The 56302-nt window shown below is 60.2% G+C and carries 53 protein-coding genes, 2 tRNA genes and 1 other RNA gene (2 of these 56 cut by a window edge); 41 read left to right on the forward strand and 15 right to left on the reverse strand.

Going from position 1 to position 56302, the window contains the following annotated elements; translation table 11 throughout:
- The 9 genes from RVM26_RS17590 to RVM26_RS17630 all read left to right on the forward strand — a co-directional run.
- On the forward strand, nucleotides 1-634 hold the 3' end of the coding sequence (locus RVM26_RS17590; RefSeq protein WP_498939924.1) for a metallophosphoesterase family protein. The gene continues 1313 nt to the left of window position 1, outside the view; 634 of the gene's 1947 nt are visible here — the last part of the coding sequence; the start codon falls outside the window, past its left edge; the stop codon is at nucleotides 632-634.
- Nucleotides 635-732: 98 nt separating this feature from the next.
- The gene (locus RVM26_RS17595; RefSeq protein WP_081193512.1) at nucleotides 733-2481 is read left to right on the forward strand and encodes a bifunctional diguanylate cyclase/phosphodiesterase; all 1749 of its coding nucleotides are present in this window, start codon (nucleotides 733-735) and stop codon (nucleotides 2479-2481) included.
- Between the two features lie 129 nt (nucleotides 2482-2610).
- The gene (gene phnD / locus RVM26_RS17600; protein ID WP_081138007.1) at nucleotides 2611-3591 is read left to right on the forward strand and encodes a phosphate/phosphite/phosphonate ABC transporter substrate-binding protein; all 981 of its coding nucleotides are present in this window, start codon (nucleotides 2611-2613) and stop codon (nucleotides 3589-3591) included.
- Between the two features lie 161 nt (nucleotides 3592-3752).
- Nucleotides 3753-4637 carry a phosphonate ABC transporter ATP-binding protein gene (gene phnC, locus RVM26_RS17605; RefSeq protein ID WP_081138009.1) on the forward strand — a complete coding sequence of 295 codons (885 nt, stop codon included), beginning with the start codon at nucleotides 3753-3755 and terminating at the stop codon, nucleotides 4635-4637.
- Complete coding sequence (gene phnE, locus RVM26_RS17610) at nucleotides 4634-5461, forward strand: phosphonate ABC transporter, permease protein PhnE (protein ID WP_016915878.1); 828 nt, start codon at nucleotides 4634-4636, stop codon at nucleotides 5459-5461. The genes phnC and phnE (RVM26_RS17610) overlap by 4 nt, the downstream gene beginning before the upstream one ends.
- A gap of 34 nt (nucleotides 5462-5495) precedes the next feature.
- Nucleotides 5496-6311 (forward strand): phosphonate ABC transporter, permease protein PhnE, encoded by an 816-nt coding sequence (gene phnE, locus RVM26_RS17615; RefSeq protein ID WP_016915879.1) that lies wholly within the window; start codon nucleotides 5496-5498, stop codon nucleotides 6309-6311.
- A gap of 12 nt (nucleotides 6312-6323) precedes the next feature.
- On the forward strand, nucleotides 6324-6953 hold the full coding sequence (locus tag RVM26_RS17620; protein WP_081193514.1) for a histidine phosphatase family protein: 630 nt from the start codon (nucleotides 6324-6326) through the stop codon (nucleotides 6951-6953).
- A gap of 113 nt (nucleotides 6954-7066) precedes the next feature.
- Nucleotides 7067-7546, forward strand: coding sequence for a C40 family peptidase (locus RVM26_RS17625; protein WP_498939927.1), 480 nt, complete (start codon nucleotides 7067-7069; stop codon nucleotides 7544-7546).
- Between the two features lie 251 nt (nucleotides 7547-7797).
- Nucleotides 7798-9513: a putative bifunctional diguanylate cyclase/phosphodiesterase gene (locus RVM26_RS17630; RefSeq protein ID WP_287806183.1), complete on the forward strand. Its 1716-nt coding sequence runs from the start codon at nucleotides 7798-7800 to the stop codon at nucleotides 9511-9513.
- Nucleotides 9514-9523: 10 nt separating this feature from the next.
- Here RVM26_RS17630 and RVM26_RS17635 read toward each other — a convergent pair whose 3' ends face one another.
- A complete protein-coding gene (locus tag RVM26_RS17635) occupies nucleotides 9524-10123 on the reverse strand; it encodes a putative metalloprotease CJM1_0395 family protein (protein WP_096921593.1) in 600 nt (199 codons plus the stop codon).
- Between the two features lie 72 nt (nucleotides 10124-10195).
- Between RVM26_RS17635 and RVM26_RS17640 the strand changes: the two genes are divergently transcribed.
- The 4 genes from RVM26_RS17640 to RVM26_RS17655 all read left to right on the forward strand — a co-directional run bounded on the left by RVM26_RS17640 (nucleotide 10196) and on the right by RVM26_RS17655 (nucleotide 14614).
- Nucleotides 10196-10426 (forward strand): DUF2835 family protein, encoded by a 231-nt coding sequence (locus RVM26_RS17640; protein ID WP_039181469.1) that lies wholly within the window; start codon nucleotides 10196-10198, stop codon nucleotides 10424-10426.
- Nucleotides 10427-10540: 114 nt separating this feature from the next.
- Nucleotides 10541-11122 carry an antibiotic biosynthesis monooxygenase gene (locus RVM26_RS17645; RefSeq protein WP_039181467.1) on the forward strand — a complete coding sequence of 194 codons (582 nt, stop codon included), beginning with the start codon at nucleotides 10541-10543 and terminating at the stop codon, nucleotides 11120-11122.
- A gap of 250 nt (nucleotides 11123-11372) precedes the next feature.
- Entirely contained in the window at nucleotides 11373-12044 is a 672-nt protein-coding gene (locus tag RVM26_RS17650) for a glutathione S-transferase (protein WP_144984312.1), read from the forward strand.
- A gap of 62 nt (nucleotides 12045-12106) precedes the next feature.
- Nucleotides 12107-14614, forward strand: a complete 2508-nt coding sequence (locus tag RVM26_RS17655) for an EAL domain-containing protein (RefSeq protein ID WP_096923346.1) — start codon at nucleotides 12107-12109, stop codon at nucleotides 14612-14614.
- Nucleotides 14615-14749: 135 nt separating this feature from the next.
- On the opposite strand, the gene nhaD is transcribed toward RVM26_RS17655, so the two are convergent.
- From nhaD to RVM26_RS17685, 6 genes are all read right to left on the reverse strand, one after another.
- On the reverse strand, nucleotides 14750-16228 hold the full coding sequence (gene nhaD / locus RVM26_RS17660; protein WP_096921589.1) for a sodium:proton antiporter NhaD: 1479 nt from the start codon (nucleotides 16226-16228) through the stop codon (nucleotides 14750-14752).
- A gap of 240 nt (nucleotides 16229-16468) precedes the next feature.
- Nucleotides 16469-18082 carry an ABC transporter ATP-binding protein gene (locus RVM26_RS17665; protein WP_498939930.1) on the reverse strand — a complete coding sequence of 538 codons (1614 nt, stop codon included), beginning with the start codon at nucleotides 18080-18082 and terminating at the stop codon, nucleotides 16469-16471.
- Nucleotides 18075-18914: an ABC transporter permease gene (locus RVM26_RS17670; RefSeq protein WP_498939932.1), complete on the reverse strand. Its 840-nt coding sequence runs from the start codon at nucleotides 18912-18914 to the stop codon at nucleotides 18075-18077. The genes RVM26_RS17665 and RVM26_RS17670 overlap by 8 nt, the downstream gene beginning before the upstream one ends.
- A 45-nt stretch (nucleotides 18915-18959) precedes the next feature.
- Nucleotides 18960-19919: an ABC transporter permease gene (locus tag RVM26_RS17675; protein WP_016915892.1), complete on the reverse strand. Its 960-nt coding sequence runs from the start codon at nucleotides 19917-19919 to the stop codon at nucleotides 18960-18962.
- A 14-nt stretch (nucleotides 19920-19933) separates the two neighbouring features.
- The gene (locus RVM26_RS17680) at nucleotides 19934-21532 is read right to left on the reverse strand and encodes an ABC transporter substrate-binding protein (protein ID WP_498939934.1); all 1599 of its coding nucleotides are present in this window, start codon (nucleotides 21530-21532) and stop codon (nucleotides 19934-19936) included.
- 19 nt (nucleotides 21533-21551) lie between these two features.
- Entirely contained in the window at nucleotides 21552-22319 is a 768-nt protein-coding gene (locus RVM26_RS17685; RefSeq protein WP_498939936.1) for an HAD family hydrolase, read from the reverse strand.
- Nucleotides 22320-22598: 279 nt separating this feature from the next.
- Between RVM26_RS17685 and RVM26_RS17690 the strand changes: the two genes are divergently transcribed.
- The gene (locus RVM26_RS17690) at nucleotides 22599-23027 is read left to right on the forward strand and encodes a TAXI family TRAP transporter solute-binding subunit (RefSeq protein WP_498939938.1); all 429 of its coding nucleotides are present in this window, start codon (nucleotides 22599-22601) and stop codon (nucleotides 23025-23027) included.
- On the opposite strand, the gene RVM26_RS17695 is transcribed toward RVM26_RS17690, so the two are convergent.
- The 3 genes from RVM26_RS17695 to RVM26_RS17705 all read right to left on the reverse strand — a co-directional run bounded on the left by RVM26_RS17695 (nucleotide 23014) and on the right by RVM26_RS17705 (nucleotide 24812).
- The gene (locus tag RVM26_RS17695; RefSeq protein ID WP_498939940.1) at nucleotides 23014-23970 is read right to left on the reverse strand and encodes a sodium:calcium antiporter; all 957 of its coding nucleotides are present in this window, start codon (nucleotides 23968-23970) and stop codon (nucleotides 23014-23016) included. The genes RVM26_RS17690 and RVM26_RS17695 overlap by 14 nt on opposite strands.
- 97 nt (nucleotides 23971-24067) lie before the next feature.
- Entirely contained in the window at nucleotides 24068-24469 is a 402-nt protein-coding gene (locus tag RVM26_RS17700) for a type 2 periplasmic-binding domain-containing protein (protein ID WP_498941799.1), read from the reverse strand.
- Complete coding sequence (locus tag RVM26_RS17705) at nucleotides 24354-24812, reverse strand: LysR family transcriptional regulator (RefSeq protein ID WP_498939941.1); 459 nt, start codon at nucleotides 24810-24812, stop codon at nucleotides 24354-24356. The genes RVM26_RS17700 and RVM26_RS17705 overlap by 116 nt, the downstream gene beginning before the upstream one ends.
- A 72-nt stretch (nucleotides 24813-24884) precedes the next feature.
- Here RVM26_RS17705 and RVM26_RS17710 point away from each other — a divergent pair, with 72 nt between their 5' ends.
- Nucleotides 24885-25829 (forward strand): sodium-dependent bicarbonate transport family permease, encoded by a 945-nt coding sequence (locus tag RVM26_RS17710; RefSeq protein WP_016915898.1) that lies wholly within the window; start codon nucleotides 24885-24887, stop codon nucleotides 25827-25829.
- Nucleotides 25830-25906: 77 nt separating this feature from the next.
- Here the strand turns inward: RVM26_RS17710 and ssrA are convergent.
- Nucleotides 25907-26286: a transfer-messenger RNA gene (ssrA, locus tag RVM26_RS17715) on the reverse strand.
- A gap of 44 nt (nucleotides 26287-26330) precedes the next feature.
- The gene (smpB, locus tag RVM26_RS17720; RefSeq protein ID WP_287808372.1) at nucleotides 26331-26822 is read right to left on the reverse strand and encodes an SsrA-binding protein SmpB; all 492 of its coding nucleotides are present in this window, start codon (nucleotides 26820-26822) and stop codon (nucleotides 26331-26333) included.
- Between the two features lie 127 nt (nucleotides 26823-26949).
- On the opposite strand from smpB, the gene RVM26_RS17725 reads away from it, so the two are divergent.
- Nucleotides 26950-27384, forward strand: a complete 435-nt coding sequence (locus RVM26_RS17725; protein ID WP_039181434.1) for a type II toxin-antitoxin system RatA family toxin — start codon at nucleotides 26950-26952, stop codon at nucleotides 27382-27384.
- Nucleotides 27374-27685 (forward strand): RnfH family protein, encoded by a 312-nt coding sequence (locus tag RVM26_RS17730; RefSeq protein ID WP_287808371.1) that lies wholly within the window; start codon nucleotides 27374-27376, stop codon nucleotides 27683-27685. The genes RVM26_RS17725 and RVM26_RS17730 overlap by 11 nt, the downstream gene beginning before the upstream one ends.
- Nucleotides 27686-27688: 3 nt before the next feature.
- On the opposite strand, the gene RVM26_RS17735 is transcribed toward RVM26_RS17730, so the two are convergent.
- A complete protein-coding gene (locus RVM26_RS17735; RefSeq protein WP_287808370.1) occupies nucleotides 27689-28156 on the reverse strand; it encodes an outer membrane protein assembly factor BamE in 468 nt (155 codons plus the stop codon).
- Between the two features lie 72 nt (nucleotides 28157-28228).
- On the opposite strand from RVM26_RS17735, the gene fur reads away from it, so the two are divergent.
- A complete protein-coding gene (fur, locus tag RVM26_RS17740) occupies nucleotides 28229-28681 on the forward strand; it encodes a ferric iron uptake transcriptional regulator (RefSeq protein WP_016915905.1) in 453 nt (150 codons plus the stop codon).
- 150 nt (nucleotides 28682-28831) lie between these two features.
- On the opposite strand, the gene recN is transcribed toward fur, so the two are convergent.
- Nucleotides 28832-30505, reverse strand: coding sequence for a DNA repair protein RecN (gene recN / locus RVM26_RS17745; RefSeq protein ID WP_287808369.1), 1674 nt, complete (start codon nucleotides 30503-30505; stop codon nucleotides 28832-28834).
- A 199-nt stretch (nucleotides 30506-30704) separates the two neighbouring features.
- On the opposite strand from recN, the gene grpE reads away from it, so the two are divergent.
- The 8 genes from grpE to greA all read left to right on the forward strand — a co-directional run bounded on the left by grpE (nucleotide 30705) and on the right by greA (nucleotide 41385).
- On the forward strand, nucleotides 30705-31334 hold the full coding sequence (gene grpE, locus RVM26_RS17750) for a nucleotide exchange factor GrpE (protein ID WP_287808368.1): 630 nt from the start codon (nucleotides 30705-30707) through the stop codon (nucleotides 31332-31334).
- A 152-nt stretch (nucleotides 31335-31486) separates the two neighbouring features.
- Entirely contained in the window at nucleotides 31487-33418 is a 1932-nt protein-coding gene (gene dnaK / locus RVM26_RS17755) for an Hsp70 family protein (RefSeq protein WP_498939946.1), read from the forward strand.
- A gap of 109 nt (nucleotides 33419-33527) precedes the next feature.
- Complete coding sequence (gene dnaJ, locus RVM26_RS17760) at nucleotides 33528-34682, forward strand: molecular chaperone DnaJ (protein ID WP_498939948.1); 1155 nt, start codon at nucleotides 33528-33530, stop codon at nucleotides 34680-34682.
- Nucleotides 34683-34870: 188 nt separating this feature from the next.
- Nucleotides 34871-35152: a DUF2218 domain-containing protein gene (locus tag RVM26_RS17765; protein WP_044629464.1), complete on the forward strand. Its 282-nt coding sequence runs from the start codon at nucleotides 34871-34873 to the stop codon at nucleotides 35150-35152.
- Between the two features lie 114 nt (nucleotides 35153-35266).
- Nucleotides 35267-36073 (forward strand): 4-hydroxy-tetrahydrodipicolinate reductase, encoded by an 807-nt coding sequence (gene dapB, locus RVM26_RS17770; protein ID WP_287806454.1) that lies wholly within the window; start codon nucleotides 35267-35269, stop codon nucleotides 36071-36073.
- A 387-nt stretch (nucleotides 36074-36460) separates the two neighbouring features.
- A complete protein-coding gene (carA, locus tag RVM26_RS17775; protein ID WP_026001950.1) occupies nucleotides 36461-37606 on the forward strand; it encodes a glutamine-hydrolyzing carbamoyl-phosphate synthase small subunit in 1146 nt (381 codons plus the stop codon).
- A 75-nt stretch (nucleotides 37607-37681) separates the two neighbouring features.
- The gene (gene carB, locus RVM26_RS17780; RefSeq protein WP_498939950.1) at nucleotides 37682-40912 is read left to right on the forward strand and encodes a carbamoyl phosphate synthase large subunit; all 3231 of its coding nucleotides are present in this window, start codon (nucleotides 37682-37684) and stop codon (nucleotides 40910-40912) included.
- On the forward strand, nucleotides 40909-41385 hold the full coding sequence (gene greA / locus RVM26_RS17785; protein WP_039181387.1) for a transcription elongation factor GreA: 477 nt from the start codon (nucleotides 40909-40911) through the stop codon (nucleotides 41383-41385). Before carB ends, greA begins: the two co-directional genes overlap by 4 nt.
- A gap of 129 nt (nucleotides 41386-41514) precedes the next feature.
- On the opposite strand, the gene yhbY is transcribed toward greA, so the two are convergent.
- Nucleotides 41515-41841: a ribosome assembly RNA-binding protein YhbY gene (gene yhbY / locus RVM26_RS17790; protein ID WP_287806458.1), complete on the reverse strand. Its 327-nt coding sequence runs from the start codon at nucleotides 41839-41841 to the stop codon at nucleotides 41515-41517.
- A 114-nt stretch (nucleotides 41842-41955) separates the two neighbouring features.
- On the opposite strand from yhbY, the gene rlmE reads away from it, so the two are divergent.
- The 15 genes from rlmE to pnp form a co-directional block, all read left to right on the forward strand.
- On the forward strand, nucleotides 41956-42603 hold the full coding sequence (gene rlmE / locus RVM26_RS17795) for an RlmE family RNA methyltransferase (protein ID WP_498939953.1): 648 nt from the start codon (nucleotides 41956-41958) through the stop codon (nucleotides 42601-42603).
- A 213-nt stretch (nucleotides 42604-42816) separates the two neighbouring features.
- Nucleotides 42817-44811: an ATP-dependent metallopeptidase FtsH/Yme1/Tma family protein gene (gene ftsH, locus RVM26_RS17800; RefSeq protein WP_498939955.1), complete on the forward strand. Its 1995-nt coding sequence runs from the start codon at nucleotides 42817-42819 to the stop codon at nucleotides 44809-44811.
- 100 nt (nucleotides 44812-44911) lie between these two features.
- Nucleotides 44912-45823 (forward strand): dihydropteroate synthase, encoded by a 912-nt coding sequence (gene folP / locus RVM26_RS17805; RefSeq protein WP_498939957.1) that lies wholly within the window; start codon nucleotides 44912-44914, stop codon nucleotides 45821-45823.
- Nucleotide 45824: 1 nt separating this feature from the next.
- Nucleotides 45825-47189, forward strand: coding sequence for a phosphoglucosamine mutase (gene glmM / locus RVM26_RS17810; RefSeq protein ID WP_498939959.1), 1365 nt, complete (start codon nucleotides 45825-45827; stop codon nucleotides 47187-47189).
- Nucleotides 47190-47266: 77 nt separating this feature from the next.
- On the forward strand, nucleotides 47267-48016 hold the full coding sequence (gene tpiA / locus RVM26_RS17815) for a triose-phosphate isomerase family protein (RefSeq protein ID WP_498939960.1): 750 nt from the start codon (nucleotides 47267-47269) through the stop codon (nucleotides 48014-48016).
- 4 nt (nucleotides 48017-48020) lie between these two features.
- Nucleotides 48021-48380 (forward strand): preprotein translocase subunit SecG, encoded by a 360-nt coding sequence (secG, locus tag RVM26_RS17820; protein ID WP_445011297.1) that lies wholly within the window; start codon nucleotides 48021-48023, stop codon nucleotides 48378-48380.
- A 30-nt stretch (nucleotides 48381-48410) separates the two neighbouring features.
- Nucleotides 48411-48497, forward strand: a tRNA-Leu gene (locus RVM26_RS17825).
- A 123-nt stretch (nucleotides 48498-48620) separates the two neighbouring features.
- A tRNA-Met gene (locus RVM26_RS17830) sits at nucleotides 48621-48697 on the forward strand.
- Between the two features lie 283 nt (nucleotides 48698-48980).
- Nucleotides 48981-49442, forward strand: coding sequence for a ribosome maturation factor RimP (gene rimP / locus RVM26_RS17835; RefSeq protein WP_016915923.1), 462 nt, complete (start codon nucleotides 48981-48983; stop codon nucleotides 49440-49442).
- A gap of 68 nt (nucleotides 49443-49510) precedes the next feature.
- A complete protein-coding gene (gene nusA / locus RVM26_RS17840) occupies nucleotides 49511-51025 on the forward strand; it encodes a transcription termination factor NusA (RefSeq protein ID WP_026001951.1) in 1515 nt (504 codons plus the stop codon).
- Between the two features lie 27 nt (nucleotides 51026-51052).
- A complete protein-coding gene (gene infB / locus RVM26_RS17845) occupies nucleotides 51053-53593 on the forward strand; it encodes a translation initiation factor IF-2 (RefSeq protein WP_498939963.1) in 2541 nt (846 codons plus the stop codon).
- Between the two features lie 17 nt (nucleotides 53594-53610).
- A complete protein-coding gene (gene rbfA, locus RVM26_RS17850) occupies nucleotides 53611-54024 on the forward strand; it encodes a ribosome-binding factor A (RefSeq protein ID WP_498939965.1) in 414 nt (137 codons plus the stop codon).
- Nucleotides 54024-54944, forward strand: a complete 921-nt coding sequence (truB, locus tag RVM26_RS17855) for a tRNA pseudouridine(55) synthase TruB (protein WP_016915927.1) — start codon at nucleotides 54024-54026, stop codon at nucleotides 54942-54944. Before rbfA ends, truB begins: the two co-directional genes overlap by 1 nt.
- Nucleotides 54945-55062: 118 nt before the next feature.
- Nucleotides 55063-55332, forward strand: coding sequence for a 30S ribosomal protein S15 (gene rpsO / locus RVM26_RS17860; RefSeq protein ID WP_016915928.1), 270 nt, complete (start codon nucleotides 55063-55065; stop codon nucleotides 55330-55332).
- A 137-nt stretch (nucleotides 55333-55469) separates the two neighbouring features.
- Nucleotides 55470-56302: the 5' end (the start) of a polyribonucleotide nucleotidyltransferase gene (pnp, locus tag RVM26_RS17865; protein WP_081193556.1), read on the forward strand. The gene runs 1330 nt beyond the window's last position; the window shows 833 of its 2163 coding nt (coding positions 1-833); its start codon is at nucleotides 55470-55472; its stop codon lies off the right edge, out of view.

The following is a 56302-nucleotide window of genomic DNA, read 5'->3' on the forward strand; positions in this document are numbered from 1 at the left end:
GATGGACTGGGAGGCGCTCATGGAGATGCAGCAGGCGCTGTTGGGCACCCCCAGCGCGGTGATCGTCTCGCCTGCCCCGATGTTCGGGGTCAAGCTGATCGAGGGCATTCAAAAGCTGTTTACCCTGGCCGGCAAGCCGTTGATGGTGGATGCCGAAAACTGGATGGCCCATCGCGGTGCCGCCAGCGTGCTGCTGCACATCTGGCGGCACTCCAGGACACCCGGCAACTACGTGATCCTGTCGGGGGACGTGCACTACTCCTTTGCCTACGACATCGTCGTACGCGGGCAGGAGCAGGCCCCGCATCTGTGGCAGATCACTTCCAGCGGCGTGAAAAACACCTTCCCTCGGCGGCTGCTGGATACCTTCGACCGGCTCAATCGTTGGCTATACGCGCCGCTGTCGCCGCTCAACTGGTTTACCCAGCGGCGCAAGCTCAGCATCTACCCCCGGGACCCCGAGCAGGCCAGCGCTGGCGAGCGGCTGTGGAATGCCAGTGGGATAGGCCTGGTCAGTCTCGACGAGAACGGTCGTCCCACCGATATTCGTCAGTTGGATGCCCGCGGTGGCGACGCGGTGTTTCCGCCGCCGGACATCCCCGGCATGAAGGCGCCAACCGATGGTTCGTCATGAAAATGTCATGTAAATGACGCACGCTTGCTGCCCTGGCACCTTCCTGATGGAGTTGACAAGTCATAGGGATCGTTGACGTTTGACAGGGCAGCAGGCACATGACCGCACAAGAAACTCAGTGGCTTAACCAGATTATCGCGGCAGAAGAGCTGCACGTACTTTTTCAGCCCATTGTCGATGCCAATCAGCAGGCCATTTATGGCTACGAAGCGCTGATTCGTGGCCCCAGCACCTCTCCGTTGCATTCACCGCTAAGGCTGTTCGATGTGGCGACCCAGGCCGGGCTGCTGGTGGAGCTGGACCTGCTTTGCCGACGGCTCGCCATTCGCCGTTTTGCCGAACTCGCACTCCCTGGGCTGCTGTTCCTCAACGTCATGCCGCTGACCATCGTCGAGCGTGATTTCCGCGAGGGGCTGACGCTGGGCTTCATTCAGGAGAGTGGCCTGCCGCCTGAGCGGGTGGTGATCGAGCTGACCGAGCACGTGCCCATCCACGATTACGACCTGATGCGCCAGGCGGTGGCCCACTACCGCGACATGGGGTTTCAGGTGGCCCTGGATGACCTGGGGGCCGGTCACTCCAGCCTGCGTCACTGGGCGGAGCTGCGCCCGGATTTCGTCAAGCTGGACCGCCATTTCATTTCCGGCATCGATCAGGAGCCCGCCAAGCGGGAGTTTCTGCGCTCGATACTGGACGTCGCCAAAAGCCTCGACTGCCAGCTCATCGCAGAAGGGGTCGAAACCGCGGCAGAGCACCTGTGCCTGTGGGAGCTGGACCGTGGATTGGCGCTGTTGCAGGGTTTCTACTTCGCACGTCCCAGCGTTCAGCCGCCTGTTCAGCTCAATACGCTGCTGCCCGCCACCACGCAATTGAAAACTCCCGCTGGGCGTACGGCGCATACCATCCTGCGCAGCGTGGAGGCCGTGGCGCCCAGTGTGTCAGTGCCCACATTGGCGGAACGGTTTCGTGAAACGCCGCATCTGCGCTGCGTGGCCGTGATCGAACAGGGCGTGCCCATTGCCGTGGTGCGGCGCAACGGGTTCCTGACGCTGTTCACCAACCCTTATAGCCATTCGCTGTACGCCAAGCGCTGCGTGCTGGACATCGCCGATCGCAAGATGCTGGTGGCCGCCGCCGACATGCCCCTGGAGACGCTGAGCCAGCAGCTGACCGACAGCCGCGACATCGAACAGGAGGACTTCGTCATCGTCGATGGCGAAGGGCAGTATCTGGGTATGGGCAATATCGTCGATTTGCTGCGCGAGATCACCGCCATCCAGGTGCGTCAGGCGCGCCATGCCAATCCACTCACCGGGCTGCCCGGTAACATCCTGATCAATGAAACCCTCACGGCCTATCTGAGCCAGGGCAATGGCTTTGCCGCTGCCTACGTGGATCTGGATAACTTCAAGGCGTTCAACGATGCCTACGGTTATGCCCGCGGAGACCATGTGATCATCTCGCTGTCGCGGCTGTTGCAGGCTCAGGTGGAAAGCGCGGGGGGCTTCATCGGGCATATCGGTGGCGACGACTTCATGATGCTGTTACCGCTGGAGCACTGGGAGAGCGTGTGCCAGCAGATTCTGGCCTCCTTCGAGGTCATGGCCCCGAGTTTCTACGAGGAAGAGGACTGCCAGAGAGGCGGGCTTTCCATCGAAAGCCGTCAGGGAGGCGTCAGCTTTTTCCCTTTCGTCAGCGTGTCGGTAGCCGTCAAGCCCATCAGTGACCCGGGCCACTGCAAGGCCTTGGACATTGCCAGCCAGCTCTCCGAACTCAAGCACCAAGCGAAGAAGATTGCCGGGAACAGCCTGTTCGTGGAACGGCGTGGCTGTTGCGTGGGGCAGTGAGCCGCCAGAGCGGCAGGTCGTTCACGCGGGTGTCATGTAGACGTCACGAAGTTGTCACCCGCCAGACCCGCCGCTGTCATCCTGGGGCGTCAGGATACATCCACCTCTTACTACCCCGCTAGGTGATCCATGCAATCCTCTCGTCTCTCTACCGTGTCACTCTCGCGCACCCTGATCAGTGCTGCCGTTGCCAGTGCCTTCGCTTTCAGTGCGATGAATGCGGCTGCCGACCTCTCCTCACGCTACGTGGACAACGATGGCGACATGGTGGCCGATATCCCCAGCGATGAGTCTCGGTGGGTCGATCCGGACACGCTGGTCTTTGCTTACACGCCGGTTGAAGACCCGGCGGTCTACGCCGACGTATGGGCGGGTTTCCTGGATCACCTGAGCGAAGCGACGGGTAAACGCGTTCAGTTCTTCCCGGTGCAGTCGAATGCTGCCCAGCAGGAAGCGCTGCGCGCTGGCCGTCTGCACGTGGCTGGCTTCAACACCGGTGGCGTACCGGTAGCGGTCAACTGTGGCGGCTTCCGTCCCTTCGCCATCATGGCGGCCGAAGATGGCAGCTACGGTTACGAAATGGAGATCATCACCTACCCCGGTAGCGGTATCGACGGCATGGAAGACCTGCAGGGTCGTCAGTTGGCCTTCACTTCCGAAACGTCCAACTCGGGCTTCCGCGCACCGTCCGCGCTGCTGCGCTCCGAGTACGGTCTGGAAGCCGGTGATGACTTCGAGACGGCTTTCTCCGGCTCCCACGACAACTCCATCCTGGGCGTCATCAACAAGGATTACGATGCGGCGGCCATTGCCAACTCCGTTGCCCATCGCATGCTGTCACGGGGTGTCATCAACGAGGGTGATTACGAGGTGATCTACACCTCCGAAACCTTCCCCACCACGGCATACGGCACCGCCCACAACCTGACGCCCGAACTGCAGCAGCAGATCCAGGATGCGTTCTTCAGCTACGACTGGGAAGGCACCGCCCTGCAGGCGGAGTTCGAGAACTCTGGCGAAGCGCAGTTCATCCCCATCAGCTATGAAGAGCACTGGTCGGTCATCCGCACCATTGCCGATGCCAATGGCGTCACTTACGACTGCGATTGATTCCAGCGCTGCGTGACCTTGTCGGCCAGGAGGGCAACCTTCTGGCCGACGCGTTATGGAGTCGAGTCAGCTGTTTTCGAAAAAGCTGTTTTTGAATCAATTGTCTTTGAATCGATGTTCTACACAAGCGTTTTGAGCGACAAGCAAACGAGGCACTCCCCATGTTGACACTCACTGGCGTTGGCAAGCGTTACCCGACGGGCGACCGCGCGCTGACCGATATTCACCTATCGCTGCCCAAAGGCCAGGTGATGGCGCTGATTGGGCCATCGGGTGCAGGCAAAAGTACCCTGATCCGCTGCGTCAATCGTCTGGTGGAGCCCAGCCAGGGCAGTATCCGCCTGGAAGAGACCGAACTGACCAAGCTGTCGGGCAGCCGCCTGCGTCACGCACGTCGCTCCATGGGCATGATTTTTCAGGAATATGCCCTGGTCGACCGGCTGACCGTCATGGAAAACGTGCTGTCGGGCCAGCTGGGCTATGTCGGCTTCTGGCGCAGCTTCTTGCGCCGCTACCCCCAGGAAGCCGTTGCTGAAGCATTTCGCCTGTTGGAGCGGGTGGGCTTGCCCCATGCCATCGACAAGCGCGCCGACGCGCTGTCGGGTGGCCAGCGCCAGCGTGTCGGCATCGCCCGCGCACTGCTGCAAAGCCCCAAGTTATTGCTGGTGGATGAACCCACCGCCAGCCTGGACCCCAAAACCTCGCGCCAGATCATGCGTCTGATTCGCGAGCTGTGCGCCGAGCGCGAGCTGGCTGCCATCATCAACATTCATGACGTGGCTCTGGCGCAGCAGTTTGCCGACCGCATTGTGGGCCTGCGTGCCGGACAAATCGTCTTCGACGGCAAGCCCAGCGAACTCACCAGCGAGATCCTCACCACCATCTATGGGGAAGAGGACTGGGACACCACGCCCGAGCCCGCCTACGAAGAAGATGAGCCATCGCAGGTAGCCCTTGCGCCCACATCGGCAGCGCCCACGTCGGCAGCCAAAGCACACCATGACGCGCGGCCGCTCGCCCAGGTCGCCAGTGGAGGCGCGCTATGAGCACGGCAGACGCCACGGCGCGCCAGCAAGCTGCGCGCCAGGGTCAGTGGCGGCGTTTGCCGCTGATCGAAAACCCACGGCTGCGCTGGGGCCTGGCCATCGGTGTGGTGGTGTATCTGGTGCTGGCGCTGTCGTCGGTGCAGGTCAACTGGGCGCGGGTGGCGGAAGGCTCCGGCCGAGCGCTCAACTTTCTAGGGGCTTTTTTGCAGCCCGATTTCCTCAGTCGCCAGAACGACATCATCGCCGGGCTGATGGAAAGCCTGACCATGACGCTGACCTCCACCGTGATCGGCGTCTTGCTGGCGATCCCGGTAGGCCTGGGCGCGGCACGCAACATTGCCCCGCTGCCCATCTATACCCTGTGCCGCGCCATCATTGCCATCTCGCGGACGTTTCAGGAGATCATCATCGCCATTCTGTTCGTGGTGATGTTCGGCTTCGGGCCGTTTGCGGGCATGCTGACGCTGGCCTTCGCCACCATCGGTTTCATGGCCAAGCTGTTGGCAGAAGATATCGAGGACCTGGACTGGAAACAGGTCGAAGCCGTGCGTGCCACGGGGGCAAGCTGGTGGCAAACCATGAACCATGCGGTGCAGCCGCAGGTGATGCCGCGCTTGATCGGGCTCTCCATGTACCGTCTGGACATCAATTTCCGTGAATCGTCGGTGATCGGCATCGTCGGCGCGGGGGGCATTGGCGCCACGCTGAACACCTCGCTGAGCCGTTACGAATACGGCACCTCGGCGGCGATCCTGCTGATCATCATTGCCATCGTGCTGATGAGTGAATACGCCTCCAGCCATGTGCGCCGCTGGACCCAGTAGCGCTGCGATGTCTTAACCCGTAAAGGAAATTTCCATGCCTGTTTCGAGTTCCCCTCAAGGCGTGCCGCAGTGGCAGCGGCGCACCACCCGTGCCCAGTGGCTCCAGTATGTGGCCTGGCTGGCAGGTATCTGCCTTTTCCTGCTCTGCTGGAAAGTGATCTCCGACAACACCATGTGGGTGTTCGTGGAGGATGCTGGCCGCCAGGGCAGTGACCTGATCAACCGCATGATGCCGCCCCGCTGGGAGTACGCCAGCGTCCTCTGGAAGCCCATGTGGGACACCCTCAACATCGCCACGCTAGGCACCGCGCTGGGCATCGTCATGGCATTCCCGGTGGCCTTTCTGGCGGCTCGCAACACGACGCCCCACCCGCTGGTGCGCAGCCTGGCGTTGACCATCATCGTTTCGTCACGCTCCATCAACTCGCTGATCTGGGCGATGCTGCTGGTGACCATTCTCGGTCCCGGCGTGCTGGCGGGCATCATTGCCATTGCGCTACGCTCCATTGGGTTCGTGGGCAAGCTGCTCTATGAAGCCATCGAAGAGATCCACCCCACGCCCGTCGAGGCCATCAGCGCCACCGGGGCCAGCCGCCTGCAGGTCATGAACTACGGCGTGTTGCCCCAGGTGATGCCCGCGTTTGCCGGTATCAGCGTGTACCGCTGGGATATCAACATTCGTGAGTCCACGGTGCTGGGGCTGGTGGGCGCAGGCGGCATCGGGCTGCAGCTCAACGCCTCGATCAATAGCCTGGCCTGGAACCAGGTCAGCGTCATCTTCGTGCTGATCTTTGCCACCGTGCTGGTGTCCGAGTGGGTCTCTGCCCGCGTGCGCCACGCCATCATCTGACCGGGAGATACCATGCGCTTTCCTGATGCTGAAATCATGACCATCGACCTGATGCGCCACGGTGAGCCACTGGGTGGCCGCATGCTGCGCGGCAGCACCGACCACCCCCTCAGCGAAACCGGTTGGCAGCAGGCCACGGCGGCCGTGATGCGTCACACGGTCGATGGCAGGCCGCCATTCGATGCCATCGTCAGCTCCCCCCTGGTGCGTTGCCATGAGTTTGCCTTGTGGTTGGGTGAGGAGTTCGACCTGCCCGTGCAAGTGGACGATGACCTGGCCGAGCTCTATCTGGGACGCTGGGAAGGCAAGACCCATGACCAGGTGTTTGCCGAGGAGGGGCACGCGCTGATGAACGCCTTCTGGCACGATCCCACCACGGCAGCGCCGCCGGAAGGGGAAAGCCTGGCGGCGCTGGATGCCCGGGTGAGTGAAGCGTGGCAGCGCCTGCTGAGCCGCCCGCCGGGCAAGCACGTGCTGGTGGTGGCGCATCTGTTCGTCTGCAACGCGCTGCTGCGTCAGGTGATTGCCCAGCCGCTGACCCACGGACTGGTGATGGACCTGCCTTACGCCGCCATGAGTCGACTACGCCACGAGCGCCATGCGCTGGGCGAAACCACCTTCGTGGAGTGGATCGGGCGCTGACGTGTTTTGATGTCGATGCCCGAATGATGTGCTCCCAATGAAGCGGCAGTAGCGGGCACGCGTGACCTGGGCCATGATAGAGGCACCCTATCGAGGTTTCTCAGGAGTGACCCATGCCGTTTGCCCGCGTTTATCCTCTCCTGTCTCTGGCCCTGCTGTTAGTGCTGGCCGGTTGTGCCAGCAAGGACGTGGCTCCCCCCGCCAAGCCGCCCGTGCAAGGGGGCATGTCACTGGAGCGTGCGCTGATTCTCTCTTACGCCCAGCAATCCATCGGCATTCCTTACCGCTTTGGCGGCAACTCACCGGATGGTCTGGACTGCTCTGGCTTGGTCGAAATGACCTACCGCGCTGCCGGGCTGCGTGTGCCCCGCACGGCGGACGGCCAGTACCGCGCTCTGCCTCGTGTCGATGCCCCCCGCCCAGGCGATCTGCTGTTCTTTGGCGAGGGCAGCAAGGCCACCCACGTGGGCATTTATGGCGGTAATCGCCAGATGATCCATGCCCCGGGCAGTGGCCGTGCCGTGGTCAGCGTTCCGCTGGATATCGACTACTGGCAGCAGCGTTTTCTGGGCGCGGCTTCATTGGCGCCCTAGCAGCAACCGGAAAGGCTCCGGGAATCACACACTGCCTTTGCGGATGCCGGCACGCGCGTTGATAGAGCGCTGTTGCTGCCAGCACCCTGCCGGTCAATAGGGTGTTAATATGTCGAAAAGTCATGACATTCACGCTGTTTAGACGAGGAGAGCAGAGACGCATGTGCCCGCCCTTGAATGACCCAAAGGAGCAGTCTTTGCCTCACACCGCTACGTCTGCCCATGCGCAAACCTCGGCGTGGCGCGTGGCAATGTCCACGCTGGATACACAAGACACTGCCTCGCCCAGCGAGTCGGCGTTTCGCTATGCCAATGAAGCCATCATCATCACCAATGCCGATAACCGCGTGATGGAGGTGAACCCGGCGTTCAGTGAGCTCACGGGGTTGGCGCTGGAAGATGTGCGGGGCAAGACCCCGGAAACGTTCAGTATCCTGCCGCTGGACGACCACCGCAGCGTACGTTTGATGCGTGAAGAGCTGCAGCTACGTGATCGCAGCAAAAGCCAGGTCAGCTACCGCAGCCATGATGGCCAGTTCTATCCCGGCATGATGTCGGTCAATCGCGTCCGCGACACCCAGGGTCGGGTGGATCACCATGTCATGGTGCTGGCCGACCTGTCGGCCATTCCTGCCCATGCGCGGCACCTCAATCGCGAAGTCTATTTCGATGCCTTGACCGGTTTGCCCAACCTGCAGCTGTTGACGCAACTGATTCAGGAGTCGATTCAGCACGCGGAAAACCAGCAGCAGACGCTGGCGGTATGCTCACTGGATATCGACCACTTTCAACTCATCAACGAGCGTCTTGGTCTTCCGGTGGGGGACGAGCTGTTGTCGGCATTTGCGCAGCGCCTCAGCCACTTGCTGTTCGGTGATGACGTGCTGGCCCGCATTGGGGGCGACGAGTTCGTCTTGTTGCTGCATCATGGGGTCGATGACGTGTTTTTCGAGAAGCTGCTGGCCTCTATTCGTCAGCCGCTGATGATCGAAGGGCAAACCGTTTACTTGACCGCGAGCCTGGGCATCACCCGTTACCCCCATGATCATGTGCAGGGGGATGTGCTGTTGCGCCATGCCAACCAGGCCATGTATCGCGCCAAGCAGCGCGGGCGCGATACCTACCACTTTTTCGACCCTCATCACGACCGTTTGCTGCAAGTCCGCCATGAGCAACGCCAGCGTTTCATGGATGCCCTGACCCACGATGAGCTGCGGCTACACTATCAGCCCCAGGTGGACATGCGCAGTGGTCAGGTCATCGGCGTGGAGGCATTGATTCGCTGGCAACATCCCGAACGCGGGCTGCTGTCACCGGCGCAGTTCCTGCCCGCCATCGACGCTACAGCGCTGGAAATCGACCTGGGTGAGTGGGTGATCGAGCAGGCGCTGCGCCAGTTGGCGAGCTGGCAAGTGGCCAACATCGTCCTGCCCATCAACGTCAACATCAGCCCCGCACACCTGCTGACCAGCCAGTTCAGCCAGCGTCTGGCAGCGCTGTTGGCACGCTATCCTTCCGTCTCGCCTGCGTTGCTGAAACTCGAAGTGCTGGAAAGCGCGGCCATGCATGATGTGACCGCCGCGCTGAAAACCATGGCGCACTGCCAAGCACTGGGCGTCAGCTTTGCGATCGATGATTTTGGCACCGGATTCTCATCGCTGACGCATCTGCGTCAACTGCCGGTCAACTTGATCAAGATCGATCAGAGTTTTGTGCGTGACATGCTGGTGGATCACGATGACATGGCGATCGTCGAAAGCGTCATCTACATGGCCAACCGCTTCCAGCGGCCGATGCTGGCCGAGGGGGTCGAAACCCTCGAACATGCCAGGGCGCTGATGGTATTGGGCTGCGAGCTGGCCCAGGGCTATGGTATCGCTCGGCCGATGCCGCCCGAAGCGCTGCCGGGCTGGCTTGAGCAGTGGCCGCTACGCGATGACTGGCATGGTTTGAGCCGTCTGCAGTGAGGCGGGTGGCTCAGGCGGCCTGCTCGGAGGATGGGGGCATGGGCTCGGTCGGATCACTGGGCTCGCCCTCTCGGGCCTGGTTCATCTCGCTTTGCTCTCGGGCAGCTTCAAGGCGGGCTTCCAGCAGGTACTGACGCGCTTGGGCGGCCACCTGCAGGTCCTTGGGTGAGGGGTCGGCGGGGGCAAGGGCTGCGGCAATCACGGTCTGCATTTTTTCGATGGTGGCCTGGGGGTCCCCAGGCACCGGGCCATAGTCGATGGGCACTTCACCCGCGACCGCATAGCGCTGCCCATCAGGGCCGATTTCGTACTCGTAGGTGGCGCCTCCCGTATAAGGCCCGCCAACGGTTTGGTGCGCCATTTCATGCTGCCGCACCGCGCGATCGGTCTGTTTGAGCTGCTCCAGCTGCTGGATCTCTTCGGGTTCCAGCGGGGTGCCGTCGGGGCGGGTGGGGCCCGTCGTTGCCGAGGCCGTTTCATCGCTGGCAGCTTCCTCGTCGGCATCGCCTGTGCGCTGGGCTTGGGGTTCGGCAGTGACCCGTGCGTTGGGGAGGGTCGGCGAAGGCCAGAGCGTTGCGCTGTAGGAAGCGCCGAGTGATGAAAGATCCATGAGCAGTTACCGATATGATGATCGTATCCAGTATGATGCAGTATCAGCGACACTACTCGATTACGCAACGCCATGCCTTCCATTGACGTGATGATCCATTTGACGGCAGCCGAATGCCTAGCCCATTACGAAGGGCAGTACGACAACGTGCGCGCGCGCAGCGTGGATGGCCGCTGGGTGATCTTCCCGGCCACTGCATTGCGCCGCGTAGTGGGACGTGACGGCGTGAATGGCGTGTTTCGACTGTTCTTTACCGATCAGGGTAAATTCCACGATATTGTGCCTCTGGCACCGCATGCCTAGCTGTGCCCGTGGGGTTTTCTCTCTATAATGTAGCCGTGTGCTTCAGGCGTACCCACCTGAATGCCTGCAACCCGCCTACCCGGCAGTGGTTGCCTACTTATCAGGAGATCACCCATGTCTACCTCACCTGTCACCTTGATGGTGGCGCGTCGCGTGGCCAATGGCCGCTATCAGGACTTCATCCGTTGGCTCAACGAAGGCCGTGAGCTGGCTGCCGACTTTCCGGGCTATCTGGGCTCAGGGGTGCTGGCACCGCCCCAGGACGATGACGAATATCAGATCATTTTCCGTTTCGAAAGCGCAGAGCGACTCGCTTCCTGGGAGCACTCCGCTTCGCGCCATGCCTGGCTGCAGCGCGGCAAAGGGCTCTACGATGCACCTCACGAGCACCGCGCTACCGGTCTGGATAGCTGGTTCAACGTGGCCCCCAATGGCGCTGCGCCCCCGCGTTGGAAACAAGCCGTCGCCGTCTGGCTGGCATTTTTTCCTGTCTCATTGCTGTTTCACTGGCTGTTTGGTGGCCTGCTGGCCGAGTGGGCGCTGATTCCACGCGTGTTGCTCAGTACGCTGGTGCTGACGCCCGTGATGGTATTTGTCTTTATTCCGCTTTCAACGCGGTTGCTGGCGCCTTGGCTGCAGGGAAAATGGTCACCGATGGATGTGATTCACCGTATGTGGCAACAGTACAGGACATGACTCGTGGCGATTCTTGTGACCACTGTTTTTAGTGATTTATTATAATTAAAAACAGGTGATTAAGTTTTTTCTAAAATGCGCTGAAAGACGCTTTTCGCAAAGACGTGCTAAATATTCTCAGTGCTCCGATGTCTCGATGGGGTTCAACGCTGCAATAGTGCTAAGCTGAAATCATCAAGCTAACGCGTGCAGTCAATGGATGCTGGCACCAGCCTAAACGCTGAGTACCAAATCGCCTTATGGAGTAGTCATGATCCGCGTACATCACCTGGAAAAATCACGTTCTCACCGAATTTTGTGGCTGTTGGAGGCTCTCGAGCTGGAGTATGACATCGAGGTCTATCAGCGCGATCCGAAAACACAGCAAGCCCCTGATGCGCTTAAAAAAGTGCACCCGTTGGGCAAATCACCCGTGATTACCGATGGCGAACTGATCGTCGCCGAGTCGGGGGCAATCATCGATTATCTGGTCAACCGATACGGAAAAGGACGTTTCCAGCCCTCGGCGGAGGACAGTAACGAGTGGGTTAATTATCGTTACTGGATGCATTATGCCGAAGGCTCTTTAATGCCGCTGTTGGTGATGGGATTGATCTTTAGTCAAATTCCTAAACAATCGCCCTGGTTCGTCAGACCCATTGCCCAGGGTATTAGCGGCACTGTTCAAAAACGCTTCCTGCAACCACAGTTGAAACAACATCTTGGCATGATCGAGTCGCACTTGAAGGCCCACGGCAATTTTGCCGGTGAGTTCCCGAGCGGTGCGGACGTTCAAATGAGCTTTCCCATGCAGGCTGTGGCCGCCACCCAATCGCTGGATGCCTTTCCGGCGATTACCGCCTTCGTGGCACGTATTCAGCAGGACCCGGCCTGGCAACGGGTCGTGGAACGCGCAGGGCCACTGACCATGCCCGGTGAGTGACCGCTGCCATGCTGCGCAACGTCGATGGGCGTGCTAGACAGGCCGTTTACCAAGGTTTTCTGATGGTGGTGCTGTTCGGTATGGCATCTCCAGCGGTGGCCGCAGAAATGCTGCGTGTCGGGGTTTATCACAACCCGCCTAAACTGTTTACGGACGACCAGGGGCAATTGCGTGGTGTGCTGGGTGAGCTGCTCTCGGCAATGGCCTTGAAAGAGCAGTGGCAGCTGGAAAGCGTCCCGTGTGATTTTCAACAGTGCCTGACGCTGCTGGAGCAGGATGCCATCGACCTGTTGCCGGACTTGGCGTGGAGCGAAGAGCGTGCCCAGCGCTTCGCCTTTCATGCCGAGCCCGTCATGCACAGTTGGTCACAGCTCTATCAGCCCAGCGACAGCCGCGTCGAGGCCATTCTGGACCTCGAACAACAGCGTGTTGCGGTGGTGGAGGGCTCCATCCAGCAGAGCTATCTGTTGACCGTGACGCAGCGCTTCGACATCGACGTCATGTGGCTGCCGGTGGATAGTTTCGCAGCGGGTTTTCAGGCAGTGGCGCTGGGGGATGCCGATCTGGTGGCCTCCAATCATCTGTTTGGCGACTGGCGAGCCAATGACTATGGTTTGCGTGAAACGCCGATCATTTTCCAGCCTTCACGGCTCTTTTATGCCGCCTCGCCTAGTCTGGACAGCCACATTCTAGAGCGCATCGACGCCACCCTGGTGGAGTGGAAAAACGACGCTGCGTCGACGTACTACGAGACGCTGAGCGCTTGGCGCGCCCACAGCCTGCCTGCACCCTTGGCGCCACGTTGGCTATGGTGGCTGGGTGGCGTGTTGATCGTGGTATTGGTGATAGCGCTGGCGGGCAATGTCCTGCTGCGGCGACGGGAGAGCCTCAACCGGCAGCAGCTCTCTACTCACGAGCATATGCTGACCAGTATTCTGGATAGCGTGGATGCCTATATCTACATCAAGACCCCTGACCTCAAATACCGCTATGTGAACCATCAGATCTGTGACCTGTTTGCTCGGCCGGTCGATCAGATCGTCGGCCAGGGGGACGATGCCTTTTTCGATGCGGCCAGCGCAGCAGAAATGGCCGAGGTAGACCGTCAGGTGCTGGCGACAGGCAAGAAAACGACGGTCGAAGAGCATAACGTGCTCCAGGGGGAAGAGCGTGTGCGTACCTTCCTGTCGGTCAAAATGCCGCTGGTCATGTCTCCGGGAGAAGCGCCCAGCCTGTGCGGTATTTCCACCGAGCTGACCGATTACCTGGAGATGCAGTCGCGTACCCACCATCTGGCGTTTTATGACGCCTTGACCGGTTTACCCAACCGTCGCCTGCTGCTCGAATCACTGGCCGAAGCCACCCACAGCACTTCTGGGGGCTACAGCGCCCTGCTGATCGTGGACCTCGACAATTTCCGGCTGGTCAACGACATACAGGGCCACGACAGCGGTGACCAGCTGCTCGTCAACGTGGCAGAAAACCTGCAGCAGCGGTTGACTCAGGATGCGATCTTGGCACGCTTCAGCAGTGATGAGTTCGTGATTCTGATCAATCGGCTTGGCGAGCAGCAGCATGAGGCTGCTTCCTACGTCGAGCGCGTGGCTCGGCAGTTGCTGGACACCATTTCACAGTTGCGCAATGACCGAGCGCTACCGATCACGGCCAGCGTGGGGATCGCCCTCTTCGATGGCGCTGGCAACCCCATGAACGGGGTGTTGCAACAGGCCGACATGGCGCTGCAGCAGGCCAAATCATCCGGGGGCAATACGCTGCGTTTCTTCAATGTGGACATGCAGACCAGCGTATTGGAGCGGGCGAGCCTGGAAGGCGATCTGCACCAGGCGTTGCAGCGTCAGGAACTGGCGCTGCATTATCAGGTACAGGTGGATCATCAGGGAGTGACGACCGGCGTGGAAGCGCTGTTGCGCTGGTACCATCCCCAGCGCGGCTGGGTGTCGCCAGGCACGTTCATTCCGCTGGCCGAAGAAAACGGCTTGATCGTGCCCATTGGCTACTGGGTCTTGCGATGTGCATGCGAGCAGTTGGCCAAGTGGTCGAATCAGCCTTCCTACGCGTCGCTGACCGTCTCTGTGAACGTCAGCTCGGTGCAGTTCCAGCAGCCGGAGTTCGTGCGCAACGTGGAAGCCCTGCTGGCCGAAACCCAGGCGCCGCCGGGGCGGCTGGTGCTGGAAGTAACGGAAAGCCTGCTGATGCGAGAGCCCACGCGAGTGCGCAACACCATGCTCAAATTGAGGGCCCAGGGGATTCGCTTTGCGCTGGATGATTTCGGCACCGGCTACTCCTCCCTGAGCTACTTGAAACGTCTGCCTCTGGATGAGCTGAAGATTGATCAGTCTTTTATTCGTGAGCTGTTGACCGACAAGACCGATGCCGCCATCGTCGATACCACGATCCTTCTGGCGGTCAGCCTCGGGCTGACCGTGGTCGCCGAAGGTGTGGAGAAAAAAGAGCAGCTGGACTGGCTGAAAGGGCACGGCTGCTACCGCTATCAAGGCTACCTGTTTGGTCGTCCTACACCGATCGAGTACCTGTTCGAGTCCTACTAGCCGAGCGCGCGCAAGCCTTCGTCTCAAAGCGCCTACCCCAGTGAAACGCCCACCACAGCAAAACGCCCACCACAGCAAAACGCCCACCCCATGGAGGGGTGGGCGTTGCCAGAACGGTGGGCAGGCCGTCAGTGCTCAGCCGTATACCGAAAAGCTGCCTGCGTTGAGCCACAGGTGCACGATGATGCTGGCAATGTAGCCCAGCAAGATGACCGGCGCCCAGCGCAGGTGCCCCATGAAGGTATAGTAGCCGCGTGCCTGGCCCATGACGGCCACGCCCGCCGCCGAGCCAATCGACAGCAGGCTGCCCCCGACCCCGGCGGTCAGCGTGATCAACAGCCAGTGCCCGTGGGACATGTCCGGCTGCATGGTCAGTACCGCGAACATCACCGGAATGTTATCCACCACGGCTGACACGACACCCAGCGCAATATTGGCCCAGGTAGCGTCCCAGTTGGTGTACAGCGCGTCCGAGAGTAGCCCCAGGTAACCCATGAAGCCCAAGCCGCCCACGCACATGACCACCCCGTAGAAGAACAGCAGTGTGTCCCACTCGGCGCGGGCCACGCGGTTGAAGACGTCGAAGGGCACCACGCCGCCCAGTTGCTCAAGCTTTTTGTTGTCGCCCAGGCGGCTGTAGCGTTCGCGCTTGCGCTCCAGCGAACGGGGCAGGCTTTGGCGCAGGTAGTAGCCAAAGAATTGCAGATAGCCCAAGCCCGTCATCATGCCCAGTACCGGGGGCAGGTGCAGCAGCGTATGGCAGGCGACGGCGGTGGTGATGGTCAGCAGGAACAGCGCAATGATGCGGCGTGCACCGCGCTTGAGCTGCACGTCCTCATAGACACTGTTGGGTTTCTGGTTCTTGATGAACATGCTCATGATGACGGCAGGGATCAGGAAGTTGACCAGCGACGGAATGAACAGGATGAAAAATTCTTGAAACTGGATCAAACCGGCCTGCCAGACCATGAGTGTCGTGATATCGCCAAAAGGACTAAAAGCACCGCCCGCATTGGCAGCCACCACGATATTGATACACGCGAGATTGATAAAGCGTTTATCGCCTTCTGCCACTTTAGTAATAACGGCACACATCAAAAGTGCCGTGGTCAAGTTGTCGGCAATCGGGGAAAGCATAAAAGCCAAACCCCCGGTCAACCAGAATAGCGTGCGGTAATTGAAGCCTTTACGCAGCATCCATGAACGCAGTGCATCAAAGACTCGGCGCTCTTCCATGGCGTTGATATAGGTCATGGCGACCAGCAGGAACAGCATTAGCTCGGTGAACTCCAGCAGCGTCACCCGAAACGCATATTCCGACGTTTCCGACATGCCGTTCTGGACGTACACCCAGCCAATGAGTCCCCATATCACCCCCGCTGCCACCAGCACGGGCTTGGACTTGCGCATGTGGATCTTCTCTTCGGCCATGACCAGCGCGTAGGCCAGCACGAAGATGGCCACGGCAAAAAAGCCAATGGCAGAACTGGTCAAGTCGATCTCGCCCGTGACCGCAAAGGCGGCCGGGCTTGCCAGCAGTAGTAAAGCCGCTAACAAAAAAAGCCAGCCACGAGTCCATCGAGGCTGGCCAGGGTCATGATGCAACGTCAACATGGCGTGTTTATCCTTATAATGATGAGAAGAAAGGGGTTAATAAGCCACGCCAGTTTAACAAGCTATATTGCATTGCAATACGGAATAAAACCGAATGAAAAGCGACATGACGTAAGCGATTACGTCTTTTTTTTGAAATTATCCGTTTCGCTAATAGTAAAGTACTCATAACAGTGTCATGAGTAACGGCTGTTGGGTCCCGCCCACTGCTTTAGTCGCCAATGAGCGGGAAAACGCTCGCTAGCGGGTCGCCATGGCCTCTTCCAGCCACCCCAGCTTCATTTGCGGCACCGACGCCAGCAGCGTCTGGGTGTAGTCGTCGAAGGGCGGGGCAAGTACCTCATCACGCTGTCCATAGCGGACGACCTTGCCCTGGTGCATCACCGCGATACTGTCGGCGATGGCTTTTACGGTGGCCAGGTCGTGGGTAATGAACAGATACGCCACGTTCTCTCTTTCCTGCAGACGCAGCAGCAGCTTCAGAATGCCGTCGGCCACCAGCGGGTCGAGCGCACTGGTCACTTCGTCGCAGATGATCAGCTTGGGCTTGGCCGCCAGGGCGCGGGCAATACAGACCCGCTGTTTCTGCCCCCCGGACAGCTCGGCGGGGTAGCGGTCGATGAAGCTTTCTCCCAGTTCGATCTCATCGAGCAGTTCGATGACCCGTTGGCGTCGCGCCTTGCCTTTCAGGCCGAAATAGAACGTCAGCGGGCGGCCGATGATGGTTTCCACCGTGTGGCGTGGGTTCATGGCCACATCGGCCATCTGGTAGATCATCTGCAGTTCACGCAGCGTCTCCTTGCCGCGCTCGCCCAGGGTGTTGGGCAGGGCCCGGGACTGGAAGCTGACCTGCCCCTGGTTGGGCGGCAGCAGGCCGGTGATCACCCGAGCCAGGGTCGATTTGCCCGACCCGGACTCCCCGACGATGGCCAGCGTCTGGCCAGGGCTGACCGCCATGCTGACCTCGTGAAGCACGTTGCCTGCACTGTTGCTGTAGGCGGCGCTGACCTGCTCGATGGCCAGAACCGGCGTGTCTTCCGGCGTCTTGGCCGCATGATCGATGGAGCGCACCGAGACCAGCGCTTGGGTGTAGGGCTCTTGAGGGGCCTCGATGATCTGTCGCGTCGGGCCGTACTCCACCATGGCGCCGTGACGCAGCACCATGATGTCGTCCGCCACTTGGGCCACCACGGCCAGGTCGTGGGTGATATACAGCGCGCCCACTCCCGTCTTGCTGATGGCATGCTTGATGGCGGCCAGAACGTCGATCTGGGTCGTCACATCCAGTGCGGTGGTCGGCTCATCGAAGATGATCAGGTCGGGCTCGGGGCACAGCGCCATGGCCGTCATGGCCCGCTGCAGCTGGCCGCCGGAGACCTGATGCGGGTAGCGGCTGCCAAAGTGTTCCGGGGCAGGAAGGCCCAGCTGGCGGAACAGCTCTACGGCGCGCGCTTCGGCTTCCTTGCGGCTGGCCAGGCCGTGGAGCAGGGTGGTCTCGATGACCTGTTCCATCAGCGTATGGGCAGGGTTGAACGCGGCGGCGGCCGACTGGGCCACGTAGCACACCTCTTTGCCGCGCAGCTGGCGCAGCGCCTTGGGCGAGCCGTCGAGAATGTTGCGGCCGTTGACCCAGACTTCGCCGCCCAGGCGTATGCCGCCCCGGCCATAGCCAGCCGGCGAGAGTCCGATGGTGGACTTGCCTGCCCCGGATTCACCGATCAGCCCCAGCACCTTGCCGCGCTCCAGCGTCAGGTCGACCCCTTTGACGATGTTGATCTCCTGGGGCGGCTCGCCGGGAGGGTAGGCCGTAGCATCGATGGTCAGGTTGCGAATCGTTAACAGCGTATCAGCCACTGCGGCCTCCTTTCAGATCAGTGGTGTGGCGCAGGATCCAGTCGGCCACCAGATTGACCGAAATCGCCAGCACGGCAATGGCGGCGGCGGGAATCAGGGCAGCGGGAACGCCGAACACGATGCCCTGTCGGTTTTCGCGCACCATGCTGCCCCAGTCGGCTTCCGGAGGCTGTACCCCCAGGCCCAGAAACGACAGTGACGACAAGAACAGCACGGCAAAAATGAACCGCAGGCCCAGCTCGGCCACCAGGGGTGTCAGCGCATTGGGCAGAATCTCGCGAAAGACGATCCAGCGTTTGCCTTCACCGCGTAGCCGTGCGGCTTCCACGTAATCCATCACGTTGATATTGACCGCCACGGCGCGGGAGATACGAAACACGCGCGTGGAGTCCAGCACCCCCATGATCAGAATCAACATGAGAAGGGTGCTGGGCATGACCGACAGGATCACCAGCGCGAAGATCAGCGTGGGAATCGACATCACGATATCGACCCCTCGGGAAATCAGCTGGTCTATCCAGCCGCCATAGACGGCCGCCAGAATGCCCAGCACCGAGCCAATCGAAAAGGCCAGCGCCGTGGCCAGGGCGGCAATGGTTATGGTCGTACGGGCCCCGTAGATCAGCCGCGAGAGCAAGTCGCGGCCCAGATTGTCGGTGCCCAGCAAAAACTCGGCAGACGGGCCCATCCACATGTCGCCGACGCTATCGGACATGCTGTAGGGCGCCATCCAAGGGGCGAAGATCGCCATGATCAAGAAGCTGAAGGTCAGCAGCAGCCCGACCAGCGCGGTCACGGGCATGCGCTTCAGCAGCGTTAAGGGTTTTGGCATGGTGTTACGTTCCTGTCTGGTCACTGTGGCCTGGCAAGCCGCCGGTCATTTGGGATGACGCAGGCGTGGGTTGGTCAAGATGGCAATGATGTCGGCCAGCATATTGAGCCCGATGTATACCGCCGCAAAGATCAGCCCCACTGCCTGGACCACCGGGACATCGCGCTTCGAGACGTGATCTATCAAGTACTGCCCCATGCCTGGATAGACAAAAATAACTTCGACCACCACCACGCCGACGATCAGGAAGGCGAGGTTCAGCATCACCACGTTGACCACCGGCGCGATGGCGTTGGGAAACGCGTGGCGGGCAATGATGCGAAACGAGCCCAGCCCCTTGAGTTCGGCGGTTTCGATATAGGGCGACTGCATCACGTTGAGAATGGCGGCCCGAGTCATGCGCATCATGTGGGCCAGAATCACCAGTGTTAACGTGGCCGCAGGCAGTGCGATGGCGTGCAGCCGTTCCCCCAGGCTCATGCCGCCATGTACCGTGGAGACGCTGGGAAACCAGTTGAGCTGGACGGCGAACAGGTAGATCAGCAGGTAGCCGATAAAGAATTCCGGCAGGGAAATGGCGGTCAGCGTGGAGCCTGAGATTACTCGGTCCGGCCAGCGGCTCTGGTAGCGCACGGCGACCAGCCCCAGCAGGATGGCCAGCGGCACTGCAACGATCGCCGTCCAGAAGGCCAGGAACAGCGTGTTGCCTGCGCGGCCCCAAAGAGACTGGGCGATATCCTGACGGTTGGACAGGGCCGTGCCCAGATCGCCTTGCAGAATGCCGCCCAGCCAATCGATGTAGCGTGACCAGGCGGGCTGGTCGAGGCCCAGTTCCCGGCGCAGGTTGTCGACGGCCTGGGGCGTGGCGCTTTGACCCAGGATCGACTGGGCCACGTCGCCGGGCAGCATTTCGGTGCCCGCGAAAATCAGCACCGACACGGCCAGCAGAAGCAAGAGACCCAGCGCCAGGCGCTGGGCAATCAGTTTCAAGACAAAAGAGTTCATGGCAGCCTTCCGGATTATGACGTCAGCCAGCACTTCGAGAGTGCAAAGCCTGCCATCATCTCGCCCATCGGGTTGGCTGACCAGCCCCCCACGTTGTCCAGGGTGGCCTCGATGTAGTCATTGAACATGGGCAGAATCAATCCACCTTCATCGCGGACGATCATGGCCATGTCGTGGTACAGCTCGCTGCGGCGATTCGTATCCAGCTCGCCGCGTGCTTCGCGGGCCAGGGCATCGAAATCCTCGCGGAAAAAGCGGGTGTCGTTCCAGTCGGCGCTGGAAATGTACGCTGTGGAGTACATCTGGTCCTGGGTGGGGCGACCGCTCCAGTAGGAGGCGCAGAAGGGCTGCTTGTTCCACACTTCCGACCAGTATCCGTCGCTGGGCTCGCGGCGGACTTCCATGTTGATGCCCGCCTGGGCGCAGCTCTGCTGAAAAAGCTGTGCGGCATCCACGGCTCCGGGAAAGGCCACGTCGGAGGTGCGCAGCACGATGGGGCTGTCGTGGCCGGATTTCTTGTAATGATAGCTGGCCCGCTCGGGGTCGAATTCCCGTTGGGGAATGCTGTCGGGAAACAGCGGGTAAGCGGCGTTGATGGGGAAATCGTTACCCACGCTGCCATACCCGCGCAGGATACGCTCGACCATGTCTTCGCGGTTGATGGCGTACTTCAGGGCCAGCCGCAGGTCGTTGTTATCGAACGGCGCCGTGTCGCAGTGCATGGGGAAGACATACTGAGCACGCCCGGAAGTGTTGTTGATCACGATGTTGGGCAGGCGCTGCACCATGTCCACCACCCGCGGCTCGACCCGGTTGATCATATGCACCTGACCGCTCTGCAGCGCCGAGATGCGTGCCGTCGGGTCGTTGATGATGGTGATCTCGATCTGGTCGGCGAAGCCGTACTCCTCCGGGTTCCAGTAACCATCGAAACGCTCGGCGATCTGGCGCACGCCGGGCTGGAACTCCACCACTTTGTAGGGGCCGGTGCCGATGCCTGCGGCCGGGTCCTGCTTGCCACCGCCCGGCTGAATCATCAGGTGGTAATCGGAAAGCAAAAACGGCAGGTCGGCATTGGGCTCCAGCGTGACGATGGTGACTTCGTAGGTGTCCGTGGCGCGAATCGACTCGATGCCGCGCATGATGCCCAGCGCACCGGACTGCGAACTCTCGTCCGAATGGCGTTCCAGCGTGGCCACGACGTCGTCGGCGGTCATCTCCTGGCCATCGTGGAACAGCACGCCACGACGCAGCTTGAAGACCCAGGTCTTGGCATCCGAGGAAGAGTCAACGCTTTCCGCAAGGCGGGGTACCAGCTCGCCTTCTGGTGAAACATTGGTCAAGGCTTCCCCCCAGGACTGCCCGAAGGAGTGCTGCACCTGGCTGGTCCAGCTGGCCGGGTCAAGGCTGTCCGTCGACTCCCCGCCTTGCATGCCGGCGCGCAGAATACCGCCGCGTTGAGGAGTGCCCGTGCTGGCCAATACCTGGCTGGAGAGCAGCGAGCCAGCAAAGGGCGCGGCAATGCCCAGAGCCATGGCGCGACGCATGAAGTCGCGGCGCGACAGCTGGCCGCGTTTTGCTTGCTGGGTGAGAGACTCGAGTGTTGGATGCATGGTGTGTTCCCTTGATGGATTAATGATGAGGCCGTGCGATAGTCAACTCGTCATAGTCACGGATCACGTGATCCGCGTGGGTGAGATGGGAGCCGTCCAGGTGAGGAGCGGCGCAGATACCGATACCGGCAAGCAGACGGGCGGCCTGGCCCATGGCCATGTCGCCATTGGAGTCGCCGATGATCAGCGTGCGTTGCGGTGCCGTGCCCAGCTGTTCGCAGGCGAGTAGCGCCATCTCCGGGTAGGGCTTGCCGCGCGACACTTGATCATGCCCCAACACGACAGAGAACGCATCGGCCAGCGAAAGCAGCTTTAAATGCAAATGCGCGTTGTGGGCGTCATCGGAGGTGACCACGGCCAGAGAAATGCCTGCCTGCCGAGCCTGCTGCACGAAATTCACCAGGCCCTTCACGGGGGTCACGCAGCTGGGCCAGTCCAGCGAGTCGGCCAGGCGGGCGATGGCATCGTGGGAAAGCTGGGTAGCGTCGTTCCAGGCGATCCCCGACTCGAACAGGCTAAGCGAGACGATGGTGGCAATATCGTCCAATGAGCCAATGGTCAACGGGCCGGTGGGGTCCCACAGGCGCTGCTCAGGATCGATGCCTACTTTGGGGTAGAGCGCTCGGTGCGATAGTGCTTGTGCCTCGGGAAGTCCTTGGTTAAGGGTCGTGACCAGTTGGTCGAACCAGCCAATCCAGAGGTCGCCGAAATTGAGCAGCGTGCCATCCTTGTCGAACAAAATGGCATCGATGTCGTAGGCGGTGCCTTGCAAGGTGAGTTGGGGCATAGAGTGTCAGGGCTGTTGTGCAGCCATCTCATGAAGGTGGCAATGGCACATAGGTTACACGGGTTTCATGACACTATCCGTGTCAGGCACCGTGAAAATCATCCAGACCATTACCTGGGATTTTTTTTGAACGTTCAATTGAGAATAAAAATTTATCCTGAGCATTCCTACCGTTGATGTCAAGTTGAAGGGCGCTCGCAGGGGGTGGCCAGTCACGTCTACAATGCGCCTATAAAAACGAGGCCTGACAAGGCACCCCAGACCTGCCAAGGAACTTTCATGCGCGCTCATCTTTGCCCTCTCTCTCGTTTGGCTGGCCTGGCGTTCGCGGCTGTCGCGCTGTTATCTTCCACTGCGCTGGCCGAGCCCCCTGTTCGAGTCACCTACAAATCTGCCCTCTCGGGTACCGCTTACCATCAGATGGGTGGGGAGCTGGCGCAGGCCATACAAGCAGGCAGCGCTGGTGCGCTGCTACTGAGCTCCGAAGAGAGCCAGGGGTCGGTGCAAAACATCATGGAGGTCATGCACCGCCAAGGGCTGTATGTGTTTACCGCACCGCCTGCCTTGATAGCAGAGGCGCTGGAAGGGCAAGACCCCTTTGCAGGCCGCGACCCGGAACACTTTGCGGCCATCCGGGGCTTGTTTCCGGTGCCCCCGTTGACGAGGCCGACGTCGAACTACCGGAAGCGTTTCCTTAGAAGACCGTGAAGCTCAGGGCAATATAAGCGCCATATCCCGCCAGCAGCGCCGCTCCTTCCCCGCGTGAAAGGCGCATGCCGGTATACAGGAACAGCAGCAGCAGGCTTGCCGAACCCAGCATGACCCACTGGTCGAACTGACCGACGCGCGCGGCGATGGGCAGGGGTTGCAGCAGGGCGGAAATGCCTAGTATGCCCAGCACGTTAAAGATATTGCTGCCCAGGATGTTGCCAACGGCAACGTCGGCATGGCGGCGCAAGGCTGCAATGACCGATACCGCCATTTCCGGTAGTGAGGTGCCCACCGCGACAATGGTCAAGCCAATCACCGCTTGCGAAATGCCCACGGCCTGCGCCAGCCCGATGGCGCCGTATAGCAGCAGCTGCGAGCCACCAATCAGCATGCCTAGCCCCACGACCAGCGCCATGACGATCATGCCGGTAGACGTGGGGACCGCCGACACTTCTTCGGCTTCAGCGCTGTGCATCTCACCGGCAGGTTGCGGCACATTGCGCTCGGTACGATAGGCCCACACCAGGTAAGCGGCCAATGAGGCCAGCAGCAGCAAGGCCTGCCATACCCCCAATGCTCCCCCCCATGAGAGCACGATGAACAGCACGCTGGCCGCCACGACGACCACGCCATCTCGGCGCAGTGCCAATGGTTGTACGGTCATGGGGCAGATGGCGGCACACAAGCCCAGAATCAGCAAGATGTTGCCGATGTTGCTGCCCACGATATTGCCCACGGCAATATCCGGCTGTTGACGAAGCGCTGCGTCCACCGATACCACCAGCTCGGGCGCGGAGGTACCAAACCCCACCACTACCAGTCCGGTCAATAACGGAGAGACGCCCATGCGCTGTGCGCTGGCGACGGCTCCACGGATGAGCGCTTCACCGCCCAGAAACAGTAATCCAATCCCTGCCAGCAGGCTCAGCCCATACAGCATGGTGTCGCTTCCTTGTTCAATGGCCTGACCTGGTATCGGGCCTCATGTTGTCAACATAGCGGGATTGAGGCACGCTGCAAAGTCCTGGCCGAGCGCCTCATTCCTTGACTGGAAAGGTGGGGTAAGCCTCCAGTAAAAGTTCTAGTTCATTGCAGACGAAGCGTGGCTCGATCCATTGGCCTAAATGCTCATGCACGTAGTGTAGAAAGCGCTGAGCAGTGGGGGGCAAGCGCTGGTCGTTGCGCACGATGAACTGCCAATGGCTTTCGATGGGCAAGCCATCGATGGAAAGAACGGCCAGTTCGGAGTGCTCGTTGGGCAGCACGTGCTCCGACAATACCGCTACCCCCATGTCGGCGGCCACGCCCACGCGAATGGCTTCGTTACTGGCCATTTGCAGGGTCTTGCGCATGGTCAGGCCATGCTCCTGTAACCAGCTTTCCAGCAGCATGCGCGATGCCGAGCCGGGCTCGCGGAGCAGCAGGCGCTCGCCGAGCAGTTGCTCCATGGTCACGTTTTTCTGGCTGATCCGCGAAATCATCGAAGCGCCCCAATACGTCACGGCTGGCCTGATAAAGCGCCTGGCCCGTGGCGGTCATGGTCAGCCCTTGAGCGTGGTGTTCCAGCAGCGGGCTGCCAATGGCCTCGCTCAGCCGCTTCAACTGCTGCGACACGGTGGGTTGTGTCAGGTGCAGCTGCCGGGCGGCCTCGCTGATCGAGCCATGGCGCACCACGGCGACATACACTTGCAACAGACGAAAGGTTAAATGGCGGATATTCACGAAGACAGCCTTTATACGAAGGTCAAATTCAGTATATAGATAATCATCTATGCCTAGCATTCAATATATGATTAGTTGTCTTGCCGTGTACATCGCAAAATGCGGCCACTTTCATCCGATGGAGCAGCGGCGATGCCCGATATAGTGGTCATGTTTTTTCTACTTGGACTGTTGGCTGGCGCGGTCAAGTCCGACCTTCAGGTTCCCAAGGCCACCTACGACACGCTGAGCCTGTTGCTGATGCTGACCATTGGCCTCAAGGGGGGCATGGCGCTGCATGGCAACCTGCACTGGGGGCTGGTGCCCGAACTGATGGGCGTAGCGCTGCTGTCTGCGGTCATTCCCTTGATGCTGATGCCCGTGCTCAGGCGGTTGGTACGCCTATCTCCGGCGGACAGTGCCAGCATTGCCGCCCACTACGGTTCGGTGAGCGCAGGTACCTTCGCCGTGGCACTGGCGTACGTGGAGGCGCGCCAGTTGGCCGTGGGCAGCGAGGTCACCCTCTATCTGGTGGCCATGGAGCTACCCGCCATCATGATCGCCATTGCCCTGTACCGGCGCTACCAGGGCGCAGCCGTCAAGGAAAGTACCAGCAAACTGTGGCATGAAACGCTCACGAACCGTGGAGTCATCCTGCTGGCGGGTGGTGTCGTCATCGGTGCGCTTTACGGCCCCTTCCAGGGCGAAGAGGTCACCAATCTGTTTACCGGTGCCTTCAAGGGCGTGTTGGCCCTGTTCCTGCTCGAAATGGGCCTGACTGCTGCCCAAACGCTGCGGCCAATGCCCTGGCATCACTGGCGGTTGGTGACCTTTGCGCTGGTCACGCCCATGGTGTTGTCGCTGATGGGGATTGCCGTGGGAGCGCTGGTCGGCCTGCCGATTGGTTCGGTGGTGATTCTCGCCGCCTTGGCCGCCAGTGCCTCGTACATCGCGGCCCCGGCCGCCATGCGGGCCGCCATCCCTGAAGCCAACATCGGCCTCGCCATGCTGGCCTCGCTGGGCATCACGTTCCCGCTCAACGTGATGCTGGGCATCCCGGTCTACCACCGGCTGATCGAGTGGCTGCTGGTGTCGTAACGCCATGGTTTCTGGGCGCTTTCACCGTGCCCAGAAACGAAAAAAGCACCCGGAGGTGCTTGATTCGAAGGGGTGTCTGGTGGAGGCGGCGGGAATTGAACCCGCGTCCGCCAGCACGCGCCCATTGGCTCTACATGCTTAGATTTCGTCATTTGCTTTAACGTGTCTGACTCCGACGATCAGGATTCAGCCACGCGAGCCTTCTAAAGTTTGACGGTTGGCGAGAAGACACCACCAACCGCGGTCCTATCAGCTTTAGCTCATATCCCCGCAGTGATGAATAGGCACATCACCTTGGGGCCAGACAAGAAGCTAGCAGGGTTTAAGCTGCCAGCGCGCCTTGAGCGTAGTTTTCGTCGTTTGCGACTATTTTTCGTGATGTGGTATTTACGAGATACATCACGCTCTCGGCATGCACCGCAGGGTTTGTCACCGGCGTCGAAACCATGTCGCCCCCTTAGTCAGAGCCGCATTCTAACGTGCTCATCGCTAATTGACCAGTTATGCCTTGTTATGTTCCCGCATAATTCGACCTTTCTGGCGATTCCAGTCGCGGTCCTTCTCGGTGGCGCGCTTGTCATGGATCTTCTTGCCCGTCACCAGCGCCAGCTCGCACTTCACCTTGTTACGCTTCCAGTACAGCTTGAGCGGTACACAAGTGTGGCCCTTGTCCTGGGTGACCGAAAAGATCTTGGCGATCTCCTTGCGGTGCAACAGCAGTTTCCGGGTGCGGGTGGGGTCGGCTATTTCGTGGGTGCTGGCCGTGTTCAGCGGCGTGATATGGCTGCCCAGCAGGTATGCTTCGCCGTTGCGAATTAAAATGTAGGTGTCGGTGAGCTGCGCTTTACCAGCACGCAGGCTTTTCACTTCCCAGCCAGCCAGCGCTAAACCCGCTTCGAAGGTTTCGTCGATATGGTACTCAAATCGTGCCTTCTTGTTCTGGGCAATGACACTGCTGCCGGGGCCCTTACTGTTACCTTTCTTAGTGGCCATGGAACCTCACCGTTGATCTGTCAGTAGCATCCCCCTTCGTTATGTGGGGAGGCGTGATACCATTCAAGGTCTGAAAAAATGTTTCCCATGATACGCTTTGGGCACTGTGAAGTCAGCGGAGAGGTCAATGCCAACCGTTAATCGTACCGCCTTGGTGCGGCACACCCCCCAACAAATGTTCGATTTGGTCAATGACTTCGAACGCTACCCCGAGTTCCTGCCGGGATGCCGCCGCGCGCGTCTGCTGGAAAAGGACGATCAGCACCTGGTCGGAGAAATGACTCTGGGTCGTGCGGGGGTCGAGCAAACCATCACTACGCGCAACGACCTGCACGCACCAGAGCGGATCGAGCTTTCGCTGGTCAAAGGGCCCTTCAAGCAGCTCAAAGGCCGCTGGCTGTTCATCCCCATGGGGGATGATGCTTGCAAGGTCAGCCTGGAAATGGAGTTCGTGTTCGCCAATCGGTTGCTGAGCATGGCGTTTGGCAAACTGTTCCAGCAGATTGCCGGGCAACTGGTCGATGCCTTCACCAAGCGCGCCAACGAACTGTATGGCCGTTGATGACGTTGCCGTCGAGGTGGCCTTCGCGCTGCCTCACAAGCAGCGCATCGTCGCGCTGAAGGTACCCAGTGGCACCACTGCCAGAGCAGCCGTTGCCATGGCCGATCTGCCCAGCCTGTTTCAGGAACTGCCCGCCGAGACCTTCGAGCAGGCGCCGCTGGGCATCTTCGGCAAGGCGTTGCGCCACCCCGATAAGGAGCCGCTGCGCGAAGGCGACCGGGTAGAAGTCTACCGGCCGCTGCAGATCGACCCCAAAGCGGCCCGCCTGGAGCGGGCCAAACGTCAGGCCAGCGGCCAGTGACCGCTATTGGCTGATGGGCACCGGCTGAGGTTCTGGCGCGGTCTCCGGGGTGGGAGGCTGTTGGGTCGGCAGCGTTCTGTCCATGGGCTCGGCGCCCTCTACGGCAGGGCCCATGCCACGGTCGGAGCTGATCGGCAGGTCGCCGGACAGATCACCTTGCTGCTCGACGTTCACCAAGCGGCCTGCATTATCGAACGTGAGCGTGACGCGGCGCTGTTCGACACCCCCGTATGCCTTGTCCAGGCGGTACACGTAGTCCCACTGGCGGGCGTCGAAGGGCGCTTCCAGCAGCGGCCTGCCCATCACGTAGGTAACCTGTTCCTGGGTCATGCCCGGCTGGAGCTGGCTGACCATCTCCTGGGTGATCAGGTTGCCCTGGGGGATGTCGCGCTTGTACACGCCGACGTAACTGCAGCCGCTAACGACGGTCAGGGCAACGGAAAGAGTAATGATACGAGTCAATTTTTGCATTTGAGCCTGTTCTTCACTATCGTGGTTTCGGTCGATGATACCCGACCTAACCTGTTACTGCGAAGAGCAACCATGGCCGATCAGAACCATGAACTACGCAAAGCCGGGCTGAAAGTGACCCTGCCGCGCGTCAAGATCCTGCAGATTCTCGAAAATGCTTCGGGCCAACACCACCTTAGCGCAGAAGAAGTGTATAAAACACTGATTGATGCGGGCGAGGATGTTGGTCTGGCGACCGTCTACCGCGTGCTGACTCAGTTCGAGTCGGCAGGCCTTGTGATTCGTCACAATTTCGACGGTGGCCATGCGGTCTTCGAGATGACCCAAGAAGACCACCATGACCATATGGTGTGTCTGGAAAGCGGTGAGATCATCGAGTTCGTCGATGACATCATCGAGCGTCGCCAGCAAGAGATCGCCGAAGAGCACGGCTACGAGCTAGTGGACCACGCTCTGGTGCTGTACGTACGCCCCCGTGGGTCGGACGTCACGCGCCAGGACAGTGGCCCCACGAACCGCAAGTAGTCCGCTGCCACATGAAAACGCCCTTGGGGTGCCAGAGCAGTTCATCTGGCGCCTCAGGGGCGTTTTTGTAGGTCGCGTGATGGCCGAAGGGCTGCCTTCGCCCGGCGAAGGGCAAAGGCTTGGCGTGGGCTTGGTTGAGTTTGGTTGAGCTTAGTGAGGAGGGCGCTGGCTGGCGTGAAGCATCTCGCGTGCATGGGCCAGGGTCTGGTCGGAAAGCGTAACCCCGCCCAGCATGCGGGCCAGCTCGCTGATGCGGCCTCGCTCGTCCAGCAGTGCCATGTGGGTCAAGGTGGTATCGCGTTTGGCGCGCTTTTCGATGTGCAGGTGCTGGTGCGCCTGGGCGGCCACCTGCGGCAGGTGGGTCACGGTCATCACCTGGCCGTTTTCGCCTAGTTTACGTAGCAGTTGGCCGACGATTTCCGCCGTTGCCCCAGAAATACCCACGTCCACTTCATCGAAGACCAAGCTCGGAATCGTCGAATGCGACGCCGCTACCACCTGAATGGCCAGGCTGATGCGCGACAGCTCGCCGCCGGAAGCGACTTTGGTGAGCGGCCGGGCGGGTTGGCCTGGGTTGGCGCTGATCAGGAATTGCACATGGTCCAAGCCCTCGGGGGAAGGCGTTTCGCGCGGGGTGACGTCCACGTCGAAACGTGCTTTGCCCATGGCCAAGAAGGCCAACTGCTGCTGCACCTCTTTGCCCAAGCGAACAGCGGCCTTTTGGCGTGCTTCGGTGAGCTGTTTGGCTTCGCTGCGGTAACGCTCGCGGTACTCGGCCACTTGACTGCTGAGGGTTTCTAGATCGTCATCGCTGGCTTCGAGCTGCGCCACCTCTTGTTTGAGTTGGGCATGTAGCGCGCAAATCTCTTCGGGGGCGACGTGGTGTTTACGGGCAATGCGGTGTACGTCGCCCATGCGCTCCTCGACCCACGCCAGTCGCTCTGGGTCCAGTTCGGTGGTGCTGGCCAATCGGTGCAGCTCGCTAGCGGCTTCTTCGACTTGAATTCGGGCATCGCTCAACATGGTGAGCGTATTGGCCAGCGTGCCTTTGTCGCTGCCGGGCAGCGCGCTCAAGTGGGCGTAGGCTTGGTTGAGAAGCGACAGCGCGCCCCCTTCATCGCTTTCGCAGCAGTCGGCGGCAAACTGGGTTTCACGTAGGGTCTCTTCGGCGTGGGCCAGGGTGTGCTGCTCCTCTTCCAAGGTTTGCAGCTCGCCTTCGGCAAGGCCCAACTGGTCCAGCTCCTCGACTTGATAGCGCAGCAGTTGGCGTTTGGCCTCGACTTCGCTGCCCTCTTCACTGAGTTTTTTCAGCCGACGGCGGGCACTGCGCCACTCGCGGAACGTCTCGGCGAGCTGCTGGCTGCGTTCGCGAAGCCCGGCGTAGTCATCCAGTAGCGCCAAGTGCGTCTCTTCCCGCATCAAGGCTTGGTGGGCATGCTGGCCATGAATCTGAATCAGCTGTTCACCCAGAGATTTCAAATCGGCAATGGTCGCTGGGTGGCCATTGATCCACGCCTTGGAGCGCCCGTTGGCAGTAACCACGCGACGCAAGAGACACTCATCGGCAGGCAGCTCGCGGGCGTCGAGCCACTCGGCTGCTGCGGGCAGGTGCTGGATATCGAAACGGGCGGAGAGGTCGGTTCGCTCGCAGCCGTGGCGCACGCTACCCGCATCGGCGCGCTCGCCCAGGCAGAGCCCCAGAGCACCCAGCAGAATGGATTTACCCGCCCCGGTTTCCCCCGTAATGGCGGTCATGCCACGGGTGAGGTCGAGTTCGAGACGATCAACGATCGCATAGTCTTGGATCGCTAGCTGCGTAAGCATAAGGCCTCCTGAGGCGGTGCGGCACAGAAGCTGGATACTTATCCAATAATTGTTGTTTTATACAGTAGTCGATAACTCACTTCAATGCCCCTCTTGAGATGGCTTTGATGGCCCCCATATAGGCTGCATACGTGGTTAACACCCGCTACTTACCTCAGGTGGCCGCCACCGGCACCATTACTTATTTCAGGAGCAAGGCATGGCAAAAGAACCGCAAACCCCGTTGGAAGATGAGCTGGCACGCCAAGAGCAGGAAGCAGAGGTCACCGACCAGTCTGCCGAAGAGCGGTTGGTGGAAGGCGAACTGGAAGGGCTGATCGATGACGATGCACCGCTGAAAGATAGCGCTGGTAGCCCCGAAGCCGACGTGCTGGCCGCTCAGGTAGAAGAACTCGAGCAGAGCCTGGCGGAAGCCAAAGACCAAGCGCTGCGGGCTGCTGCCGAAGCTCAGAATGTTCGCCGCCGGGCGGAGCAAGAGGCCGAAAAGGCGCGCAAGTTTGCGCTGGAGAAGTTCGTCAAGGAACTGCTGCCCGTCGTGGATAGCCTGGAGAAAGCGCTGGAAAGCATGCAGGGCGATGCGTCCGAGGCGCATCGCGAAGGTGTCTCCATGACCCTCAAGATGCAGCTCGACGTGCTGAGCAAGTTTGGCGTCGAAAGCATCGAGCCTCAGGGCGAGCCCTTCGACCCGCAGATGCATGAAGCCATGGCCATGGTGCCGAATCCCGAGCTGGAGCCCAACACGGTAATGGACGTCATGCAGAAGGGCTACTCCCTGAATGGCCGCCTGGTGCGTCCCGCGATGGTGGTGGTCAGCCAGAAAGCCGGTTGATGGGATGACGCATTGCAGAAAAAAAGCCCTTGAAATGCGCTAGGCGGCCCCCAAATAAAGGGCAACTCGCGAGAATGCTCGCAAACGCCTTAAACAGTTTTGACGGCGTAAACCACTAGTTTTTTGTTTCAACCGAATTCGAGGTTTTTGCTATGGGACGCATTATTGGTATCGACCTGGGCACCACTAACTCTTGTGTAGCCGTGCTCGATGGTGACAGCGCTAAAGTCATTGAAAACGCCGAAGGCGGTCGTACCACGCCTTCCATCATTGCCTACACCGACGATGGTGAAACCCTGGTAGGCCAGGCCGCCAAGCGTCAGGCCGTGACCAACCCGGAAAACACCCTTTACGCCATCAAGCGTCTGATCGGTCGTCGTTTCAAGGACGACGTCGTTCAAAAAGACATCAAGATGGTGCCGTACAAGATTGCCGAAGCCGACAACGGTGACGCGTGGGTAGAAGTCAAAGGCAAGAAGATGGCTCCCCCGCAGGTCAGCGCCGAAGTCCTGAAAAAGATGAAGAAGACCGCCGAAGACTACCTCGGCGAGCCGGTGACCGAAGCGGTCATCACCGTGCCGGCCTACTTCAACGACAGCCAGCGTCAGGCCACCAAAGATGCGGGCCGTATTGCCGGTCTGGACGTCAAGCGCATCATCAACGAGCCGACTGCCGCAGCGCTTGCCTACGGCATGGACAAGTCTCGTGGTGACAAGACCATCGCGGTCTACGACCTGGGCGGCGGTACCTTCGATATCTCCATCATCGAAGTTGCCGATGTCGATGGTGAAACCCAGTTCGAAGTACTGGCCACCAACGGTGACACCTTCCTGGGCGGTGAAGATTTCGACCTCGCGCTGATCAACTATCTGGTCGATCAGTTCAAGTCGGACAGCGGTATCGATTTGTCTGGTGACAATCTGGCCATGCAGCGTCTGAAAGAAGCCGCCGAGAAAGCCAAGATCGAGCTTTCCAGCGCTCAGCAGACCGACGTCAACCTGCCGTACATCACGGCAGACAACACAGGCCCGAAACACCTGAACGTCAAGGTGACCCGTGCCAAGCTGGAGTCGCTGGTAGAAGACCTGGTGCAGCGCTCTCTCGAGCCATGCAAAACGGCTCTGAAAGATGCTGGCCTGTCCGCGTCTGAAATCGACGAAGTGATCCTGGTCGGCGGTCAGACCCGCATGCCGATGGTTCAGAAGAAAGCGGCAGACTTCTTCGGTAAAGAAGCCCGTAAAGACGTCAACCCCGATGAAGCCGTCGCCGTAGGTGCCGCGATTCAGGGTGGCGTACTGGGCGGCGACGTGAAAGACGTTCTGCTGCTGGACGTGACGCCGTTGACCCTGGGTATCGAAACCATGGGTGGCGTCATGACGCCGCTGATCGACAAGAACACCACCATCCCCACCAAGAAGACTCAAACCTTCTCGACGGCGGATGACAACCAGACGGCGGTGACCATTCACGTCGTGCAGGGCGAGCGCAAGCAAGTGTCGCAGAACAAGTCGCTGGGTCGTTTCGACCTCGCCGACATTCCGCCGGCACCGCGCGGTGTGCCGCAGATCGAAGTGGCGTTCGACCTCGATGCCAACGGTATTCTGAACGTGTCTGCCAAAGACAAGGCGACCGGCAAAGAGCAGTCCATCGTCATCAAGGCGTCTAGCGGCCTCTCCGATGAAGAGATCGAGCAAATGGTACGTGATGCCGAAGCCCACGCGGACGAAGACAAAAAGTTCGAAGCGCTGGTGCAGCTGCGTAACCAAGCGGACGGCATGATTCACGCCACCCGTAAGACCGTTCAAGAAGCGGGCGATAAGGCCACCGATGACGAGAAACAGGCCATCGAAAACGCCATCGCCGAACTGGAAGAAGCGGTGAAAACCGATGACCAGGACGACATCCAGAAGAAACTGGATGCGCTGACCGAAGTCTCCGGTCAGCTGGCGCAAAAGATGTACGCCGAACAGGCAGAAGCGGCCCAGGCGGGTGGTGAAGGTGCTGAAGAAGCCAACACCAAGCAGGACGATGACGTGGTTGACGCCGAGTACGAAGAAGTCAACGACGACAAGAAGAAGCAGTAACCCACCTCTTTCTGCCAAGGAAAGCGGTGACGCGGGAGGCAACTCCCGCGTTGCTGTTTCCGCGGCCGAGACGCCTATAGTGCGTAGCTAACCAGGAGGCGTAGGACCCATGTCCAAACGCGATTATTACGAAGTCCTGGGTGTCGAAAAAGGGGCCGATCAGAAAGAGATCAAAAAGGCCTATCGCCGTCTGGCGCAAAAATTCCACCCTGATCGAAACCCGGACGATAACACCGCAGCGGAAAAATTCCGTGAAGTGTCGGAAGCCTACGAAGTCTTAAGCGATGGCGAGAAGCGCGCGGCCTACGACCAGTTCGGTCACGCCGGTGTGGATGGCCAGGGCGGCGGCTTTGGCGGTGGTGGCTTCGGCGGCGGTGGCGCTGGCGATTTCAGCGACATCTTCGGCGATGTGTTTGGCGATATTTTCGGTGGCGGCGGTGGCCGTCGTCGTGGGCCCAACGCACCCGCCCGCGGTTCCGACCTGCGCTACAACCTAGAGCTGGATCTAGAGAGCGCGGTGGCGGGCACCACGGTGGATATTCGCGTCCCGCGCCATATCGAGTGTGACCGCTGTGATGGTGGTGGCGCCGAGCCGGGCTCCACCAAAGAGACTTGCCCCACTTGCCATGGCCACGGCCAGGTACGTATGCAGCAGGGCTTCTTTGCCGTTCAGCAAACCTGCCCCACCTGTCACGGCAGTGGCCAGCACATTAAAGTGCCGTGCCACAAATGTAACGGCGAAGGCCGCGTGCGCGAAACCCGCACTCTCTCGGTGAAGATTCCGCCGGGTGTCGATACCGGTGATCGCATTCGCCTCAATGGCGAAGGCGAAAGCGGCGTGAATGGCGGCCCAGCGGGCGACCTGTACGTACAGGTGTCCATCAAGCCTCACCATATCTTCCGCCGCGACGGCAAACACCTGCAGTGCGACGTGCCGATCAATTTCGTGGACGCCGCGCTGGGAGGCGAGCTGGAAGTGCCGACGCTGGATGGACGCGTGAAGCTGAAGATCCCGCCGGAAACCCAAACCGGCAAGCTCTTCCGCCTGCGCGGCAAAGGCGTGAAGCCCGTTCGTGGCGGCGCCCCCGGCGACCTGCTGTGCAAGGTAGTGCTGGAAACGCCCGTCAACCTCAACGACGAGCAGAAAGACCTGCTTCGCCAGCTGCAAGAGAGCTTCGATGGCAGCAACAGCCACAGCCACTCACCGAAGAAGACCGGCTTCTTCGATAGCGTGAAGAAGTTCTTTGAAGAGATGAAGCCGTAAGGTCTTTATCTATTTCATGCAGTTTGTGTAGCAACGCTAAAAACCAGCATCCATTGGGTGCTGGTTTTTTGTTGCATGTAGCTAGGTGGCTGCACCGTTGCAACGAATTCTCATTCAACGCTTGGCTCTTATCGCGGTGGGGATTAGGCTAGTGGGTACTCACCCGCCACCTATATGGAGAGATCTCTATGCCTTTATCCCGAGCAGAAATTGCCACCCCATCCGGCGCGCGGTTGATCAATCGCCTGTGTAAACATTGGGCGCATAAGCTTGAGGTGGAGCACAGTGAGCAGGACGCCAAGATCGTGTTTGCCAGCGGTACTTGCCTGATGCACGCCGAACCTGATCGGCTGCTGGTCTCCATCGAAACCCTGGAAGAAGAGCACTTGGATCAGCTAGAGGGCGTGGTCGAGAGCCATCTAATGCGTATGGCGAAAGACGAGTCGCTGGAGATTGTCTGGGAGAATTGAAAGTGCATGAAGGGCGCTGCCGTTAGCGCCGCATCGCTAAGGGTGGTCTGCTATAATCGCGGCCACCTTTTTTGTTTCTCGCTGATGCCGAACGGCACACGCACAGGAGTTCCCATGACCCGAATTGCCATTGTGGGCGTAGCTGGCCGTATGGGCCGCACGTTAGTCAACGCCATAGAACAGGATGCCGGTGCCGAACTGGCCGGGGGAATCGTCGAGCCGGGCAGTTCGCTGGCAGGGGCGGATATCGGCGAGCTGGCAGGCGTAGGCAAACGGGGAGTGGTGGCGGTGGACTCGTTGGCGGCCATCGTGGACGACTTCGACGTGCTGATCGACTTCACGGCGCCCAAGGTGACGCTGGCGAACCTGGCGTTTTGTGCCGAGCACGGCAAGCGCATCGTGATCGGCACGACCGGCATGAACGATGACGAGCTGGCCGAGCTGGACAGCTACCGCGACCGCGTGGCGATGGTATTTGCACCCAACATGAGCGTCGGCGTGAATCTGACCCTGAAACTGCTGGAAACGGCGGCCAAGGCGTTGGGCGACGAAGGCTACGACATCGAAGTGATCGAGTCTCACCACCGCCATAAGGTCGATGCGCCGTCCGGAACGGCCATCAAGATGGGCGAAGTGGTGGCGGAGAGCCTGGGGCGCACCTTGAAGGAGCACGGCGTTTTCGAACGTGTGGGGCAGTGCGGCCCGCGTACCGATAAAGAGATCGGTTTTGCTACCGTGCGGGCAGGCGATATCGTCGGTGAGCACACGGTGATGTTCGCCACCGAAGGCGAGCGCATCGAAATCACCCACAAGGCGTCCAGCCGCATGACCTTCGCCAAAGGGGCTGTGCGGGCGGCGCGCTGGGTGGCCGCTCAGCCGCATGGCCGTTATGACATGCAGGACGTGCTGGCGCTGAGCTGAGCCGTGGGCTTTTGTTAGACCAGGGTCGGCATAAAACGCTGGCCCTGGGGCGCTAAATGCTGTAACATTCCAAAAATTTTGGCCCAGTGGCTGCAAAAAGCAGCACCATATCGACAGTCAAGCACCAAGCTGTCGAAAGAGCACCGCGCTTGTTGCACTGGTCGTCAAGTGGGAAAAGTAGTCAGCGACATGCTGCGCCATGGCCAACACCGTTATGAAGGCCACGGAAAGAGAACAACAAGCGGGATGAAACCGATTTTTTTATTGTCGGCTTCGTCCCGCTTTTTTACGACCCGACGTTTGTACGCAAACGCCGTAACCGGATCGCCGAGCCTGCGCCCACAGGCTCCCACCAGCATGGGAGAACGTGTTTTGAATAACCCCGCATTGAGCAAACCCGCGATATTGGCCCTGGAAGATGGCAGTGTGTTTCATGGAACGGCCATCGGCGCGGAGGGAATCACGAGCGGTGAGGTGGTGTTCAATACAGCCATGACCGGCTATCAGGAAATTCTCACCGACCCCTCTTATACCCGCCAGATCGTCACCCTGACCTACCCGCATATCGGCAATACCGGCATCAATTCCGAAGACATCGAGTCCGCGTCCATTGCGGCGGCGGGCCTGGTGATTCGCGATCTCCCCCTGCTGGCCAGCAGCTTCCGTTCCGAACAGAGCCTTTCCGATTATCTGGTCAGCCAGAACGTGCTGGGCATTGCCGATATCGACACCCGCCGCCTGACGCGCATTCTGCGTGACAAGGGCGCCCAGAACGGGGCGATTCTGGCAGGTGCCGAGGCCGAAGGTGATGATGCCGTCGAGCGTGCGCTGGCGGCGGCGAAGGCGTTTCCGGGCCTGAAGGGCATGGACCTGGCGAAAGAAGTCTCCTGCAAGGAGGCCTATGAGTGGTCGGAAGGCGAGTGGACCCTGGGCGAAGGTTACGCGGATGCCAGTCAAGGTGAGCGCCCCTACCATGTGGTGGCCTTCGATTACGGCGTGAAATTCAACATCCTGCGCATGCTGGCGGCTCGTGGCTGCCGCTTGACGGTGGTGCCTGCGCAAACCCCTGCGGCAGACGTGCTGGCCATGAACCCGGACGGCGTCTTCCTGGCCAACGGCCCCGGCGACCCCGAGCCCTGCGATTACGCCATCAAGGCGATCCAGGAAGTGCTGGAAACCGACACCCCGGTGTTTGGTATCTGCCTGGGTCACCAGCTGCTGGCACTGGCCTCTGGCGCGAAAACCGTCAAGATGGGCCACGGCCACCACGGCGCCAACCACCCGGTTCAAGACCTGGACACCGGCACGGTGATGATCACCAGCCAGAACCATGGCTTTGCCGCCGATGAAGCCTCCCTGCCCAGCAATGTGCGCGCCACGCACCGTTCGCTGTTCGACGGCACCTTGCAGGGAATCGAGCGCACCGACCGCCCGGCTTTCAGCTTCCAGGGGCACCCGGAAGCCAGCCCCGGCCCGCGCGATGTAGCGCCGCTGTTCGATCGCTTCATCGCGATGATGCAGGCGCGCCGCTAAGTCAGCCGCGCTGCCGCTCATTGCCCAGTTACGTCGCCTCGATGCTCATCGTCACCACTTTTTGCGGGAACCGTTATGCCTAAGCGTACCGATATCAACAGCATTCTTATCATTGGCGCTGGTCCGATCGTCATCGGCCAGGCCTGCGAATTCGACTACTCCGGCGCCCAGGCCTGTAAAGCGCTGCGCGAGGAGGGCTACCGGGTCATTCTGGTGAACTCCAACCCGGCCACCATCATGACCGACCCGGCCATGGCCGATGCCACCTACATCGAGCCGATCACCTGGCAGGCCGTTGAGAAAATTATCGAAGTCGAGCGCCCGGACGCCATTCTCCCCACCATGGGCGGCCAAACCGCGCTGAACTGCGCGCTGGATCTTGAAAAACATGGCGTACTTGCTAAGTACAGTGTTGAGATGATCGGCGCCAACGCCGACGCCATTAATATGGCGGAAGACCGCGACCTGTTCGACCAAGCCATGAAGCGCATTGGCCTGGAGTGCCCCAAGGCCAAAGTGGCGCACACCATGGACGAGGCCTGGGAGATTCAGGCGGAGCTGGGCTTCCCGACCATCATTCGTCCTTCCTACACCATGGGCGGCTCCGGCGGCGGTGTGGCGTACAACAAGGAAGAGTTCGAAGAGATCTGTACCCGTGGGTTCGAGCTTTCCAACAATCACGAGCTGCTGATTGATGAGTCGCTGCTGGGTTGGAAAGAGTACGAAATGGAAGTGGTGCGCGACAAAAACGATAACTGCATTATCGTTTGCGCCATCGAAAACTTCGACCCCATGGGCGTACACACCGGCGACTCGATTACCGTCGCGCCTGCCCAGACGCTGACCGATAAAGAGTACCAGATCATGCGCGACGCCTCTCTGGCCGTGCTGCGCGAGATCGGCGTGGAAACCGGGGGGTCGAACGTGCAGTTCGGTATGGACCCGAAAACCGGTCGCATGGTGGTGATCGAGATGAACCCGCGGGTGTCGCGCTCCTCGGCGCTGGCGTCCAAGGCTACCGGTTTCCCGATTGCCAAGATCGCTGCCAAGCTGGCGGTGGGTTACACCCTGGACGAGCTGCAGAACGATATCACCGGCGGCCAGACCCCGGCGTCGTTTGAGCCGTCCATCGACTATGTCGTGACCAAAATTCCGCGCTTTACGTTCGAGAAATTCCCCCAAGCGAACGACCGCCTGACCACCCAGATGAAGTCGGTGGGTGAAGTGATGGCGATTGGCCGTACCTTCCAGGAGTCGCTGCAGAAAGCGCTGCGCGGCATGGAAACCGGCAATGACGGCCTCGACCCGATCATCACCGAGTTCACCGACGAAGCCATGGCCCAGATCAAGGGCGAGCTGCAGGCAGCGGGTGCCGAGCGCATCTTCTTCGTCGCCGACGCCATGCGTGCGGGCATGAGCGTGGATGAGATCTTTGCGCTGACCAACATCGACCGCTGGTTCCTGGTGCAAATGGAAGACCTGATTCTCACCGAAGCCGCCGTGTCCAAGCGCGCCCTGGCAGAGTTCTCGGCGCGTGAGCTGTTCCAGCTCAAGCGCAAGGGCTTCTCCGATGCGCGGCTGGCGAAGCTGCTGGGCGTCTCCGAGAAGGAGTTCCGCAAGACGCGTCAGGCAGCAGGCATTCGCCCAGTCTACAAACGCGTGGACACCTGTGCCGCCGAGTTTGCTTCCGATACCGCCTACATGTACTCCACCTATGAAGAGGAGTGCGAAGCGGACGTGTCGGATCGCCAGAAGATCATGGTGCTGGGCGGTGGCCCGAACCGTATCGGTCAGGGTATCGAGTTCGACTACTGCTGTGTGCACGCCGCCTTCGCCATGCGCGACGACGGCTATGAAACCATCATGGTCAACTGCAACCCGGAAACCGTCTCCACCGACTACGATACCTCCGAACGTCTCTACTTCGAGCCGGTGACGCTGGAAGACGTGCTGGAAATCGCCGACAAGGAGAAGCCGGCGGGCGTCATCGTCCAGTTCGGTGGCCAAACCCCGCTGAAGCTGGCTCGCGAGCTGGAAGCCGCAGGCGTGCCGATCATCGGTACCACGCCGGACGCCATCGACCGTGCTGAAGACCGCGAGCGCTTCCAGGTGATGATCGACAAGCTCGGCCTGAAGCAGCCGCCCAACGCCACGGCCCGCAGCTTCGAAGAAGCTTTCACCAAGGCCGAGAAGATCGGCTACCCGCTGGTCGTGCGCCCCAGCTACGTACTAGGTGGCCGTGCCATGGAGATCGTCTACGATGCCTCCGAGCTCGAAAACTACATGACCAACGCGGTCAAGGTCTCCAACGACTCGCCGGTACTGCTGGATCACTTCCTCAGCGCGGCAGTGGAAGTGGACATCGACGCGGTCTCCGATGGTCATCAGGTGGTCATCGGCGGCATCATGCAGCACGTCGAGCAGGCAGGCGTTCACTCTGGCGACTCTGCCTGTGCGCTGCCACCCTACTCGCTGCCCGCCGACGTGCAGGACGAGATGCGCGCGCAGGTCAAGAAAATGGCCGTGGAGCTGGGCGTAAAAGGCCTGATGAACGTGCAGCTGGCCTGGCAGGATGGCGAGATCTACGTGATCGAGGTCAACCCTCGTGCTTCGCGTACCGTGCCGTTTGTTTCCAAGTGCATCGGCACTTCGCTGGCGCAGATTGCCGCCCGCTGCATGGCAGGCAAGACCCTGGCGGAACAGGGCTTCGAGCGTGAAATCGTGCCGCACTTCTATAGCGTCAAGGAAGCCGTTTTCCCGTTCAACAAGTTCCAGGGCGTGGACCCGATCCTCTCGCCGGAAATGAAGTCCACCGGCGAGGTGATGGGCTCAGGTGACACCTTTGCCGAAGCCTTCTTCAAGGCGCAGCTGGGCGCGGGTGAGGCGATTCCGGCGCTGGATGGCGACCGTAAAGCGTTCCTGTCGGTGCGTGAGCCTGATAAGCAGGGGATTATCGAAGTGGCCCGTTCTCTGCTAACATTGGGCTTCACGCTATGTGCAACACGCGGTACCGCTGCGGCCCTCGAAGCCGCCGGGCTGCCCGTGGAGCACGTCAATAAAGTCAATGAAGGCCGTCCCCATATCGTCGATCTGCTGAAGAACGACGAAATCGCCTACATCGTGAATACCACCGAAGGTCGTCAGGCAATCAACGACTCTTCGATCATTCGCCGTACTGCTCTCGCGCGCAAGGTGCCCTATGCGACCACCTTGGCGGGTGCTAATGCTGTTTGCATGGCGCTGGAGTACGGTAGGGAGATTACGGTGCGGCGCCTTCAGGATCTGCACGCAGGAGCAACGCAATGAACAAGGTCCCGATGACGGTGGCGGGAGAGAAGAGCCTTCGCGATGAGCTCAACCATCTGAAGAGCGAAGCTCGCCCTCAGGTGATTGCCGCCATCGCCGAAGCGCGTGAACACGGCGATCTCAAGGAGAACGCCGAGTACCACGCCGCCCGTGAACAACAGGGGTTTATTGAAGGCCGTATTCAGGAAATCGAGAGCAAGCTCTCTGGCGCCCAGGTGATTGATGTCACCAAGCTGCCGAAAACCGGCAAGGTGATCTTTGGCGTCACCGTGTCACTGCTGAACCTGGACAGCGACGCCAGCGTGACGTACCGCATCGTGGGTGAAGACGAAGCGGACATCAAGGCCGGGCGTATTTCCGTGACATCGCCCATTGCCCGCGCGCTGATCGGCAAGGAAGAGGGCGACGTGGTGGTGGTGAAAACCCCCGGTGGCGACGTGGAGTACGAAATCGAGAGCGTCGAGCACCTTTGATCACGTTCCGCTAGCGCCATGAAAAAGGCCCGGTGCAGTTTTCTGTACCGGGCCTTTTCGTCTGGTGCTGTTTTATGATGGGCGCCAGATCCGTTCAGCCAAGCGTCCGCTCAGCCAAACGGTCCTGCGTCAGTGCCGCCCGTGGTGGTTCTCGAAGCGGGTCACGTTGGAGAGCTTGGGGTTGGCCTTGGGGTTGCGACGGTACAGCAGCGCCATCTTGCCGATGGTTTGCACCAGCTCGGCCTTGCTGTCAGCCAGCAACTCGTTGATCATCGCGGCGCGATCCTCCCGCTCGGGCAGGGCGAGCTTCACTTTGATCAGCTCGTGGTCGTTGAGCGCGCGGCTGAGTTCTGCGAGCAGGTTTTCGGAGACGCCGTTCTCAGAAACGGTGACCACGGGGTTCAAATGGTGGCCAATGCTACGAAATGCTTTCTTTTGTGCCTGTGACAAGCTCATGGTATCTTGCGGTATCCCGGTTAGCGCTTAACGTTCCATCTTACGGTGAAATGCCGCCAAGTGAAAGCAATCCCGTCAATGCGCCCATCTCTTATTCCAGCGTCAGATGCCCCTATGCAGCAAAAGCCTCCAAGCCGTAAACATTCAGTGAGCAAAACCAGCAACAACTGGAAGAAAGAACATTTCGACGACCAGTACGTGAAACAGAGCTGGCAGGATGGCTATCGCTCTCGGGCAAGCTACAAGCTGCTGGAGCTGGATGAGAAGGACAAGCTGTTTCGCAATGGCATGACGGTGATCGACCTGGGTGCAGCGCCCGGCGGGTGGAGTCAGATCGCCGCTGAGAAGGTTGGTCCGGAAGGTGTCGTGATCGCCTCCGACATTCTGGAGTTGGACGCCCTGGCAGGGGTCGACTTCATTCAGGGCGACTTTACCGAAGAGCGTGTACTCAATGCGATTCTCGAGCGGTTGGGAAATCGACCGGTAGACCTTGTTATGTCCGACATGGCCCCCAATATGAGTGGTATGGCCGCCATCGACCAGCCGCAGGCCATGTACCTTGTCGAGCTTGCTCTGGAGCTGGCGCGTGAAACGCTCTCGCCCAAGGGGCGTTTTCTGGTCAAAGTGTTTCAGGGGGAGGGCTTCGACACCTATTTGAAGGAGCTGCGCGGCAGCTTTCAGCGCGTAGTGACCCGTAAGCCGGATGCTTCACGGGCCCGTTCACGAGAAGTCTATTTTCTGGCCGAAGGCTTTCGCGGTTAGCGAGTGACCGCGTGCATGGCCACGATAGCGACGATTTATCACCACGATTGCCAGACAGGCAGGCGTAAGGTGTGTCACATTATGCACATTGGACGAGCGTGACACAGATGGCCCAGGGCGTTATGCGCTTTGGCAATGGTTGAACGTTAAACTCTAGTGTAAGGTCTGAGTATTAACGGTTAACTGACGGATTCTTGTAATGAGGGTAGCCCCTTGAACGATATGGCGAAGAACCTGATTCTGTGGTTGGTCATCGCGGCCGTTCTGCTGACAGTGTTCAACAATTTCAGTACGGAAAGCGCGCCGCAAAGCACCAACTACTCCCAGTTTGTGCAGCAGGTGCAAAATCAGCAGATCCGCAGCGTCACCATCGATGGGTATACCATCACCGGTGAGCGGACCGATGGTTCGCAGTTCCAGACCATCCGCCCTGCCGCAGAAGATCCCAAGCTGATCGACGACCTGCTGAGCAACAATGTCACGGTGGTCGGCAAGGAGCCTGAACAGCAAAGCATCTGGACGCGGCTGCTGATTGCCAGTTTCCCGATCCTGCTGATCCTGGCGATCTTCATGTTCTTCATGCGCCAGATGCAAGGCGGTGCCGGTGGCGGCAAGGGTGGCCCGATGAGCTTCGGCAAGTCGAAGGCCAAGCTGCTCTCGCAAGACCAGATCAAGACCACCTTTGCTGACGTGGCGGGCTGTGACGAGGCCAAGGAAGAGGTGGAAGAGCTGGTCGACTTCCTGCGCGACCCCACCAAATTCCAGCGCCTGGGAGGCACCATTCCCCGTGGCGTGCTGATGGTCGGTCCTCCCGGTACCGGCAAGACGCTGCTGGCCAAGTCCATTGCCGGTGAGGCCAAGGTACCGTTCTTCTCCATCTCGGGTTCCGACTTCGTCGAAATGTTCGTGGGCGTGGGTGCGTCTCGCGTGCGCGACATGTTCGAGCAGGCCAAGAAGCAGGCGCCCTGCATCATCTTCATCGACGAGATCGATGCCGTGGGTCGCTCGCGCGGCACCGGCATGGGCGGCGGTAACGATGAGCGCGAGCAGACGCTGAACCAGCTGCTGGTCGAGATGGACGGCTTCGAGGCCAACGAAGGCATCATCGTGATTGCGGCCACCAACCGTCCGGACGTACTCGACCCCGCGCTGCTGCGCCCGGGCCGCTTCGACCGTCAGGTAACCGTGGGCTTGCCGGATATCCGTGGCCGTGAGCACATTCTGGGCGTTCACCTGCGCAAGGTGCCGCTGGCCGATGACGTGAAGCCGCAGCTGATTGCCCGTGGTACGCCTGGTTTCTCCGGTGCCGACCTGGCCAACCTGGTGAACGAGGCTGCCCTGTTTGCGGCGCGTCGTAACAAGCGCCTGGTAGGCATGGAAGAGCTGGAACTGGCCAAGGACAAGATCATGATGGGCGCCGAGCGCAAATCCATGGTCATGACCGACAAAGAAAAGCTCAATACCGCTTATCACGAAGCAGGCCACGCGATCATTGGCTTGGTCATGCCTGAGCACGACCCGGTGTACAAGGTCACGATTATTCCTCGTGGCCGTGCGCTGGGTGTGACGATGTTCCTGCCGGAAGAGGATCGCTACAGCCTGTCGCGCCAGCAAATTATCAGCCAGATCTGCTCGCTGTTTGGTGGCCGTATTGCCGAAGAGATGACGCTTGGGCCCAACGGTGTCACCACTGGTGCTTCCAACGACATCAAGCGCGCCACGGAGCTGGCCCATAACATGGTGGCCAAGTGGGGGCTTTCGGACGAAATGGGCCCGATCATGTACGACGAGGATGAGTCTCATCAGTTCCTCGGTGGCCCGGGCCAGGGTGGCGGCAAGCTGAAGTCCGGCGAAACCACCACGCGCCTCGATAAGGAAGTGCGCAAGATCATCGACTCGTGCTACGAGCAGGCGCGCCAGATTTTGCATGACAACCGCGACAAGCTGGATGCCATGGCCGAAGCGCTGATGAAGTACGAGACCATCGATGCGCATCAGCTGAAAGACATCATGGAAGGGCGTGACCCCCGCCCGCCGGAAGGCTGGGGTGACGGCGACTCTTCGGGTGGCGGCTCTCCGGTAGGTGGCGACAAGCCGGAAGCGAAACCAGAAGAGCCTGAAGCCGCCTCGGAAGGCGATAGCGAAGAAGACGATGACGAGCCGCGTCGTCGCCCTTCGGACCCGTTGGGTGGTTCGGCGGGGTCTTGAGCCAAGCCATCACACCAGCCAGCAAAGGCGCCCCAGCGGGGCGCCTTTTTGTTATCCTGTGATCAATGACAGTGAATTTTTTTTGATTTCAGGCGGCAACATGAACCCGAACGTTGACCCTATCTTGGCTCCGCACGCCCCAGAAGATGCCTTTCATCTGCGCTGCGGTCGCCATTCGCTCGATCTCTCGTTTCCCCGGGTGATGGGCATATTGAACGTCACCCCAGACTCGTTTTCCGACGGTGGGCAGCATGTTGCCCTCGATGATGCGCTGCGCCATGCCGAGCGCATGCTGGCGGAAGGAGCGGCGATGATCGATGTGGGGGGAGAGTCGACCCGCCCAGGTGCTACGCCGGTCACCGAACAGCAGGAGCTGGACCGGGTGGCTCCGGTGGTGGAGGCGCTGGTGCGTGAGCTGGATGCGCTGGTGTCGGTGGACACCAGCAGCGCCCTGATCATGCGTGAGGTGAGCGCGCTGGGAGCGGGCATGATCAACGATGTGCGTGCCCTGGAGCGCGATGGCGCTCTGATGGCGGCGGCCGGCAGTGGCCTGCCGGTATGTCTGATGCATCGCCAGGGTGAGCCGCAGGATATGCAGCACTCGCCTGGCTACGATGTGCCGGTAGAGCAGGCCGTGGCGGCCTACCTGGCGGAGCGGATCGCGGCCTGCGAAGCGGTGGGGCTGCGTCGTCATCGGCTGCTGCTGGACCCCGGTTTTGGCTTTGGCAAAACCGTCGAGCACAACCTGCAACTGTTGAAGCATATGGCCTCGCTGAATGAGCTGGGTTTGCCGCTGCTGGTGGGCATGTCGCGCAAGAGCATGATTGGTAAGGTGCTGGGCCGCCCTGTGGAAGAGCGCCTGGCAGGAGGGCTGGCGCTGGCCGCCATGGCGGTGGAGCGCGGAGCCAAAGTGATTCGGGTGCACGACGTAGGGCCCACGGTGGATGCCGTGAATATGGCCTGGGCCGTGCTGCAAGAAGGCTGTGAGCCGCTCGTGAAGAAGGAGTCTTGATATGACGCGTCGTTATTTTGGTACCGACGGAATTCGTGGCACGGTAGGGCAAGCGCCGATTACGGCTGATTTCATGCTCAAGCTGGGCTGGGCCGTCGGGCAGGTGTTGCGTCGCGAAAAAGGCCGCACCCGGGTATTGATCGGCAAGGATACGCGCATTTCCGGCTATATGTTCGAATCGGCGCTGGAGGCGGGGCTGTCTGCCGCCGGGGTGGACGTGTCGCTGCTGGGGCCGATGCCCACGCCGGGTATTGCCTACCTGACGCGCACTTTTCGCGCGGATGCCGGGATCGTCATTTCGGCCTCGCACAACCCCTTCGATGACAACGGCATCAAGTTTTTCTCTGCCGAAGGCAAGAAGTTGCCCGATGAGATCGAAGACCGTATCGAAGCCATGCTGGAAGCGCCGCTGACAACGGCCGAGGCCGCGCAGCTGGGCAAGGCGACGCGTATCGACGATGCGGCGGGCCGCTATATCGAATTTTGTAAATCCACGCTGCCGGACAGGTTGAGCCTGCATGGCCTGAAAGTGGTGCTGGATTGCGCCCATGGGGCTACTTACCATATCGCCCCCAGCGTATTCCGCGAGCTGGGGGCCGATGTCAGCGTGATTGGGGCGTCTCCCGACGGATTGAATATCAACCAACAGGTGGGTTCCACCCATCCCGCTGCGCTACGTGCCGCGGTCATTCAGCAAGGGGCCGATCTGGGCGTGGCCTTCGATGGCGACGGCGACCGCGTGCTGCTGGTGGATGCCGATGGCCGAGAAGTGGATGGCGATGACATCCTTTACCTGATCGCCCGTGACCGTTTCGAGCGTGGCCTGCTGGACGGTGGCGTGGTGGGCACCCTGATGAGCAATTTTGGGCTGGCCATGGCGCTGGAGCGGCTGGGTATTCCTTTCCAGCGTGCCAAGGTGGGCGACCGCTTCGTCATGGAGATGATGGCTGCCAACGGCTGGGAGCTGGGGGGCGAGGCTTCGGGGCATATCGTGTGTGGCCATGTGCAGAGCACCGGCGACGGCATCGTGTCCGCGCTGCAGGTGCTGGCATTGATGGTTCGCGAGCAGAAGCCGCTGCCTGCCCTGCTCAAGGGGCTCGAAAAAGTCCCTCAGTCGCTGGTCAACGTGCGGCTACCGGCAGGCTCCGATGCTCGCCAGGTAATGGCAGCTCCGCCCTTGCAGGAAGCCGTGGCGGCGCTGGAAACCGAGTTGGGCGACCAGGGGCGCGTGCTGCTGCGCGCCTCGGGGACGGAACCACTGATTCGGGTCATGGTAGAAGGCCGTGCCCATCTGGATGTCGACCGCCTGGCCAATCGGCTGGCCCAAGAGGTCCAGGCGCTGCTCGGTGACGACGCCAGCAAATAACGCAGGACGCGTCACAGCGGTTGTCTTGACAAGGCGGCTCCTATACCATTTCGCTCCACCTGGATTGAGGATCACCCATGCGCACGCCCTTGATTGCCGGTAACTGGAAAATGAACGGTTCGGCGGCATTGATCGAGTCGTTTGGTAAAACGTTTGCTTCCGCCACGCTACCGAAAGGTGTCGAGGTGGTGATTATTCCGCCTTTTCCTTACCTGGACATGGCGCGTCAGGCCTTTGGTGATACGCCTTTGGCGCTGGGGGCGCAAACGCTCAATCCTCAGCACGCCGGGGCGCATACCGGTGAAGTCAGTGGCCGCATGCTCAAGGAGTTTGGCGTTGGCTACGTGCTGGTGGGCCACTCCGAGCGCCGTCAGCTCTACCGTGAAAGCGACGAGCAGGTATTCAATCGCCTGGTGGCCGCGCTGGATGTCGGTTTGACGCCGATTCTATGTGTTGGTGAATCCCTTGAAGAGCGCGACGCCGGTCAGACCATGGATGTCGTGCTGCGCCAGGTGGGCTACGCCATGGCGCGACTGGAACCAGAACAGCGTCGTCAGGTGGTGATTGCCTACGAGCCTGTCTGGGCCATCGGCACCGGGCGCACGGCCTCGCCGGAGCAGGCTCAGGAAGTCATGGCAGGTATTCGTGCCTACCAGGCAGGGTTCGATGCGTCGCTGGCCGAGCAGTTGAAGCTGCTTTACGGCGGCAGCATGAATGCAAGTAATGCGGCAGAGCTGCTTGCTCAGCCGGATATCGACGGCGGTTTGGTGGGCGGTGCCTCGCTTAAAACCGACGATTTCTACGCCATTTGTCAGTCAGCAGGATAACGCCATGCAAGTTGCAATTCTTATGGTTCATGTGGTGATTGCGGTCGCCCTGGTAGTACTCATCCTGCTTCAGCAGGGTAAAGGCGCTGAAGCGGGAGCTGCCTTCGGTGGCGGCGCATCGCAAACGGTGTTTGGCTCACGGGGTAGCGGTAGCTTCCTTTCTCGCACCACGGGTGTCCTGGCGGCGGGCTTTTTCGTCACCTCCATGGCGCTGGCGTACTTTGCTACCCAGGCAGGCCAGGCACCGGAAGCGGGCATCCCCGACGCACGCCTGATCGAGCAGCAGCGCAGCATTCCTACGCTTGACGACAGCCCTGCAAGTATGGATAATACCGCGCCAGTGCTTGAGGAAAGCGGAGAGTAATCCGCCGCCTTTTCTTTGGCCTCCCCTGATGCCGAAGTGGTGGAATTGGTAGACACGCTATCTTGAGGGGGTAGTGACCGTATGGTCGTGCGGGTTCAAGTCCCGCCTTCGGCACCATCTGTTTCGCTGGCTTGCCAGCTTCCCAGAGTATTTGCCAAAGAAAGTCAGGGTTGGCACCTGAGACGAAAACAGCACTTGACGTCAGTAGTTTAAGTGTCTATTATCGTCGACCTAGATTGATGCGGGGTGGAGCAGTCTGGTAGCTCGTCGGGCTCATAACCCGAAGGTCATCGGTTCAAATCCGGTCCCCGCTACCATTTATTTAGCAACATTGCAGTGTCGTGAAGCAGTTCGCAATTTGCTTCGAGGCAGCGAAAAGATCGCAACATGTTGCTAAAATGGTATTACAGGTTTCTTTCGAAAAGCCCCTTCCTGTGAAGGGGCTTTTTGTTAGTAGCTTTTTTGCGAGCCAAGAGTGTCTCACGTGCGGACGTTGTTCAGTAGCCAGAGACACATTCCCAGGTAATGCCAATCAGCCTCCTGGCTTTTATCAAGACTCCTGGCCAGGTGCCTGATGCAACGGCTATAGGAGCTTTGTCTGTGGCCACAAAACACGCTGCGCTTCATGCGCTTATCGAACCCATCGTTGCCGCCATGGGCTTCGAGCTTTGGGGCATCGAGCATGTTTCCCAGGGCAAGCATTCGCGGCTGGTCATTTATATCGAGCGCGAGAGTGGTGTCAGCGTGGAAGATTGCGCCGACATCAGCCGTCAAGTCAGTGCCGTGATGGATGTGGAAGATCCGATTCCCGGCGAGTACCGCCTGGAAGTCTCGTCACCCGGTATGGCACGCCCCCTTTATTCTCTGGACCATTTCATCCGTTACCAGGGCCATCAGGTGGCGCTGAAGCTACGCCTCGCTTTCGATGGGCGGCGCAAGTTCCAGGGGCTGCTGGCTGGGGTCGAAGGGGATGAAGTGCTGCTGCAAATGGAAGGTGAGGAGTACTGCTTTCCCATTGAAAGCATTGACGCTGCGCACGTTGTCCCGCAGTTCGAAGAATAACGGGTGGCGGCTTCCGGTAGATGCCGGGTCGGCGCACAAAAGGACAGGTTTTCTGGCGAGGCATACGCATGAGTAAAGAAATCTTAATGGTCGTGGACGCGATCTCCAACGAAAAAGGCGTCCCCCGTGATGTAATTTTCGAAGCGGTAGAAGCCGCGCTGGCCAGCGCGTCGCGCAAGCGTTTCGAGCAGGAAGAAGCCAATGTGCGGGTGCGTATCGACCGTAAAACCGGCGACTACGACACCTTCCGCTACTGGACCGTCGTGGAAGACGATGAGTTCGAGACGCCCGACTACGAAATCAAGCAGAGCATCGCCGAGCAGCGGGATCCGCCGCTGGCGTTGGGCGATGTGGTCGAGCAGAAGATCGAAAACGCCATGTTTGGCCGCATTGCGGCACAAACTGCCAAGCAAGTCATCGTCCAAAAGGTGCGCGAAGCCGAGCGTGCCGAGGTCGTGCGTCAATACGCAGACCGTGAAGGCGAGCTGGTGGCCGGTATCGTCAAGAAAACCACCCGTGATGGCCTGATCATCGACCTGGGCGAGAACGCCGAAGCGTTCCTGCCGCGCAACGAGATGATTCACGGCGAGCGCTACCGCATGAACGAGCGAGTGCGTGCGCTGCTGGTCAAGGTGGACCCGGATGCCCGTGGTGCCCAGCTGCAGCTGTCGCGTACCTGCCCGGAGTTCATCATCGAGCTGTTCAAGATCGAGGTGCCGGAAATCGCCGAGCAGCTGATCGAAATCAAAGGGGCGGCTCGCGACCCCGGCTCTCGGGCCAAGATCGCGGTAAAAACCAACGACCGCCGTATCGACCCGGTGGGCGCTTGTGTGGGTATGCGTGGTTCTCGGGTGCAGGCGGTCTCTTCCGAACTGCAGAACGAGCGCGTCGATATCGTGCTGTGGGATGACAACCCGGCGCAACTGGTCATCAATGCCATGGCGCCTGCCGATGTGGCGTCTATTCTGGTGGACGAAGACGCCCACGCGATGGACGTGGCGGTCGCCCAGGACAACCTGGCCCAGGCCATTGGTCGCAGCGGCCAGAACGTGCGCCTGGCGTCCGAGTTGACTGGCTGGCGTATCAACGTCATGACCGAAGACGAGGCGGAATCCAAGCGCGAGCAGGAAATCGACAGCCTGGTGGACACGTTCGTTCAGCACCTGGAAGTGGACGAAGACGTTGCCCGCCTGCTGGTTGAAGAAGGGTTCACCACCCTGGAAGAAGTTGCTTACGTGCCGCTGGAAGAGATGCTCGAAATCGAAGAGTTCGATGAAGAGCTGGTGGAAGAGCTGCGTGCACGCGCAAAAGACGAGCTGCTGACGATGGCGATTGCCTCGGAAGAAGCGCTGGACGGTGCCCAACCAGCGGATGACCTGCTGGAAATGGACGGTATGGAGCGCCACCTGGCCTTCATTCTCGCCAGCCGCGGCATTGTCACAATGGAAGATCTCGCCGAGCAGTCTGTCGACGATCTGGTCGATATCGAGGAGTTGGACGAAGCGCGCGCAGCGGCACTGATCATGACTGCCCGTGCGCCCTGGTTCGAAACCGACGACACATCGGATTCGAACACACAGTAAACAGGTCACGGGCTGAGGAGGGTCACTATGTCGGATATGACAGTTAAAGATTTTGCAGTGAAGGTGGGCCGCGATGTGCCCCGCCTATTGGAACAGATGAAAGAAGCCGGTTTGCAGCACGCCTCGGAAAGCGATGCCGTGTCTGAAGAAGACAAGCAGACGCTGCTGAGCTTTCTGAAGAAGAGCCACGGCGGCAGCGACAACGAGCCGAGCAAGAACCGCATCACCCTGACGCGTAAAACCCGTAGCCGCATCAAGACCGGCGAGCGCGGTAAAACCATCGAAGTTCAGGTGCGCAAGAAGAAGACCTACGTCAAGCGTGAAGAAGAGAAGCCCAAGGCTGCCGAGCCCCAGCACTCTGGCCCGCGCCAGCTGGTAGGCGACATGGCCGAAGCGGAAGCCGAGCGCAAAGCGCAGGAAGCCCAGGCGGCGGAAGAGAAAGCCGTTGCCGCAAAAGCCAAGGCGGCTGAAGACGCTGCACGCAAAGCGGCGGAAGAGCAAGCCAAGGTCAAGGCGGCAGAAGTGCCGGACATCGCCGTGCCTGACCTGGAAATCGACGATGCACCGACGGGTGAAGACCTGCCGCCTGCACCGCCGAAGGAAGGTCGTACCGACCGTCGCACGGCACCGCCCAAGAAAACCGCTGCCAAGAAAAAAGGCCGCGACGATGACGACGATCGCGGTGATCGCGAAGAGCGCAAGCGTGGCGGTGGCGGCAAGAAGGTCAAGCGTGCCGAGCGCCGTGGTGGTCGTCGTGGCGGCGCAAGCCAGAGCGGCAACGGCAAGCACGGCTTCCAGAAGCCGACTCAGCCGATCGTGCGTGAAGTCTCGATCCCTGAATCGATCAGCGTTGCCGAGCTTGCCGACAAGATGTCGATCAAGGCCAACGAAGTCATCAAGGCCATGTTCACCATGGGCGCGGCGGTGACCATCAACCAGACCATCGACCAGGATACTGCGGCGATCGTCGTGGAAGAGATGGGCCACAAGGTCAAGCTGGTGAAGGATGACGCGCTGGAAACGGAAATGCTGGAAGGCATCTCCTACGAAGGTGAAGAGATCACCCGCTCACCCGTGGTGACCGTCATGGGTCACGTTGACCACGGTAAGACCTCGCTGCTGGACTACATCCGTCGTGCCAAGGTCGCCACCGGCGAAGCGGGCGGTATTACCCAGCACATCGGTGCTTACCACGTGGAAGACAACCACGGCGGTGTCACCTTCCTGGATACCCCCGGTCACGCGGCGTTTACCGCCATGCGTGCTCGTGGTGCCAAAGCCACCGACGTGGTCATCCTGGTCGTGGCTGCCGACGATGGCGTGATGCCGCAAACCGTTGAAGCGATCGAGCACTCCAAAGCGGCTGAAGTGCCCATGGTCGTGGCGGTGAACAAGATCGATAAAACGGGCGCGGACTTCGACCGCATTCGTAACGAGCTGTCACAGCACGGCGTGATCTCCGAAGAGTGGGGCGGTGACACGCAGTTTGTTCACGTGTCCGCCAAAACCGGCGAAGGCATGGAAGACCTGCTGGAAGCGATCCAGTTGGCCTCCGAAGTGCTTGAGCTGACAGCCGTTCCGTCGGCGCCTGGCAAAGGTGTCGTTGTCGAGTCTCGCCTGGACAAAGGCCGTGGCCCGGTGGCTACCGTGCTGGTTCAGAACGGTACGCTGAAGAAGGGTGATATCGTGCTGGCAGGCCTGCACTACGGTCGCGTTCGTGCGCTGACCAACGAGCTGGGTCAACAGGTCGATACCGCTGGCCCCGCCATGCCGGTCGAGATCCAGGGTCTCGACGGCACGCCGGATGCCGGTGACGACTTCATGGTCGTGGCCGACGAGAAGAAAGCCCGTGAAGTGGCCAACTTCCGTCAAGGCAAATACCGCGAAGTGCGCCTGGCGCGTCAGCAGAAAGCCAAGCTGGAGAACATGTTCAGCCAGATGGGCCAGGACGAAGTGGCCAAGGTCAACATCGTCCTCAAAGCCGACGTTCAGGGGTCACTGGAAGCCATCAAGGGCGCTCTGGAAGAGCTCTCCACCGACGAAGTGCAAGTGGCGGTGGTCTCCTCCGGCGTGGGTGGTATCACCGGAACCGACGCCAACCTGGCGCTGGCGTCGGAAGCCATTGTGGTGGGCTTCAACGTACGTGCCGATGCCGCAGCCCGTGAGATCATCGAGCGTGAAGGTCTGGATCTGCGCTACTACAGCGTCATCTACCAGCTGATCGACGAGGTCAAGCAGGCGATGAGCGGTATGCTTGCTCCCGAGTGGAAAGAAGAGATCGTGGGCGTGGCCGAAGTACGCGACGTCTTCCGCGCGCCGAAGATCGGTGCGGTGGCCGGCTGTATGGTCGTCGAAGGCACGGTTTCCCGCAGCAAGCGTATCCGCGTTCTGCGTGACAACGTGGTCATCTACGAAGGCGAACTCGAATCGCTGCGCCGCTTCAAGGACGACGTACAGGAAGTGCGTAACGGCATGGAGTGTGGCATCGGCGTGAAGAACTACAACGATGTTCAGGTCGGCGACAAGATCGAAGTCTTTGACCAAGTGAAGGTCGAGCGCAGCCTGTAAGGCAGCGAGGAGTCAACATGCGCGAATTCAAGCGTACCGACCGGGTAGCCGACCAGCTCCAGAAGGAGCTGGCGGTACTGATCCAGCGGGAAGTAAAAGACCCGCGTCTTGGCATGATCACGGTGAGCGGCGCTGCCGTCAGCCGTGACCTGGGCTACGCCGATATCTATGTCACCCTGCTGGGTGAACAGGAGCCCGAGCGTATCAAGGAAAACCTGCAGGTGCTCAAGCGCGCCTCGGGGTTTCTGAGAAGCCAGATTGCCAAGCGCATCAAGCTGCGCCACGTGCCCGAGCTGCGTTTTCATTACGATGAAAGCGTGGTGCGTGGCCAGCACCTCTCATCGCTGATCGACGAGGCGGTCTCTACCGACCGTGCCCGCCAATCAGATGACGAGGACGACACCGGCGCCCAGGGTGAGGAGACGCGCTAATGGCTCGTCGCCGTCGCGGATTACCGGTGAATGGCGTGGTGCTGCTGGACAAGCCCAAGGGCATTTCCAGCAACCATGCACTCCAGCGTGTGCGCCGTCTGTTCGAGGCGCAGAAAGCCGGGCATACCGGCACGCTGGACCCCATGGCAACGGGCTTGCTGCCCATTTGCCTGGGGGAAGCCACCAAGTTTTCCGCACACCTGCTGGAAGCCGACAAGATGTATCGCACCCGGGTCGAACTGGGCGTGATCACCGACACCGGCGATGCCGAGGGTAACGTCATCGAGCGGCGTGAGGTGCCAAGCCTCACAGCCGAGGATGTGGAGGCCGTGCTGGTCCGCTTTCGTGGCGAGATCGACCAGGTGCCGCCCATGTATTCGGCGTTGAAGCACCAGGGCAAGAAGCTCTACGAGCTGGCGCGCGAGGGCAAGCAGGTTGAACGTGCAGCACGGCGGGTTAGCGTGTATGATGCGCGCCTGCTGGCGTTCGAGGGTCATGCCTTCGAGCTGGAAGTCAGTTGCAGCAAGGGAACTTACATCCGGACCCTGGCCGAAGACATTGGCCTGGCGCTGGGGTGTGGTGCCCACATCAGTCAACTGCGCAGGCTCAAGACCGGCCCCTTCGGTGGCGACGCCATGTGGACCCTGGAGGCGCTGGAAGCGCTGGCAAGTCAGGCCCATCGCGAGGCGGAACTGATGCCCGTCGATGTGCTGGTGGATCATCTGCCATCGCTCAGCGTGGACGATGCTGCCTATGACAGGCTGGCCCACGGGCAGTCGGTGCAGCTGGCCAGTGGCGAGTTGGCAGCAGATGCGTTGGCACGACTTTATCACGCCGAGACCTTTATCGGCCTTGGCGTTGTAAAAGGGCCGCAGGAAGTGGCTCCCAAGCGACTGTTGAGTACGGTCGCTCGTTCGTAATTTCGCCGTGAAAACGTTGCAAGGATGCGGCGATTTACGCGAAAATAGCAGCTTGAGACTGCAAATATGCGTGGTCTCACCCATTCATTTTTAGGCATATTGCTTACTGGAGAGACAGATGGCATTAACCGCTGAGAAAAAGGCCGAAATCGTCAACGAATACGGCCGCGGCGACAACGACACCGGTTCCCCTGAAGTGCAGGTTGCACTGCTGAGCGCCAACATCAATGGCCTGCAGGACCACTTCAAGACCAACAAGCAGGATCACCACTCTCGTCGTGGTCTGATCCGCATGGTAAACCAGCGTCGTAAGCTGCTGGACTACCTGAAGCGTAAGGATTTCGAGCGTTATCAGTCTCTGATCCAGAAACTGGGTCTGCGTCGCTAAGCAGTAACGGCAACGATTCAAAACGGGCAGCTCCTTGCGAGCTGCCCGTTTTTTTGTTTGAGGTAGCCGTCAGCCGCGTCAACGCCTAGAATGGTGGCGAGTCAAAACGACCCAAGCGAAAAGACAAGTAGCTATTAATGTTAAAGGAAGTCGCCGTGAATCCGGTCAAGAAAACGTTCCAATACGGTCGTAGCACCGTCACCCTCGAAACTGGGCGTATCGCTCGCCAGGCCACTGGTGCCGTCATGGTCACCATGGACGAGACCGTCGTACTGTGTACGGTGGTGGCGAAGAAAGACGTCAATCCCGCCCAATCCTTCTTCCCGCTCTCGGTGCACTACCAGGAAAAGACCTACGCGGTCGGCAAGATTCCTGGCGGCTTCTTCAAGCGTGAAGGTCGCCCCACCGAGAAAGAGACCCTCACGTCACGGCTGATCGACCGCCCCATTCGCCCGCTGTTCCCCAAGGGCTTCATGAACGAAGTGCAGGTGATCTGTACCGTTCTGTCGACTGACCGCAACCATGATCCGGATATTGCGGCCATGCTGGGCACCTCGGCAGCGCTGAGCATCTCAGGCGTTCCGTTCAATGGCCCGATTGGCGCTGCGCGCGTGGGCTTCAACGAAGAGCAGGGCTACTTCCTGAACCCCACCGTCGAAGAGCTGACCACCTCCGAGCTGGACATGGTGGTGGCCGGTACCGAAAACGCCGTGCTGATGGTGGAGTCGGAAGCTCAGGAACTGCTGGAAGACGAAATGCTGGGGGCCGTACTGTTCGGCCACCAGGAGATGCAGGTGGCGGTCAACGCCATCAAGGAACTGGCCGCTGAAGCAGGCAAGCCGCGCTGGGACTGGCAGCCGCCCGCCGAAAACGTGGCGCTGAAAACCGCCATGGCCGACGCGTTCGAAGCTAAAGTGGGCGATGCGTACCGCATTACCGACAAGATGGCGCGTCAGGATGCGCTGGCCGA

The sequence above is a fragment of the Halomonas sp. KM072 genome, assembly GCF_050710315.1.
Classification (GTDB): Bacteria; Pseudomonadota; Gammaproteobacteria; order Pseudomonadales; family Halomonadaceae; genus Vreelandella; species Vreelandella hamiltonii.

What these genes read in the sequence shown, in the direction of transcription:
- RVM26_RS17595 (WP_081193512.1), top strand. Translation starts at nt 733, where the DNA reads ATGACCGCACAAGAAACTCAGTGGCTTAACCAGATTATCGCGGCAGAA.
- phnD (WP_081138007.1), top strand. Translation starts at nt 2,611, where the DNA reads ATGCAATCCTCTCGTCTCTCTACCGTGTCACTCTCGCGCACCCTGATC.
- phnC (WP_081138009.1), top strand. Translation starts at nt 3,753, where the DNA reads ATGTTGACACTCACTGGCGTTGGCAAGCGTTACCCGACGGGCGACCGC.
- phnE (WP_016915878.1), top strand. Translation starts at nt 4,634, where the DNA reads ATGAGCACGGCAGACGCCACGGCGCGCCAGCAAGCTGCGCGCCAGGGT.
- phnE (WP_016915879.1), top strand. Translation starts at nt 5,496, where the DNA reads ATGCCTGTTTCGAGTTCCCCTCAAGGCGTGCCGCAGTGGCAGCGGCGC.
- RVM26_RS17620 (WP_081193514.1), top strand. Translation starts at nt 6,324, where the DNA reads ATGCGCTTTCCTGATGCTGAAATCATGACCATCGACCTGATGCGCCAC.
- RVM26_RS17625 (WP_498939927.1), top strand. Translation starts at nt 7,067, where the DNA reads ATGCCGTTTGCCCGCGTTTATCCTCTCCTGTCTCTGGCCCTGCTGTTA.
- RVM26_RS17630 (WP_287806183.1), top strand. Translation starts at nt 7,798, where the DNA reads ATGTCCACGCTGGATACACAAGACACTGCCTCGCCCAGCGAGTCGGCG.
- RVM26_RS17635 (WP_096921593.1), bottom strand. Translation starts at nt 10,123, where the DNA reads ATGGATCTTTCATCACTCGGCGCTTCCTACAGCGCAACGCTCTGGCCT.
- RVM26_RS17640 (WP_039181469.1), top strand. Translation starts at nt 10,196, where the DNA reads ATGCCTTCCATTGACGTGATGATCCATTTGACGGCAGCCGAATGCCTA.
- RVM26_RS17645 (WP_039181467.1), top strand. Translation starts at nt 10,541, where the DNA reads ATGTCTACCTCACCTGTCACCTTGATGGTGGCGCGTCGCGTGGCCAAT.
- RVM26_RS17650 (WP_144984312.1), top strand. Translation starts at nt 11,373, where the DNA reads ATGATCCGCGTACATCACCTGGAAAAATCACGTTCTCACCGAATTTTG.
- RVM26_RS17655 (WP_096923346.1), top strand. Translation starts at nt 12,107, where the DNA reads ATGGTGGTGCTGTTCGGTATGGCATCTCCAGCGGTGGCCGCAGAAATG.
- nhaD (WP_096921589.1), bottom strand. Translation starts at nt 16,228, where the DNA reads ATGTTGACGTTGCATCATGACCCTGGCCAGCCTCGATGGACTCGTGGC.
- RVM26_RS17670 (WP_498939932.1), bottom strand. Translation starts at nt 18,914, where the DNA reads ATGCCAAAACCCTTAACGCTGCTGAAGCGCATGCCCGTGACCGCGCTG.
- RVM26_RS17675 (WP_016915892.1), bottom strand. Translation starts at nt 19,919, where the DNA reads ATGAACTCTTTTGTCTTGAAACTGATTGCCCAGCGCCTGGCGCTGGGT.
- RVM26_RS17680 (WP_498939934.1), bottom strand. Translation starts at nt 21,532, where the DNA reads ATGCATCCAACACTCGAGTCTCTCACCCAGCAAGCAAAACGCGGCCAG.
- RVM26_RS17685 (WP_498939936.1), bottom strand. Translation starts at nt 22,319, where the DNA reads ATGCCCCAACTCACCTTGCAAGGCACCGCCTACGACATCGATGCCATT.
- RVM26_RS17690 (WP_498939938.1), top strand. Translation starts at nt 22,599, where the DNA reads ATGCGCGCTCATCTTTGCCCTCTCTCTCGTTTGGCTGGCCTGGCGTTC.
- RVM26_RS17695 (WP_498939940.1), bottom strand. Translation starts at nt 23,970, where the DNA reads ATGCTGTATGGGCTGAGCCTGCTGGCAGGGATTGGATTACTGTTTCTG.
- RVM26_RS17705 (WP_498939941.1), bottom strand. Translation starts at nt 24,812, where the DNA reads ATGCTAGGCATAGATGATTATCTATATACTGAATTTGACCTTCGTATA.
- RVM26_RS17710 (WP_016915898.1), top strand. Translation starts at nt 24,885, where the DNA reads ATGCCCGATATAGTGGTCATGTTTTTTCTACTTGGACTGTTGGCTGGC.
- smpB (WP_287808372.1), bottom strand. Translation starts at nt 26,822, where the DNA reads ATGGCCACTAAGAAAGGTAACAGTAAGGGCCCCGGCAGCAGTGTCATT.
- RVM26_RS17725 (WP_039181434.1), top strand. Translation starts at nt 26,950, where the DNA reads ATGCCAACCGTTAATCGTACCGCCTTGGTGCGGCACACCCCCCAACAA.
- RVM26_RS17730 (WP_287808371.1), top strand. Translation starts at nt 27,374, where the DNA reads ATGGCCGTTGATGACGTTGCCGTCGAGGTGGCCTTCGCGCTGCCTCAC.
- RVM26_RS17735 (WP_287808370.1), bottom strand. Translation starts at nt 28,156, where the DNA reads ATGCAAAAATTGACTCGTATCATTACTCTTTCCGTTGCCCTGACCGTC.
- fur (WP_016915905.1), top strand. Translation starts at nt 28,229, where the DNA reads ATGGCCGATCAGAACCATGAACTACGCAAAGCCGGGCTGAAAGTGACC.
- recN (WP_287808369.1), bottom strand. Translation starts at nt 30,505, where the DNA reads ATGCTTACGCAGCTAGCGATCCAAGACTATGCGATCGTTGATCGTCTC.
- grpE (WP_287808368.1), top strand. Translation starts at nt 30,705, where the DNA reads ATGGCAAAAGAACCGCAAACCCCGTTGGAAGATGAGCTGGCACGCCAA.
- dnaK (WP_498939946.1), top strand. Translation starts at nt 31,487, where the DNA reads ATGGGACGCATTATTGGTATCGACCTGGGCACCACTAACTCTTGTGTA.
- dnaJ (WP_498939948.1), top strand. Translation starts at nt 33,528, where the DNA reads ATGTCCAAACGCGATTATTACGAAGTCCTGGGTGTCGAAAAAGGGGCC.
- RVM26_RS17765 (WP_044629464.1), top strand. Translation starts at nt 34,871, where the DNA reads ATGCCTTTATCCCGAGCAGAAATTGCCACCCCATCCGGCGCGCGGTTG.
- dapB (WP_287806454.1), top strand. Translation starts at nt 35,267, where the DNA reads ATGACCCGAATTGCCATTGTGGGCGTAGCTGGCCGTATGGGCCGCACG.
- carB (WP_498939950.1), top strand. Translation starts at nt 37,682, where the DNA reads ATGCCTAAGCGTACCGATATCAACAGCATTCTTATCATTGGCGCTGGT.
- greA (WP_039181387.1), top strand. Translation starts at nt 40,909, where the DNA reads ATGAACAAGGTCCCGATGACGGTGGCGGGAGAGAAGAGCCTTCGCGAT.
- yhbY (WP_287806458.1), bottom strand. Translation starts at nt 41,841, where the DNA reads ATGAGCTTGTCACAGGCACAAAAGAAAGCATTTCGTAGCATTGGCCAC.
- rlmE (WP_498939953.1), top strand. Translation starts at nt 41,956, where the DNA reads ATGCAGCAAAAGCCTCCAAGCCGTAAACATTCAGTGAGCAAAACCAGC.
- folP (WP_498939957.1), top strand. Translation starts at nt 44,912, where the DNA reads ATGAACCCGAACGTTGACCCTATCTTGGCTCCGCACGCCCCAGAAGAT.
- glmM (WP_498939959.1), top strand. Translation starts at nt 45,825, where the DNA reads ATGACGCGTCGTTATTTTGGTACCGACGGAATTCGTGGCACGGTAGGG.
- tpiA (WP_498939960.1), top strand. Translation starts at nt 47,267, where the DNA reads ATGCGCACGCCCTTGATTGCCGGTAACTGGAAAATGAACGGTTCGGCG.
- secG (WP_445011297.1), top strand. Translation starts at nt 48,021, where the DNA reads ATGCAAGTTGCAATTCTTATGGTTCATGTGGTGATTGCGGTCGCCCTG.
- nusA (WP_026001951.1), top strand. Translation starts at nt 49,511, where the DNA reads ATGAGTAAAGAAATCTTAATGGTCGTGGACGCGATCTCCAACGAAAAA.
- infB (WP_498939963.1), top strand. Translation starts at nt 51,053, where the DNA reads ATGTCGGATATGACAGTTAAAGATTTTGCAGTGAAGGTGGGCCGCGAT.
- rbfA (WP_498939965.1), top strand. Translation starts at nt 53,611, where the DNA reads ATGCGCGAATTCAAGCGTACCGACCGGGTAGCCGACCAGCTCCAGAAG.
- truB (WP_016915927.1), top strand. Translation starts at nt 54,024, where the DNA reads ATGGCTCGTCGCCGTCGCGGATTACCGGTGAATGGCGTGGTGCTGCTG.
- rpsO (WP_016915928.1), top strand. Translation starts at nt 55,063, where the DNA reads ATGGCATTAACCGCTGAGAAAAAGGCCGAAATCGTCAACGAATACGGC.